Origin of the sequence: Methylorubrum extorquens (assembly GCF_024169925.1) — a bacterium.
Taxonomy (GTDB): domain Bacteria; phylum Pseudomonadota; class Alphaproteobacteria; order Rhizobiales; family Beijerinckiaceae; genus Methylobacterium; species Methylobacterium extorquens_A.
In genome coordinates this window covers 1,683,186-1,739,748 of record NZ_JALJXF010000001.1, presented here as the reverse complement: position 1 = coordinate 1,739,748, position 56,563 = coordinate 1,683,186, and the positions used below count along the sequence as shown (strand labels likewise).

The 56,563-nt window shown below is 68.6% G+C and carries 53 protein-coding genes and 1 tRNA gene (2 of these 54 only partly in view); 21 read left to right on the top strand and 33 right to left on the bottom strand.

The genetic code is table 11. From position 1 onward, the window contains the following. Together J2W78_RS08275 and J2W78_RS08270 are read right to left on the bottom strand one after the other, a co-directional pair. Positions 1–203, bottom strand: the 5' portion of a protein-coding gene (locus tag J2W78_RS08275; protein WP_253369631.1) for a polyhydroxyalkanoate depolymerase. 1,171 nt of this gene lie to the left of the window's left edge; the window shows 203 of its 1,374 coding nt (coding positions 1–203); it begins with the start codon at positions 201–203; the stop codon falls past the left edge of the window. Between the two features lie 407 nt (positions 204–610). Further along, complete coding sequence (locus J2W78_RS08270; protein ID WP_253369629.1) at positions 611–2,044, bottom strand: NAD-dependent succinate-semialdehyde dehydrogenase; 1,434 nt, start codon at positions 2,042–2,044, stop codon at positions 611–613. Positions 2,045–2,383: 339 nt separating this feature from the next. On the opposite strand from J2W78_RS08270, the gene J2W78_RS08265 reads away from it, so the two are divergent. Next, positions 2,384–3,574, top strand: coding sequence for an amidase (locus tag J2W78_RS08265; protein WP_253369627.1), 1,191 nt, complete (start codon positions 2,384–2,386; stop codon positions 3,572–3,574). 214 nt (positions 3,575–3,788) lie between these two features. Here J2W78_RS08265 and J2W78_RS08260 read toward each other — a convergent pair whose 3' ends face one another. After that, positions 3,789–4,829: a Hint domain-containing protein gene (locus tag J2W78_RS08260; RefSeq protein ID WP_253369625.1), complete on the bottom strand. Its 1,041-nt coding sequence runs from the start codon at positions 4,827–4,829 to the stop codon at positions 3,789–3,791. Positions 4,830–5,562: 733 nt separating this feature from the next. On the opposite strand from J2W78_RS08260, the gene J2W78_RS24840 reads away from it, so the two are divergent. Beyond that, the gene (locus J2W78_RS24840) at positions 5,563–6,150 is read left to right on the top strand and encodes a recombinase family protein (RefSeq protein ID WP_367399421.1); all 588 of its coding nucleotides are present in this window, start codon (positions 5,563–5,565) and stop codon (positions 6,148–6,150) included. 349 nt (positions 6,151–6,499) lie between these two features. On the opposite strand, the gene J2W78_RS08250 is transcribed toward J2W78_RS24840, so the two are convergent. From J2W78_RS08250 to J2W78_RS08240, 3 genes are all read right to left on the bottom strand, one after another. Further along, on the bottom strand, positions 6,500–6,982 hold the full coding sequence (locus J2W78_RS08250; protein WP_253373997.1) for a DUF4113 domain-containing protein: 483 nt from the start codon (positions 6,980–6,982) through the stop codon (positions 6,500–6,502). An 805-nt stretch (positions 6,983–7,787) separates the two neighbouring features. Continuing rightward, a tRNA-Leu gene (locus J2W78_RS08245) sits at positions 7,788–7,872 on the bottom strand. A gap of 123 nt (positions 7,873–7,995) precedes the next feature. Next, the gene (locus J2W78_RS08240) at positions 7,996–8,301 is read right to left on the bottom strand and encodes a FliM/FliN family flagellar motor switch protein (protein WP_253369623.1); all 306 of its coding nucleotides are present in this window, start codon (positions 8,299–8,301) and stop codon (positions 7,996–7,998) included. Positions 8,302–8,358: 57 nt separating this feature from the next. Here J2W78_RS08240 and lipB point away from each other — a divergent pair, with 57 nt between their 5' ends. Continuing rightward, positions 8,359–9,090, top strand: coding sequence for a lipoyl(octanoyl) transferase LipB (lipB, locus tag J2W78_RS08235; protein WP_253369621.1), 732 nt, complete (start codon positions 8,359–8,361; stop codon positions 9,088–9,090). Positions 9,091–9,212: 122 nt separating this feature from the next. Here lipB and J2W78_RS08230 read toward each other — a convergent pair whose 3' ends face one another. Beyond that, the gene (locus J2W78_RS08230) at positions 9,213–10,373 is read right to left on the bottom strand and encodes a glycosyltransferase (protein ID WP_253369619.1); all 1,161 of its coding nucleotides are present in this window, start codon (positions 10,371–10,373) and stop codon (positions 9,213–9,215) included. A gap of 247 nt (positions 10,374–10,620) precedes the next feature. Between J2W78_RS08230 and J2W78_RS08225 the strand changes: the two genes are divergently transcribed. Next, positions 10,621–11,067 (top strand): DMT family transporter, encoded by a 447-nt coding sequence (locus tag J2W78_RS08225; RefSeq protein WP_253369617.1) that lies wholly within the window; start codon positions 10,621–10,623, stop codon positions 11,065–11,067. 22 nt (positions 11,068–11,089) lie between these two features. Here the strand turns inward: J2W78_RS08225 and J2W78_RS08220 are convergent, their stop codons facing one another. After that, a complete protein-coding gene (locus J2W78_RS08220) occupies positions 11,090–13,048 on the bottom strand; it encodes an AI-2E family transporter (RefSeq protein ID WP_253369615.1) in 1,959 nt (652 codons plus the stop codon). Positions 13,049–13,119: 71 nt separating this feature from the next. Then, a complete protein-coding gene (locus tag J2W78_RS08215) occupies positions 13,120–13,494 on the bottom strand; it encodes a response regulator (RefSeq protein ID WP_060771448.1) in 375 nt (124 codons plus the stop codon). 174 nt (positions 13,495–13,668) lie between these two features. Here J2W78_RS08215 and J2W78_RS08210 point away from each other — a divergent pair, with 174 nt between their 5' ends. Together J2W78_RS08210 and J2W78_RS08205 are read left to right on the top strand one after the other, a co-directional pair. After that, on the top strand, positions 13,669–15,030 hold the full coding sequence (locus tag J2W78_RS08210) for a pentapeptide repeat-containing protein (RefSeq protein WP_253373996.1): 1,362 nt from the start codon (positions 13,669–13,671) through the stop codon (positions 15,028–15,030). Positions 15,031–15,170: 140 nt separating this feature from the next. After that, positions 15,171–17,507 carry a response regulator gene (locus tag J2W78_RS08205; RefSeq protein ID WP_301288743.1) on the top strand — a complete coding sequence of 779 codons (2,337 nt, stop codon included), beginning with the start codon at positions 15,171–15,173 and terminating at the stop codon, positions 17,505–17,507. Positions 17,508–17,538: 31 nt separating this feature from the next. Here the strand turns inward: J2W78_RS08205 and J2W78_RS08200 are convergent, their stop codons facing one another. Then, a complete protein-coding gene (locus J2W78_RS08200; RefSeq protein ID WP_253369611.1) occupies positions 17,539–18,960 on the bottom strand; it encodes a PLP-dependent aminotransferase family protein in 1,422 nt (473 codons plus the stop codon). Positions 18,961–19,082: 122 nt separating this feature from the next. Between J2W78_RS08200 and J2W78_RS08195 the strand changes: the two genes are divergently transcribed. Beyond that, positions 19,083–19,955 carry a DMT family transporter gene (locus tag J2W78_RS08195; protein ID WP_253369609.1) on the top strand — a complete coding sequence of 291 codons (873 nt, stop codon included), beginning with the start codon at positions 19,083–19,085 and terminating at the stop codon, positions 19,953–19,955. Positions 19,956–19,963: 8 nt separating this feature from the next. Here J2W78_RS08195 and J2W78_RS08190 read toward each other — a convergent pair whose 3' ends face one another. Further along, positions 19,964–20,698 carry a response regulator gene (locus J2W78_RS08190; RefSeq protein ID WP_253369607.1) on the bottom strand — a complete coding sequence of 245 codons (735 nt, stop codon included), beginning with the start codon at positions 20,696–20,698 and terminating at the stop codon, positions 19,964–19,966. A gap of 114 nt (positions 20,699–20,812) precedes the next feature. Further along, complete coding sequence (locus J2W78_RS08185) at positions 20,813–21,343, bottom strand: GNAT family N-acetyltransferase (RefSeq protein ID WP_253369605.1); 531 nt, start codon at positions 21,341–21,343, stop codon at positions 20,813–20,815. Between the two features lie 171 nt (positions 21,344–21,514). Between J2W78_RS08185 and J2W78_RS08180 the strand changes: the two genes are divergently transcribed. After that, positions 21,515–21,961 carry a DUF983 domain-containing protein gene (locus tag J2W78_RS08180; RefSeq protein WP_253369603.1) on the top strand — a complete coding sequence of 149 codons (447 nt, stop codon included), beginning with the start codon at positions 21,515–21,517 and terminating at the stop codon, positions 21,959–21,961. A 170-nt stretch (positions 21,962–22,131) separates the two neighbouring features. Here the strand turns inward: J2W78_RS08180 and J2W78_RS08175 are convergent, their stop codons facing one another. After that, positions 22,132–23,871: an L-lactate permease gene (locus J2W78_RS08175; protein ID WP_253369602.1), complete on the bottom strand. Its 1,740-nt coding sequence runs from the start codon at positions 23,869–23,871 to the stop codon at positions 22,132–22,134. A 351-nt stretch (positions 23,872–24,222) separates the two neighbouring features. Here J2W78_RS08175 and J2W78_RS08170 point away from each other — a divergent pair, with 351 nt between their 5' ends. Beyond that, the gene (locus J2W78_RS08170) at positions 24,223–25,146 is read left to right on the top strand and encodes a manganese catalase family protein (RefSeq protein ID WP_253369600.1); all 924 of its coding nucleotides are present in this window, start codon (positions 24,223–24,225) and stop codon (positions 25,144–25,146) included. 63 nt (positions 25,147–25,209) lie between these two features. Here J2W78_RS08170 and J2W78_RS08165 read toward each other — a convergent pair whose 3' ends face one another. The 5 genes from J2W78_RS08165 to yajC all read right to left on the bottom strand — a co-directional run bounded on the left by J2W78_RS08165 (position 25,210) and on the right by yajC (position 29,796). Further along, a complete protein-coding gene (locus J2W78_RS08165; RefSeq protein ID WP_253369598.1) occupies positions 25,210–26,106 on the bottom strand; it encodes a phytoene/squalene synthase family protein in 897 nt (298 codons plus the stop codon). Positions 26,107–26,233: 127 nt separating this feature from the next. Next, positions 26,234–26,629, bottom strand: a complete 396-nt coding sequence (locus tag J2W78_RS08160) for an Mth938-like domain-containing protein (protein WP_253369596.1) — start codon at positions 26,627–26,629, stop codon at positions 26,234–26,236. 121 nt (positions 26,630–26,750) lie between these two features. Then, positions 26,751–27,695 (bottom strand): protein translocase subunit SecF, encoded by a 945-nt coding sequence (secF, locus tag J2W78_RS08155; RefSeq protein WP_253369594.1) that lies wholly within the window; start codon positions 27,693–27,695, stop codon positions 26,751–26,753. Between the two features lie 99 nt (positions 27,696–27,794). Next, positions 27,795–29,396, bottom strand: coding sequence for a protein translocase subunit SecD (gene secD / locus J2W78_RS08150; RefSeq protein WP_253369592.1), 1,602 nt, complete (start codon positions 29,394–29,396; stop codon positions 27,795–27,797). A 67-nt stretch (positions 29,397–29,463) separates the two neighbouring features. Beyond that, positions 29,464–29,796, bottom strand: coding sequence for a preprotein translocase subunit YajC (gene yajC, locus J2W78_RS08145; RefSeq protein WP_253369590.1), 333 nt, complete (start codon positions 29,794–29,796; stop codon positions 29,464–29,466). A gap of 304 nt (positions 29,797–30,100) precedes the next feature. On the opposite strand from yajC, the gene J2W78_RS08140 reads away from it, so the two are divergent. After that, entirely contained in the window at positions 30,101–30,991 is an 891-nt protein-coding gene (locus tag J2W78_RS08140; RefSeq protein ID WP_253369589.1) for an ATP-binding protein, read from the top strand. A gap of 146 nt (positions 30,992–31,137) precedes the next feature. Here the strand turns inward: J2W78_RS08140 and J2W78_RS08135 are convergent, their stop codons facing one another. The 4 genes from J2W78_RS08135 to serS all read right to left on the bottom strand — a co-directional run bounded on the left by J2W78_RS08135 (position 31,138) and on the right by serS (position 35,549). Then, on the bottom strand, positions 31,138–32,481 hold the full coding sequence (locus tag J2W78_RS08135; RefSeq protein ID WP_253369587.1) for a murein hydrolase activator EnvC family protein: 1,344 nt from the start codon (positions 32,479–32,481) through the stop codon (positions 31,138–31,140). A 204-nt stretch (positions 32,482–32,685) separates the two neighbouring features. After that, positions 32,686–33,384: a protein-L-isoaspartate O-methyltransferase family protein gene (locus J2W78_RS08130; protein ID WP_253369585.1), complete on the bottom strand. Its 699-nt coding sequence runs from the start codon at positions 33,382–33,384 to the stop codon at positions 32,686–32,688. A 24-nt stretch (positions 33,385–33,408) separates the two neighbouring features. Next, the gene (surE, locus tag J2W78_RS08125) at positions 33,409–34,173 is read right to left on the bottom strand and encodes a 5'/3'-nucleotidase SurE (protein WP_135297463.1); all 765 of its coding nucleotides are present in this window, start codon (positions 34,171–34,173) and stop codon (positions 33,409–33,411) included. Further along, positions 34,173–35,549 (bottom strand): serine--tRNA ligase, encoded by a 1,377-nt coding sequence (gene serS / locus J2W78_RS08120; RefSeq protein WP_253369583.1) that lies wholly within the window; start codon positions 35,547–35,549, stop codon positions 34,173–34,175. The genes surE and serS overlap by 1 nt, the downstream gene beginning before the upstream one ends. A gap of 479 nt (positions 35,550–36,028) precedes the next feature. Here serS and pqqA (J2W78_RS08115) point away from each other — a divergent pair, with 479 nt between their 5' ends. Both pqqA (J2W78_RS08115) and pqqA (J2W78_RS08110) read left to right on the top strand, forming a co-directional pair. After that, positions 36,029–36,118, top strand: a complete 90-nt coding sequence (gene pqqA, locus J2W78_RS08115) for a pyrroloquinoline quinone precursor peptide PqqA (RefSeq protein ID WP_015857429.1) — start codon at positions 36,029–36,031, stop codon at positions 36,116–36,118. A gap of 62 nt (positions 36,119–36,180) precedes the next feature. Continuing rightward, positions 36,181–36,270 (top strand): pyrroloquinoline quinone precursor peptide PqqA, encoded by a 90-nt coding sequence (pqqA, locus tag J2W78_RS08110; RefSeq protein WP_015857429.1) that lies wholly within the window; start codon positions 36,181–36,183, stop codon positions 36,268–36,270. Positions 36,271–36,428: 158 nt separating this feature from the next. Here pqqA (J2W78_RS08110) and ldtR read toward each other — a convergent pair whose 3' ends face one another. From ldtR to J2W78_RS08095, 3 genes are all read right to left on the bottom strand, one after another. After that, entirely contained in the window at positions 36,429–36,947 is a 519-nt protein-coding gene (gene ldtR / locus J2W78_RS08105) for a transcriptional regulator LdtR (RefSeq protein WP_056199484.1), read from the bottom strand. A 161-nt stretch (positions 36,948–37,108) separates the two neighbouring features. Continuing rightward, a complete protein-coding gene (locus J2W78_RS08100) occupies positions 37,109–37,576 on the bottom strand; it encodes a DUF6163 family protein (protein ID WP_253369581.1) in 468 nt (155 codons plus the stop codon). After that, positions 37,573–38,733 (bottom strand): enoyl-CoA hydratase/isomerase family protein, encoded by a 1,161-nt coding sequence (locus tag J2W78_RS08095; protein ID WP_253369579.1) that lies wholly within the window; start codon positions 38,731–38,733, stop codon positions 37,573–37,575. Before J2W78_RS08095 ends, J2W78_RS08100 begins: the two co-directional genes overlap by 4 nt. 658 nt (positions 38,734–39,391) lie before the next feature. Here J2W78_RS08095 and hemB point away from each other — a divergent pair. From hemB to J2W78_RS08070, 5 genes are all read left to right on the top strand, one after another. Beyond that, the gene (gene hemB, locus J2W78_RS08090; protein WP_253369578.1) at positions 39,392–40,447 is read left to right on the top strand and encodes a porphobilinogen synthase; all 1,056 of its coding nucleotides are present in this window, start codon (positions 39,392–39,394) and stop codon (positions 40,445–40,447) included. Between the two features lie 25 nt (positions 40,448–40,472). Then, positions 40,473–40,874, top strand: a complete 402-nt coding sequence (locus J2W78_RS08085) for a hypothetical protein (protein ID WP_253369576.1) — start codon at positions 40,473–40,475, stop codon at positions 40,872–40,874. A gap of 133 nt (positions 40,875–41,007) precedes the next feature. Further along, entirely contained in the window at positions 41,008–41,502 is a 495-nt protein-coding gene (locus J2W78_RS08080) for an RDD family protein (RefSeq protein ID WP_253369574.1), read from the top strand. A 139-nt stretch (positions 41,503–41,641) separates the two neighbouring features. After that, positions 41,642–42,388 carry an arginyltransferase gene (locus J2W78_RS08075; protein WP_253369573.1) on the top strand — a complete coding sequence of 249 codons (747 nt, stop codon included), beginning with the start codon at positions 41,642–41,644 and terminating at the stop codon, positions 42,386–42,388. Positions 42,389–42,518: 130 nt separating this feature from the next. Continuing rightward, positions 42,519–43,880 (top strand): diguanylate cyclase domain-containing protein, encoded by a 1,362-nt coding sequence (locus J2W78_RS08070; RefSeq protein WP_253369571.1) that lies wholly within the window; start codon positions 42,519–42,521, stop codon positions 43,878–43,880. Positions 43,881–43,889: 9 nt separating this feature from the next. Here J2W78_RS08070 and J2W78_RS08065 read toward each other — a convergent pair whose 3' ends face one another. From J2W78_RS08065 to J2W78_RS08055, 3 genes are all read right to left on the bottom strand, one after another. Next, complete coding sequence (locus J2W78_RS08065) at positions 43,890–44,447, bottom strand: sugar O-acetyltransferase (RefSeq protein ID WP_253369569.1); 558 nt, start codon at positions 44,445–44,447, stop codon at positions 43,890–43,892. A gap of 26 nt (positions 44,448–44,473) precedes the next feature. Beyond that, positions 44,474–45,379, bottom strand: coding sequence for a KPN_02809 family neutral zinc metallopeptidase (ypfJ, locus tag J2W78_RS08060; RefSeq protein ID WP_253369567.1), 906 nt, complete (start codon positions 45,377–45,379; stop codon positions 44,474–44,476). A gap of 106 nt (positions 45,380–45,485) precedes the next feature. Next, positions 45,486–46,478, bottom strand: a complete 993-nt coding sequence (locus J2W78_RS08055) for a uracil-DNA glycosylase (protein ID WP_253369565.1) — start codon at positions 46,476–46,478, stop codon at positions 45,486–45,488. Between the two features lie 201 nt (positions 46,479–46,679). Between J2W78_RS08055 and J2W78_RS08050 the strand changes: the two genes are divergently transcribed. Next, the gene (locus J2W78_RS08050; protein WP_253369564.1) at positions 46,680–48,353 is read left to right on the top strand and encodes an electron transfer flavoprotein-ubiquinone oxidoreductase; all 1,674 of its coding nucleotides are present in this window, start codon (positions 46,680–46,682) and stop codon (positions 48,351–48,353) included. Positions 48,354–48,475: 122 nt separating this feature from the next. On the opposite strand, the gene J2W78_RS08045 is transcribed toward J2W78_RS08050, so the two are convergent. From J2W78_RS08045 to J2W78_RS08035, 3 genes are read right to left on the bottom strand one after another with little or no spacing between them, the layout of a single operon-like run. After that, positions 48,476–49,477, bottom strand: a complete 1,002-nt coding sequence (locus J2W78_RS08045; protein WP_253369562.1) for a P1 family peptidase — start codon at positions 49,475–49,477, stop codon at positions 48,476–48,478. Next, on the bottom strand, positions 49,474–50,358 hold the full coding sequence (gene rarD, locus J2W78_RS08040; protein ID WP_253369560.1) for an EamA family transporter RarD: 885 nt from the start codon (positions 50,356–50,358) through the stop codon (positions 49,474–49,476). Before rarD ends, J2W78_RS08045 begins: the two co-directional genes overlap by 4 nt. 57 nt (positions 50,359–50,415) lie before the next feature. Next, positions 50,416–50,697: a hypothetical protein gene (locus tag J2W78_RS08035; protein WP_253369558.1), complete on the bottom strand. Its 282-nt coding sequence runs from the start codon at positions 50,695–50,697 to the stop codon at positions 50,416–50,418. A gap of 143 nt (positions 50,698–50,840) precedes the next feature. Between J2W78_RS08035 and J2W78_RS08030 the strand changes: the two genes are divergently transcribed. Further along, complete coding sequence (locus J2W78_RS08030) at positions 50,841–51,005, top strand: ribosome modulation factor (RefSeq protein WP_012255363.1); 165 nt, start codon at positions 50,841–50,843, stop codon at positions 51,003–51,005. 86 nt (positions 51,006–51,091) lie between these two features. Further along, entirely contained in the window at positions 51,092–52,279 is a 1,188-nt protein-coding gene (metC, locus tag J2W78_RS08025; RefSeq protein ID WP_253369556.1) for a cystathionine beta-lyase, read from the top strand. A 60-nt stretch (positions 52,280–52,339) separates the two neighbouring features. Here metC and J2W78_RS08020 read toward each other — a convergent pair whose 3' ends face one another. Then, positions 52,340–52,768, bottom strand: a complete 429-nt coding sequence (locus J2W78_RS08020) for a hypothetical protein (protein ID WP_253369555.1) — start codon at positions 52,766–52,768, stop codon at positions 52,340–52,342. A gap of 133 nt (positions 52,769–52,901) precedes the next feature. Continuing rightward, complete coding sequence (locus tag J2W78_RS08015; protein WP_253369554.1) at positions 52,902–53,498, bottom strand: pyridoxamine 5'-phosphate oxidase family protein; 597 nt, start codon at positions 53,496–53,498, stop codon at positions 52,902–52,904. Between the two features lie 426 nt (positions 53,499–53,924). On the opposite strand from J2W78_RS08015, the gene J2W78_RS08010 reads away from it, so the two are divergent. Further along, positions 53,925–56,563, top strand: partial view of a PAS domain S-box protein gene (locus tag J2W78_RS08010; protein WP_253369552.1) — the 5' portion only. 622 nt of this gene lie beyond the right edge of the window; 2,639 of the gene's 3,261 nt are visible here — the first part of the coding sequence; it begins with the start codon at positions 53,925–53,927; its stop codon lies off the right edge, out of view.

Sequence of the window (56,563 nt, the reverse complement as noted above, 5' to 3'; positions counted from 1 at the left end):
TCCGGCACGCCGAGCCCGAAAGCCGGCTTGGCGTAGACGCGGGTGACACGCTCGAACATCTCGCAGCCCGCGGCCATGGTCCGGCTCTGCGGGGCGTAGGCGAAGGGATTGAACGGGTTCTCGCAGGCAAGCTTGGTGGCTTCCACCGCCAAGCGCATCGGTGCGAGCATGAGATGGCCGGCCTCGTAAAGAGGATACAGCATGCGAGCGCTTCCCTGGGAGCAGCTCGCTTGAATCAAGCTGTCCTTTTCTTGAGTTCGTGAGGTCTGAAACTCCCGAACCCTAGAAAAAGTTTCGTTTGCTCAAGTGGGGCTGTGGATCAGGACAGTTTCACCCCTCTCATGCCAAATCCGGTTGATCCCTTCGGGACGGCGGATTTGAGCTTCGCTCAGTCGCCGCGCGGGCTTGCTGATCCGGTCCCCGCTTGGATCAAGCGGAAACCGTATCATAAGTCGCGCTCTATCGGCTTGGCGGACGCCACGCGTCTCACACAACGACCGCTGCGCCGCCGCTCCTGTAGGGGCGACGACGAGTGACCGGACGTCGTGTGAGGCGGGCTTAACGTGTGACGCGGCGGCCGGGGCGGCGGGCCACGGCGCACCCGGCCCGGTCAGGCGTTGGCCTGCGTCAGGAACTTCGTCGTGAGATAGGCCTCGATCGCCTCCGAGCCGCCCTCGCTGCCGTAGCCGGAATCCTTCACGCCGCCGAAGGGCGTCTCGGGCAGCGCGATGCCGTGATGGTTGATCGAGATCATACCGGCCTCGACCCCTGCCCCGACCCGGTTCGCCCGGGTGCCGGAGCGGGTATAGGCGTAGGCCGCCAGCCCGTAGGGCAGACGGTTGGCCTCGTTCAGCGCCTCGTCGTCATCGGAAAAGCGCCGGATCGCCGCGATCGGCCCGAACGGCTCCTCGTTCATGAGCCGGGCCTCCAGCGGAACGTCGGCGAAAACGGTGGGCTCGAAGAAGTGACCGCGATTGCCGATGCGGCTGCCGCCGGTGAGGAGGCGCGCGCCCTTCGCCTCGGCATCGGCCACGAACGCCTCCATTGCCTCGACCCGGCGGCCGTGGACGAGCGGGCCCATCTGCGTCTCGGGATCGAGGCCGTCGCCGACCTTGAGCGCTTTCGAAGCAGCCACGAAGCCGTCGACGAAGCGGTTGTACACGCCCTCCTGCACGAGGAAGCGGGTCGGGGCGACGCAGACCTGGCCGGCGTTGCGGTACTTGTTGGCGGACAGCACCCGCACGGCGGTCTCGATGTCGGCATCATCGAACACGATCGCCGGGGCATGGCCGCCGAGTTCCATCGTCGCCCGCTTCATGTGCTGGCCCGCGAGCGCCGCAAGCTGCTTTCCGACCGCGGTCGAGCCGGTGAAGGTGATCTTGCGGATCACCGGATGTGGGATGAGATAGCCGGAAATCTCGGCCGGATCGCCGTAGACCAGGGCGAGCGCGTCGCCCGGCACGCCCGCATCGAGAAAGGCGCGCACCAGTTCGGCGCAGGAGGCCGGGGTATCCTCCGGCCCCTTGAGGATCACGGGGCAGCCGGTGCAGAGCGCCGCCGAGAGCTTGCGCACCGCCTGATTGATCGGGAAGTTCCAGGGCGTGAAGGCCGCCACCGGCCCGACCGGCTCGCGGGTGACGATCTGCAGCACGCCCTCGGCGCGGGGGGGGATGACCCGGCCGTAGGCGCGCCGGCCCTCTTCGGCGAACCACTCGATGATGTCGGCGGCCACCCCGGTCTCGACCCGCGACTCGGCGAGCGGCTTGCCCTGCTCGATGGTCATGGTGCGGGCAATGTCTTCCGCGCGCTCGCGCAGCAGCGTGGCGGCCCGGCGCAGCACCTTGGACCGGTCGAAGGCGGAGACCCGCCGCCAGGCGGCAAAGCCCCGCTCGGCCGCCTCCAGCGCCTCATCGAGGTCCGCTCGCGTCGCGACCGCGACCCGGCCGATCGCCTCGCCCGTGGCCGGGTTGAGAACGGCCAGGGTCTCGCCGCCGCCACCGGGACGCCAGCGGCCGGCGATGTGAAGCGGAACGTCGAGGTCCATGGCCATCTCCGTACGAGGGATGGCCTTCATATAGGTCCTGCACGCGTGCGGCACCCCGGCTCCGGCCGAACACCGTCGGTCGGCCTCGCCCGTGGAATGCCCCTGCTACTGGATATTCGGCGAGAGGCGGAGATTCGGTGAAAGGGAAGAGCGAGAGGAACCCAGCCGGCGCGATCGCGTCCTCGTTCGGTGCCTGACGAGACTTCCGGTCGCGGGCCGCTTCCTCTCCGGGCACGACAGCGCGGCGGGCGTGTTGTGAGAGACATCGAGGCTCGCCCCTCCTTCGCAACCTCCGCAGCGGTTCGGCTCTTCCGAACACGCTGCCGGCCCGGATCAACGATGACATCCACACCCATCAACGCCTTCGTGACGGATTGCGAGATTGCGTCCCGCCACGCCTCCGACGGCCCCTTGAGCGGAATGACCTTCGGGGTGAAGGACCTGCTCGACGTCGCGGGCGTGCCGACCGGGGCGGGCAACCCGGACTGGCGCCGGACGCACGCGGTGCCGGAGCGAACTGCGCCGAGCGTCGCCCGATTGCTCGATGCGGGTGCAAGGCTCGTGGGAAAGACGATCACCGACGAACTCGCCTGGGATCTCGACGGCGAGAACGCGCATCACGGCACGCCCGTCAACGTCGCCGCCCCGGGGCGGATACCGGGCGGCTCGTCGTCGGGATCGGCCGCCGCGACCGCCGCCGGGTTGTGCGATTTCGCCATCGGCACCGATACGGGCGGGTCGGTACGCCTGCCGGCCAGCTTCTGCGGCCTCTACGGGATACGCCCTACCCATGGCCGCATTCCGTCGGAGGGCGTGGTTCCGCTGGCCCCGAGCTTCGACACCATCGGCTGGTTCGCACGCGATCCGCAGGTTCTTCGGGCGGTCTCCGAAGTCATGCTCGGCGCTACGGGCGAGGTGGTGCCGACCGAGCGGCTGGTGATCGCGGACGACCTGTTCGCCCTGGCCTCGCCCGCGATCCGTGCGGCCCTGAGCCCTGCCGTCGAGCGGCTCGCCGCCCTCGTGCGACGGGTCGAGCACGTCACGGTCGCCGACGGGGACGCCCCCGTGTGGCGCGACGCTTTTCGAACGATCCAAGCGCGGGAGGCATGGACCACGCACCGCGACTGGATTCAGCGGACCGACCCATCCTTCGGAACGGATATCCGGGAGCATATCGAGGAAGGGGAGCATCTCGATGCGGACGTCGTGGCGCGAGCGCAGGCGGTCCGCGACGAGGTTCGGGCGCGCATGAGCCGGCTCGTCGTGCCCGGAACCCTTCTCGTCCTGCCGACCGCTCCGGATATCGCTCCGCGCCTCGACTCATCGGAAGCCGAGCGCGCCGACATCCGCGACCGCGCCCATCGGATGCTCTGCCTCGCCGGGCATGCCGGCCTGCCCCAGCTCTCGATGCCGCTTGCGACCTCGAACGACTGCCCGATCGGCCTCTCGGCGATCGCGGCGCACGGGCAGGATGAGGCGCTGGTCAGTTTGGCCACGCGTCTTGCCGAGCGTCTTGCCGAAGCGAGGTGACGCGGGCGGCAGGCAGCTGGGGATGGCCGCTCGCCCGGAACATCATCCCGATCGGGATCCGGGCACGAAACGCCGGAGCGTTCCGAATTCGCTGGGCCCGCACCCTACCGGTGTCCTTACGGTTTGGGGCTCCCGCGCGGATGTCGGCGCATCGCACGAAAGCGCCCCTGCCGAACCCGGCAGGGGCGCTCGCAACGTCAACGCCGTCGAAGGATTACGCGGCGAGCCACGCCGGCATGTCGGTCCAGGCGCTGTGCCCATCAAGCTCCGCGGCAAAGACGCCGTCGAGCCGTGCACGCTCGCGCTCGACGAGGGCGCCGTCCACCGCCACCGGGCGGCAGCGGCCGTGCTCGCCGGCCGGCACGAAGTTCGGATCCGTCAGCATGCCGTCCTCGCCGGCGAACCACACTCGGCTGCCCATGTCGTAGTAGCTCTCGGCGGCCAGACCTTCGGCGAGCAGGATGTCGTGCGCATCCAGCTCGACATGCCAGTAGGTCACCTGCGTCGCCGGCTCGCGGACGATGGAGGTGCCGTTGATCAGGCACATCACGGGCACCAGCACGCCGCCCTCGCCGTTGACATCGGCGCCCACGAGCACCGGATGGCCGTGCGAGAGGCGCAGATCGCGCGCCGGGAGGCCGGGGCCGAAGGCGCCTGCGCGGATCCGGATGGGCTGCTCGTTGTGGGGCAGCGCCTCGCTCTTGGCATCAAGGGCGCGGTTGCCGATCCAGGTGATCGGACGCAGCGTACCGGAGGCCGTCACGGCGAGATCGCCGACGGTCAGATCCTCGACCGCAACCTCGCCGCGGGCGGTGCGGATGAGCGTGCCGGTGGTGAAGCAGGGCGCGGCCTGGACGTTGTAATCGCCGAGCGTGTTGTTGCTGTCGGCGAGGAAGCGTGTCCGGGTGGAGCCCGCAGGCGGGTTCGAGCCGACTACCTGCGTGTTCGAGAGAAGGTAGCGGTAGTTGCCGGCCGCCGTCTCACCGGGCGGGATGGCCCTGCTCACGAACAGGATCTGGCCAGAATTGTCGAACTGCGTCGAGGTCAACTGAATGGACGTTCCGGCAAAACCAGCTGGAGCATCGGCTCCATAGGTCAGCGTTACTGGATCGCCTACAACGTTGATGGTGCCGCTTACGCTCACGGAATAGGTCGAAGCGGTATCGACCTGAAAATTTCCAGATGCACCACCGTCGTCGGTTCCGAGGAAGCCGGCAGAATACGTCGTATTGTTGAAAGTGATCGGCAAAGCCATAGTTCATCCCTCCCGTTTTGAGCGGGCGCTTTTGTCTTCAGTTATGCGCCGGGCGATCATTCGGCGACGGAATGCAGAGAGATGGGCTCCATTTCAGGAGCGCCTGCGGCCTCAACGCTGCCTTGCTCTAACTCTGCTTTCGGTCACGGTCCGAACATGCGGGGAACCTGCGACGCCGACAATCCATCGGGACGGGTTATTTGCTGGTCGGATTATTTTTCTCTCATGATCGTGTGCGGCTGTGCCAGATCTGCAACATTTTTCAGCCGAAACTGCTTACGCCTCAGTAATTTAGGCATATTAAATCGGGATCTTTCGGCAATAAAATTGCGCTTAGATCTTGCGTCTCGCGGGGTCAATGCGCTGATTGGTTGGCAGGACGGAAGAGAGCCGCCCTCGACGCCGAAACACGGTTCGCAGTCCCGGTTTCGGGACGATCTCGAGCGGGGGTGGTGGACGGCGCCGCCCTGCCGGGCTCCCTCCTCCCCGGCCCGAGGCGAGGGCGCCACCGGATGTCCCCGGATGGGACAGTGAAGCCGGCGGCTGCCTTGCATGACGAGGACAGCCACCACTGGCTGTTGCGGTCGGAGCCGCACAGCCGGTGGTACGATGCCATCGCATGGGGGGCGATGCCGGCTTGACGACCACATGACGACTTGCGCTGCCACGCGCGGAGCCATCCTGAGAGACGGAACGCCATGGCAACCCGCTTGACCAGCAAGACAGTCGCTCAATCGGCTCGGTCCAATATACCGGTCAGGTTAGCGTCGTCACCCGCATAGACCGCCTTGCACGCTCCATCGCTGCCCTGTCTGGTATCGTAAAGCGGATGGAGGCTGCGGGAGTGGTTCTTGTCGCCATTGAACAACCCATCGAGACGTCAACGCCTGCCGGTCGCTGCTTCCTACAGATGCTTGGGGTCTTCGCTGCGTTCGAGACGGCCATAGGGCGCGAGCGTCAGATGCAGGGTATCGCGAAGGCCAAAGCCGAAGGGGCGTTCAGGGGCCGCAAGCCTTCCATCGACGCAACTCGTGTGAGGGAGCTGGCAGCATTCGGCATGGGCGAAACCGCCATCGCCAAGGAACTCAGGGTTAGCCAGGCTTCGGTCTACCGGCTGATCGGGAGGAATCGTACAACAGTTGTTGCTATTGCCCGACCGACAAGCTGTCGTCTGACGCAACGTAATAGAGACAAAGACGGGGCGTTTTTTGCCCTCCCCACATGTTCCCGCGGATCGGAAAGCGTTCGTCCCACCGCGCCATCTGAAGGAATTCAATCCCACAGATCTTGTCTTGAAATAAAAAGCAAATTTGTCCCATAGTTAGAATTATAGATCAATATAACCGGCGCTGAATAACACAATTCCGACAAGTTTCCCGCAGATAGGTTGCGCACAATATGGACGGGAACGACACAACGTCATGAATATCCAACGGGCGCGACTCATCGGTGGTGTCGCTTCGATCATGCTTTCGTTAACACTGTGTGGACTGGCGTCTTACATCGAAGGTCGCATAATACTTTTCTAATCAAATTTTGATTCTTCATACCTCGTCTGTAGGTAGGCGCCTATAAGAAAACCCCCTTGAAGTGCTGATAAGTATGACAAGAACAACAGCACATCAACCAACGAAAATGACCAACGTATAATCGACGCCGTAATCCATATGCTAGCGATGGCGATGGATGCAAGGATTAGAGTGTTCGTCTGATACGTCCGCCCGATGAGGGCCCCCGTAGCTAGTGATATCGCTGCAACTAGCATCGTTCACTCGCACAAAACTCAAACTAAGCATCATCAATGATGGCGCGATCGGCGAATCCCCATGGCGCACTACCAGTGACATTGCGTGGCTCATTGATTGTATCGAATGATCATAAAGCGTGATTGATGTATGTAGGTCCCGCGTTGCAAAAGCATTTTCCACGCGTGGTTGTCGGATCGTGGGAAGTTCATTGATTCGCGTCGTGTAGCGGGGCGAACGTATATCGAACTTAGTGAACCATGGTCGGGCCTTAACCCAACCGGACGATGCCAGAACCACGCTCCCCCGTCCGTGGCGGCGGTTGCAGTGGTCCAGGGCGTTTGTCAGCGGCCGACTGCGCTCCCGATCCCTACCGATCAAGGCGCGCTGAGATGCTTCGAGGGGCATCAGGTCCGTGGTGATGATGCCGGTCCTCTCAATCAGCCCGGTCCAAAGCCAGCCGGTCAGGTCAGCGGCCAGCCGCGGGCACCAACGACGAGCAGCGGCGAAGGTCGGGTTTCGTACGTCAGGCTCGACTGCTGAGGCCGGTGAGAGGATCGCAGCCACCTCCCCGTCCCGGAACGTGCGCTCCCGCTTGGCGACCCTCTTGGGCTCCTCCGGGCTCTCGCCCGTGACCGGTTTCGATAGCAACAGCTTTCCACCGTGAAGCCCGCAGGCCCAGGCGAACACAGACCTGACGGCCACGAGGTCGTTCCGGTTGATGGCACTGGGATGAACGCCCTCCACGTCGCGTGACGGCGCAGAACCTCGGCATAGACGCCTGACGGCCCCGGCTCATCAGCCATGGCGTGGACCCACTCCCGGTAGGCTAAGCCGCCAAGGGCTGTGATCTGTCGTTGGTTGAGCCGTGTCGGCCCTTTCCGCTGGGCCTCCCAGAACCGCTTCAAAGCTCCATCAGCGACCGAGCGGCGGCTTCGAGCTTCGGCTATGTCCGTGGTCAGGAGGGAAGCTTGGATGGCGTCACCGACCTTTACGGTGAGAAGGCATCGCCCACCGGAAGAGCCGCGCTCTGACCCTTCACGCTGTGGAGAAGGTCATGCGGCGTGCGCTGGCGCAGGTAGTAGGTCCCGGTCTTCGGGTGCTTCCACGATCAGGCTGTCATGAGGGTCATACGTGAAGCCGCTGTGTGAAAGCGCGGCCTTTATCAACCCATTGTAAAGACCAACCTTTTGACTTCCAACAGGAAGTAGGTTGGTGCGGCCAAGAGGACTCGAACCTCCACCCCTCGCGGGACTAGCACCTCAAGCTAGCGCGTCTACCAATTCCGCCATGGCCGCCCTTGCCGCCGTGCCGCTTGTGGCGGCCGGTGTCTTGTGTGGGCGGCGCAGCGGATAACAGATGCCCGGGGCCTGCACAAGCGCCGGATGCGCTTCTTCGCGTTTTGCCGCCTCGAAATCCGCTCAGGGCATCGTGCCCGCATCGTCGAGGATCGGCACGGCGCCCTCGCCGATGGTCACGCCGGGGGTGCGCACGACCTCGGCCTTGCGGATCAGCTCGGTCACCTCAACGGAGATGCGGTTGCCGGTCACCACGATCTGCCCGCGGGCGATGGGGTGGTCGTTGGCGAGGATCTCGACCATGTCGGTCTCGGTGGCCTCCAACTCGATCACCGCACCACGGCCCATGCGCAGCAGCATGTGCAGCGGCATGTGGCTGCGCCCCAGCACGACCTTGAGATCGACCTGCAATTCGTCCAGGACCGCCACGCGCGGATGCTCCGTTTCTTAAAGCCCGGAAAACCTTCCGCACGCGATGGTGAAGTCTTGGTAAACAATTCCTTCACGGCACCCGCTTCCCGGCTTTCGATCGCACCCGCGACATTCCTGCCGCGCGCGGACGCACCGCCGGTGGCTTGGCGCGTGACCGACAGCCTCGTCGGCTACGAGGCGGCGGAGGCCGAGATGGAGGCCCGCGCCGCCGCGATCGCCCGGGGCGAGGCGGACGAGTTGGTGTGGCTCTTGGAGCATCCGCCGCTCTACACGGCGGGCACTTCGGCCAAGACCGTTGACCTCGTCGAGCCGGAGCGCTTCCCCGTCCACCGCACGGGCCGGGGCGGGCAGTACACCTATCACGGGCCCGGCCAGCGCATCGCCTACGTGATGCTCGACCTCAACCGGCGCCGGCCCGACCTGCGGGCCTATGTGGCGAGCCTGGAGGCATGGCTGATCGCGACGCTCGACGCCTACAACATCCGGGCCGAGCGCCGCGAGGACCGGGTCGGGGTCTGGGTGCGGCGGCCGGACAAGGGGCCGACCGTCGAGGACAAGATCGCGGCGATCGGCATCCGGGTGCGACGCTGGGTGAGCCTGCACGGCATCAGCCTCAACGTCGAGCCGGACCTCGCCCACTTCTCCGGCATCGTGCCCTGCGGCGTGCGCGAGCACGGCGTGACGAGCTTGGCCGACCTAGGCCGCATCGTCAGTCTGCCCGAGGTGGACATGGCGCTGCGCGCCGCCTTTGAGCCGATCTTCGGCCCGACACGCGACGAGGCTTGAAATCCCGCTTTCGAAAGGGATCATACCTTTCGCGGGTCCAGTGCGGAGCCCCGGTGAAGGGAGGTCGGGGCGCCGCCCCGATACCCCGCCGAAGGGGTGAACCCCTTTGGGATCCCAGAATTTCAGGCGTCGGCGGTGGCTGTCGGGACGACCGGGCGTGCGGACGGTGCCGACCGGCGCAGCCGCAGTCCCGCGCGCAGCAGCGGCAGGACGAGGCGGGCGAACCGGATCTGGCCGGGGAGCTGCCGCGGCATCAGCGGGCGGTAGGCGAGGCGCGGGCTGGCGCGATCGACCGCCGCGACGATCTCGCCGACCCGCGGCAGGGCGGCGATGCGGCGAGCCTCGCCTTCAGGGATGCCGAGCCGCCGCGCCCAGGCGAGATCGCGGGTGAGGCGGCCCTCGTCGTGAAGGCGGCGCAGCCGTGCCCGCCAGACGTAGCGGTGAAGCGCGCGGGGCACCGCCTCCATGCGCGCGTCGCACAGGGCGTCGGGCTCCTCGCAGCGGGAGCGGATCGTGTCGGCGACCCCGCCGGCCGCGCGGCCGGTGAGGCGGGCCGAGATCAGAACCAGCACCGCCCGGTCATGGCGTACGCGAAAGCCCCGCTGGAGTAGGGCGCCGACGAAGGCGCCGTCCTCGCCGAGCGGGATTTCCGGCATGCCGCCGACATCACGGTAGGCAGGAAGCCGCACGGCGAGCGAGGCGCCGATGGTGGTGCGGTGGCAGGGCCAGGGATCGTGCGGATCGGGATCGATGCGCGCCTCCATCTCGGTGATGAGCGCGTCGTAGGTGTCCTCCAGCCGGCCGCGGGCGGGCAGCGAGGGCGGCAGCAGGGCCGCCTCCTCCGGGATCAGCTCGACCCGGCCGGCGACCGCGTCGGCGCCCGCCTCCAGGGCGGCGAGGTTGGCCGCGACCCAGTCCGGCGGCACGATGCTGTCGGCATCCGTCGTCAGGAGCGTGGCCGTCGTGGAGGCCGTCCCCTCCGCTTCGAGCCACGCGACCGCCGCGTCCATCGCCGCGCGGCGCGCCCAGCCCGCATGCGCCCCGGCATGAACACGCTCGATCACCCGGACGGGGATCGACAGCGCCGGCACGAGACCGGCGACGATCGCCGCCGTGTCGTCGGTGCAGTTGTTGAGGAACAGCACGAGGCCGAGCCGCCCTGGCGCCAAGCCGGTCTGCCGGTCGATCGCCGTCAGGCAGCGGGCGATCCGCTCGGCCTCGTTGCGCACGGGGATGGCGATGACGGTGTCGAGGCGCGACGGCGTGGGGGAAACGGGCGGCACGGACGGGCTCCGGGAAAGCCGATGGGAGGTGCCGGAAGGCGGGCTCCGGGCGGCGTTGCGCCTGCATAAGCTGCGCTTGATGAACCGCGGCTGATGGTCTCGCACCACGGAACGGGGCGGGTCGGCCCCGGTTTCCCGGGCATCCTGCCTCGGCAAAAGGAGCCTTCGACGGAGGCTTCGAGGAGTCATCCACGGATCGCGCGGGAGCCGGCCCCCTCATCGCGGCTCGCCGCAGGAACCCGAACCGATGATCGCCCTCTACGGCATCGCCCTGCTTGCCGGCATCGCCACGGCCGTGCAGCCCGGCCAGAGCACGCAACTCGCGAAATCCTTCGGTGCGCAGCCCTTCGCGGCGGGGCTCGTGTCGATGCTGGTCGGCACCGTCACCATGCTCGGCATCGGCCTCGCGACAGGGCGGCTGCACCTGCCGAGCCTTCAGCAGGCTGGTCAGACACCGGTCTGGGCGTGGTTCGGCGGCGCGCTCGGCGCCGGCGTCATCCTGGCCCAGCTCTTCGTCGCGCAGCGGATCGGCGCGGCGTCCTTCCTCGGCCTTCTCGTCACCGCGGGCGTCGTCACCTCGATCACGCTCGACCATTTCGGGCTCGAAGGCTTCGCCGTCCACCCCGCGAGCATCACGCGCCTTCTCGGCGGGGCGCTGATGATCGCGGGCGTCGCCCTCGTGGCCCTGTCCTGACGGAGAGCCGCCCCGGCCTACCCTACTCCGCCGCGTGACGGAGCCGGGGCGAGGCCGGAGCAGCGTTCCCGGTCCGCGCCCGTGCCAGCGCCGCGTCGAGGGCGTCGCTCAGCGAGGTCACGAGCAGGTCGGCGGAGATCGCCCGGCGCAGGCGGCCGAGGGAGGCCGGATCGCGCTCGCGCCAGAAGCCGACGAGGATCGTCGCCCCCGGTGCGGCCTTGCGGGCGCGGCGGATGGTCAGGCGGATCTGCGACAGGCTGATCGGGTCGAGATAGGAGAAGCAGATCATCGCCGGGCGCTCGCCCTCGGGCAGGCCGTTGCGCAGCACGTCCCCCGTCGCTAACCGCGCCCCGAGCCCGTGGCGGGAAAGCGTCTGAGCGAGCATCAGCGTCGCGGCCTCGTCGAAGGCGCCTCCGCTCGGCACGCACAGGACCGGCACCTCTCCGCGCCAGGTCGGCGCCAGGTCGTCGGGGCCGAGCACGATGCCGGCCGCGCGCCGGTCCGGCCCCACCGCGGCGAAGGCAGCTTCGGCCTCGGCGCCGACGGGCTTGCGCGAGCGCCGCGGCATGCCGCGCTTGCGCGCCAGCCCCAGCGCCTCGACCACCGTGCGGAAGCCGGCACCGACCTCGCCCTGCCGCTCCCGGTCGAGCATGCCGCGTGCCGCATCCTCCTGGGCCATGCGCAGGCCCGGAAGCACGACCTCGTCGTAGTAGGTGACGAGCGCCCGCTCCTTCAGGAACAGCCGCCCCTGGTCGATGGCCTCGGCCGGATCGCCCGCCAGCATGCGCTGGTAGAAGATCTCCTGGGGGCCGAGCGCCGGGCGGTCGCCGAGGATCACGTCGAGGAACCACAATCGCTCGACATGGCGGCCGAGCACCACGAGGCAGACGGTCAGCGGGGTGGCGAGCAGAAGGCCGATCGGTCCCCACAGGAAAGTCCAGATCGTTGCAGCCAAGATCACCGCAATCGGCGAGATGCCGGTCGAGTGCCCGTAGAGCAGCGGCTCGACGACGTGGCCGGCGATCGGTTCGACAATCAGGAACAGGATCGCGACCTGGATCGCCATCGACCAGCCGGGATCGACGGCCACGGCGATGGCGAGCGGCAGCACTGCCGAGATCACCGCGCCGACATAGGGCACGAAGCGCGAGATGCCGGCGATGACCCCGAACAGGATCGGGCTCGGCACGCCGATGAACCACAGGCCGACGCCGATCACGAGGCCGAAGGCGACGTTGAGGATGAGCTGCGCCACGAAGAACCGGCTGAGCCGGCTCGTGGCGTCGTCGATCGCCGCGGTGGTGCGGCGCAGGTCGCTCGATCCGGCGAGCCGGATCGCGCGGTTCCGCAGATCCTCGCGCTGGAGCAGGATGAAGATCGTGAACAGCAGGATGAGGCCGAGCGTCGCCAGCGGATGCAGCACCCCGCCCGCCACGCTGCCGAGCGTCGTCAGCAGGCCGGTGCGGGGGGCATGGATCTCGACCTGCATCGGCCGCCCCGCCGTGCCGAGCGCCGCACTCGTCTCGGATTCGGTCTTCGCGGCGGGCGGCTGCAATTCCTTGCCGATCTCCTCGGCCATGTCGAAGAAGCCGGAGAAGGTGTCCGACAGGCTTCCGCGCTCGGCGGTGGCGGCGCGCAGGGCCGTGATCTTGTCGCGCAGGGTCAGCGAGTAGCGCGGCAGATCGGTCGCGAGCTGCGCCGCCTCGCGGGCGATCAGGCTGCCGATCGCCCCGAGCAGGCCGAACGCGAGCACCACCACCAGCAGCACCGCCGCCACCCGCGGCACCCGGACACGCCGAAGGACTCTCACGGCGGGTACGAGGACGAAGCTCAGCAGGATGGCGAGCGCCACCGGCACGAGGATGTCGCGGCCGAAATACAGGGCGCTGGCGAGCGTCACAACCAGCAGCAGCGAGGCGAGCGTCGTCACCACCGGCAGCGCCTGCCGCAGGAGCCGCGTGGTGACCGGATCGGTGGTCATGGCGTCCTCATGGGCAACCGGGCCCGTTCGGGTGATGGATCGTCAGGAGCGGTGGAGGCGGGCCGGAGGCCTCAATCCCCCGCCCCGATCGCCGCGCCGATCTGGGTGAGCAGCTTGGGGAAGTCGATCGGCTTCGGGTGGTAGTCGTCACAGCCGGCCTGGATCGCCTTGTCGCGGTCGCCCGACATGGCGTGGGCGGTGAGCGCAATGATCGGGATGGCGCGGGTATCGGTCGCGGCCTTCAGGGCGCGGGCGGTCGACCACCCGTCGAGGATCGGCAGGTTCATGTCGAGCAGGATCACATCGGGCTGGGCGGCGCGGGCCTGCTGCACGCCCGCCTCGCCGTCATGGGCGAGCACGACTTCGTAGCCGCGGCGCTTGAGCCGGCGGGACAGGAAGTCCCAGATCTCCTCGTGATCTTCCACCAGCAGGATTTTTCCCGACACGCCCGAAACCCCTTACTCGCGCCGATACGCGCTCCGCGACCTAACGCGCGGAAAGCCGTTGCGGTGTCATGGGCCCGCGCGCAATCCGTATCCCTTGTCATCTTCGTCGCCTTGTCTCGCTCGGCCCCGCACGGCTAAGGGGTGCGCCAGGGCGGATCATGCGGGGCGGACGCGGTGCGGGATGGCGGGGCGGAGAGCGGCGACCCGCGCGTCACGGCGCTGCTCGTGCATCTTGCGGAGCGTGAGGCGCCGTTCTCGATCAGGGACCGCGACGACCTCGCCGGGCTCGCGCTCGGACGCGCGACCCTGAGTTCACGGATCGACCCGCAGGCTCCGCCGCGCTGGTGGGTGAAGGGCGCGGGCGGGCTCGATCTGGCGGAGGCCGACCTCGCCGATGCCCGGCTGGAAGAGACGGACCTGTCGGGGGCCAACCTGCGGCGGGCCTCGCTCGCCGGAACCCTCGCGCGCTCGGCCGGCTTCGCGAGCGCCTGCCTGGAGGAGGCGGATTTTGCGGGCGCCGACCTCAGCGGCGCGCGCTTTGCCGGAGTCGCCGGCGGGCAGGCTTCCTTCCGCGAGGCAATGCTGGAGGATGCCGATTTCTCGGGCGCGACCATGCGCTTTGCCCGGCTCGACAAGGCGTTGCTCGACGGCGCCCGCTTCGAGGGCGCCGACCTCTGGGGCACCGACTTCACCGGGGCGGATGCCGACGATTCCGTGTTCCGAAGGGCCCGACTCGACGAGGCCAACCTCTCTGACTGCAACCTCACCGGGGCGGATTTCGAGGGTGCCAGCTTGAAGAAGGCGCGGCTCGTCGGCTCGCGGCTGCGCGGCGCCAACTTCTCCGGCGCCCGGCTCGACGGGGCGGACCTGTCGGGGGCCGACTTCTCCCGCACCAGCCTCGTGCGGCTCGACCTCACGACATGCAAGCTGCGCCATGCGCGCTTTGCCGGAGCGTGGCTGGAGGGCGTGCGGTTCTCCGTCGAGCAGATCGGCGGCATGGTCGGCGAGGAGGCGGCCGGCGAGTACGAGGCCGCGCAGGCGAGCTATCTCGCGCTCGAGCGCAACCTTCAGAGCATCGGCAGCCCCGAGGGCGCGAGCTGGGCCTACAAGCGCGGGCGCCGCATGGGCCGGCGCCACGCCGGCGTGCGCACCCGCGAGGCCTTTTTCGCCCGCGATGTTCGAGGGACGCTGAGCGACGGCTACCGCTGGATCGCCGACCGCTTCGTCGAGTGGCTGTGCGATTACGGCGAGAGCCTGTCGCGGATCGCCCGCGCCTTCCTCGTCGGAATCTTTCTGTTCGCCGGGGCCTACGGGGCGACGGGCGGGCTCTTCCACGAGGGCGAGAACACGCCGACCTACAATCCGCTCGATCTCGTGAGCTACAGCGCGCTCAACATGATGACCGCCAACCCGCCAGAGATCGGGGTAAAGCCGCTGGGGCGCGTCACCAACCTGCTGGTCGGATTGCAGGGGGCGGCGGGCATCGTGCTGATGGGTCTGTTCGGCTTCGTTCTCGGCAACCGGCTGCGCCGCTGACTTGTGATTTCGCATCCGAGCGAAAGCCGGCCACACCGGTCGGGGCGATGCCAAGACGACGACGTCAAGACGACGATGACAGGACGGGAGACATCACCGTGACCGTACAGGACGGGAAGGTGCCGGAAACCGGGCCGACCATGGCCGACTTCCGCAATCTCGCCGACGCGCTGCCGCAACTCGCCTGGATCGCCGAGGCCGACGGCAACCTCGTTTGGTACAACCGCCGCTGGTACGACTACACCGGCACGACGCCGGCCGAGATGGCCGACCACGGCTGGCGCAAGCTGCACCACCCGGATCATCTCGAACGCGCGGCCGCGCGCTTCGTCGCCTGCATCGCGGCGGGCGAATCGTGGCAGGACACCTTCCCCCTGCGCGGCCGGGACGGCCGCTACCGCTGGTTCCTGTCGATGGCCGAGCCAGTCCGCAATCGGGACGGCAGCATCGTGCGCTGGTACGGCACCAACACCGACGTCACCGAGACGCGGCTCGCGCAGGACGCGCTCGGCCATTCCGAGCAGCGCTTCCGCGCGCTGGTGGATGCGTCGGCCGCCGTGATCTGGAACACGACCGCGCAAGGCGAACTGATGCCGCCCCAGCCGAGCTGGGCCGCCTACACGGGCCAGGGCGACGAGGCCTATCAGGGCTGGGGCTGGATCGACGTGATCCATCCCGACGACCGGGCGCGCGTCGCCGAGGTCTGGGCCGAATGCGTCGAGCGGGTGAAGGTGTTCGAGGTCGAGTACCGCCTGCGCCGCCACGACGAGGTCTGGCGCGACATGGAGGTGCGCGGCGTGCCGGTGCTCGCCGAGGACGGCTCCATCCGCGAATGGGTCGGGCTCAACATCGACATCACCGCCCGCAAGGAGGCCGAGGCTGCGATCGAGCAGGCCCGTGCCGCGGCGGAGGCCGCCAACCTCGCCAAGAGCCAGTTCCTGGCCAACATGAGCCACGAGCTGCGCACGCCGCTCTCGGCGGTGATCGGCTATTCCGAGATGCTCGGCGAGGAGCTGGAGGATCTGGGCCAGGCCGAGTTGCTGCCGGACCTGCGCAAGATCGAGTCCTCGGCCCGCCACCTGCTCGGCCTCATCAACGATGTCCTCGACATCTCCAAGATCGAGGCCGGTCGCCTGACCCTGGCGGCTGAGACCTTCGATGTCGTGTCCCTGATCGAGGACGTCACGGCCGCCACGCAGAGCCTGATCACGAAGAAGCGCAACCACTTCCGCCTCGATTTCGAGGGGGATCTGGGCGCGATGCATCAGGACCAGTTGAAGCTGCGCCAGTCGCTGATCAACCTGATCGGCAACGCCGCCAAGTTCTCGGAGGACGGCGAGATCATCCTCGGTGTGCGGCGCCAGCGGAAGGACGGCGCCGACTGGCTGAGCTTTTCCGTCTCGGATACCGGCATCGGCCTGACCGACGAGCAGATCGGCCGGCTGTTCGAGCGCTTCTCTCAAGCCGACGAATCGACCACGCGCCAGTTCGGCGGGACCGGCCTCGGGCTCGCCATCACCCGCGCCTTCGTCGAGCGCATGGGTGGCACGATCGGCGTCGAGAGCACCTTCGGCGAGGGCGCGACCTTCACGATCCGCCTTCCGGCCGAACTCGCCGCCTACGAGGAAGAGGTCGAGGCGGAAAGCGTCGCCGCTCGCGTGCAGGAGATCACCGACGGCGAGGCGCATCTGCACGACGTGGTGCTGCTCGTCGACGACGATCCGGCCGCCCGCGACCTGCTCCAGCGCTTCCTCGAACGCGAGGGGTTCCGCGTGCGCACCGCCAATGACGGGCGGGCCGGGCTGACCTTGGCCCGGGCGCTGAAGCCGCGGGCGATCCTGCTCGATATCGAGATGCCGCGCATGGACGGCTGGGCGGTGCTGCACGCGATCCGCACCGATCCCGACATCGCCGACACGCCGGTCATCATCACCAGCGTCGTCAACGAGTTCAGCCTCGCCCACGTGCTCGGCGCCACCGACTACATGGTCAAGCCGATCGATTGGGGGGCGCTCAAGGATACGATGGAGCGCTACCGCCCCGTGGACCGCGAGGGCAGCGTGCTCGTGGTCGATGACGACGCCGACGCCCGCGACCGGGTGCGCCGCACGCTGCAGCGCGACGGCTGGCAGGTGCGCGAGGCCGAGAACGGCGCCCTCGCCCTGGAGAGCCTGGATCAGGTCCGCCCGAGCCTGATCCTGCTCGACCTGATGATGCCGGTGATGGACGGCTTCGCCTTCCTGCGGGCGCTCCGCGGCCGCCCGGACGGCGACAGCATCCCCGTGGTGGTGCTCACCGCCAAGGAGATCACCGCCTCGGAGAAGGAGAGCTTGGGCGCCCAGGCCGACCGGCTCATCATCAAGGGCTCGATGTCTCTCTCCGATATCGGACGGCAATTGCGCGATCTCTACAGCCGACAGGACGGCATGCCGCTGCCGGGCCAGATCCAAAGCTTGATCGACAAGCTGTCGCCGTAGGTCCCCGTCGGCTGTATCCCTCCGACGCCCCTCAGGGCTTGGGTGGGAGATCGGCTCCTGCCCCCGTCTGCGCCATCGCCCGCGCTAACCCCTCGTAGACCCGCGGATCGGTCATCTGCGCCACGTTGAAGCGCATGAAGCCGCCCGCCGTCTGCGAGACGCTGAAGACGTTGCCGGGGGCCAGCACCAGACCTTGCCCCAGGCCGGCGCGAGCGAGAGCCGCCGCATCGTGCCCGTCGGGTAGGCGGCACCAGAGGGTGAAGCCGCCGCGCGGCACGATCCAGGGTGTGATGCCGAGCGAGCCGAGCCGGGCGATGGCCTCCCGGCGCGCCCGCGACAGGCGGCGGCGCAAGGCTTCCAGATGCTTGCGGTAGCTGCCTTCGGCGAGCGTGCCGGCGATGATCTCGGCGGCGACCGGGCTCGGGCCGCCGAAGCTCGTCGCCACCTGAAGATCGACCAGGGCCTCGATCCAATCGGGGCGTGCGGCGATGAAGCCGCAGCGGATCGAGGCCGAGAGCGTCTTCGAGAAGCTGCCGATGCGGATGACGCGGGTGAGGCCGTCGAGAGCGGCGAGCCGGGGCGAGGGCTCGGGCTCCAGATCGGCGAAGATGTCGTCCTCGACGATGGTCAGGTCGTGCGCTGCCGCGAGCGTCAGGAGCTGGTGGGCGGTCTGCGGCGAGAGCGTCGCGCCGGTCGGGTTGTGGAGCGCCGAATTGGTGACGTAGAGGCGCGGGCGATGCTCGGCGAGCGAAGCGGCGAAGGCCGTGAGGTCGGACCCCGTCGGCGTGTACGGCACCCCGACGATCCGGACCGCGTGGACGCGCAGCAGGGCCTGGAAGTTGAAGTAGCACGGATCGTCCACGATCACCGTATCGCCGGGGCGTAGGAGAAAGCGGCCGATCAGGTCGATGGCCTGCGTGCCCGAGGCGGTGAGCAGCACCTGGTCCGCCCCGGCTTCGATCCCCTCCCCCGCCAGCCGGCGCACGAGGTGTCGGCGCAGGGCGAGTGCGCCGCGGGTGGCGCCGTAATCGGTCAGCACCGCATCCCCGGCCTGCGCGAGGCCGCGCACCGCCCGGCGGATCGCCGCGTTCGGCATCCACGCGGCCGGAAGCCAACCACAGCCCGGTTTGAGCATCTCCGGCCCGGCATCGAGTGATTGGCGCGAGACCCAGAGCGGATCGATCGCCCGGTCGCGCCGCGGCTCCGCCTCGGTGAGCGCCAGCGGCGAGACCGGCCCGGAGACGAAAAAGCCCGAGCCCGGACGCGCCCGGATCAGCCCCTCCGCCGCCAGCCGGTCGTAGGCCTCGACCACGGTCGAGGGCGAGACCTGCATCGCGGCCGCAAAGCGCCGGATCGAGGGCAGCCGCTCCCCCGGCGCCAGCACCCGCGCGGCGAGCCGCTGGCGGATCGCCGCCATCACCGCCCCGGTGCGGCCGCCTGCATCCTCCGTCATGTCACGCATCATCGGCCGTGTGGGCAAGGAGAGCCATACAGTTTGGTCAAAACCGTACGGGACCGTGCCTGTCATCACCAGAGCCGGCCGCCCTATCCTCGCGTAGGATTCGAGGACGGACGATGCGGCAAACGCGCGAAAAACCTTGGGAGGGGTGGGGCCACGGCCTCCTCGGCGTGCTCATCTTCAGCGGCTCGCTGCCGGCGACACGGGCGGCGGTCGGCGGCTTCACTCCGCTCTTTCTGACCGCCTCGCGCGCGGTGATCGCCGCCGGGCTCGGCGCCGCGCTGCTGGCTCTGCTGCGGCAGAAGCGGCCGGCGCGGGGCGATCTCGGGCCGCTCGCCGTGGTGGCCCTCGGCGTGGTGGTCGGCTTTCCCCTGCTCACCGCGCTGGCGCTCCGTCACATCACCTCGGCCCGCTCCATCGTCTTCATCGGACTGCTGCCGCTCGCGACCGCCCTGTTCGGTCTTCTGCGCGCCGGTGACAGACCGAAGCCCGCCTTCTGGCTCTTCTCGATCGTGGGCAGCGTGCTGGTGGCGGGCTTCGCTCTGGTGCGCAGCGACGGCGCCGACCTGACGGGCGACGGGCTGATGCTGGGAGCGATCCTGCTGTGTGGCCTCGGCTACGCAGAGGGCGCCCGCCTGTCGCGCCGGCTCGGCGGCTGGCAGGTCATCTCCTGGGCGCTCGTGCTGGCCGCGCCCGCCATGGCCGTTCTGGCGCTCGCCACCCTGCCGGATTCATGGACCGGAATCGGCCTGCCGGCCTGGGCCGGGCTCGGTTACGTCTCGGTGTTCAGCATGCTGGTCGGCTTCGTGTTCTGGTATCGCGGGCTAGCGCTCGGCGGCATCGCCGGGGTCGGGCAATTGCAGTTGCTTCAGCCCTTCTTCGGCCTCGCGCTCGCCGGCCTGCTGCTGGGCGAGCCGGTCGAGGGGGCGATGATCGCGGTCGCCGCCGGGGTGGTGCTGTGCGTCGTCGCCGCGAAACGGTTCGCGTAACGCGCGGCTCAGAACCCCCCGCCTGCCTGATCGAAATCGACATAAGCCGTCTCGATCACGATCTGCGTGCGGCTGATGACTTCGAGCTTGCGCAGGATCTCGGAGACGTGAGCCTTCACCGTCGAGTCGCCGACCTGCAGCTCGTAGGCGATCTGCTTGTTGAGCTTGCCCTGGCGGATCATGCCGAGCACCCGCATCTGCTGCGGGGTCAGGCGGGCGACCCGCTCGGCGATCGGCGCCTTGTCGCCGCCCCGCGCCGGGGCTGGCGCTGCTGCCAGATCGGGTGGCATGAACAGGGCGCCGCCGAGCACCTCGGAGATCGCCCGGGTCAGGGTCGCCTTGTCGACGGCCTTCGGCACGAAGCCGGCCGCGCCGTGACGCAGGGCCTCCTGCATGATGCGCGGATCGGTGACGCCGGAGACGATCAGGATCGGCACGCGGGGAAAGCGCGTGCGGATCGCGGCAAGCCCCTCGAACCCGGTCACGCCCTGCATCGAGAGATCGAGCAGCGTCAGGTCGATGGCGGGGTTCCGGCTTAAGGTCTCGCAGGCCGTGCCGATGCCATCCGCCTCGTGCAAGACGGCCTCGGGAAAGGCGAGCGCGATGGCGCTCGCCAGCGCCTCGCGGAACAGCGGGTGATCGTCGACGATCAGGAGGCGCAGGGCCTGTCCGCCTTCCAGGGGAGCCACTGCGTCGGAGTGGCCGCCGATATCCGATTGTGCGCTGGCCGTCATCGCGATCATGTCTTCCGGCGCGCCGGCACCGGCCGGCGAGGGCCCATGCGCCGATCTTAAGCCGATTCGAGATCGACCGCTTCCCGGTCTTTGGTCCATCCCCGGTCGGGACAGCTTGGCGCGTCACGCGCCTTCGAGGACGAGCTGGCGGCGGCCGGGGCGGTGCCCCTCCGAGCCGGTCTCGCGAAAGCCGATCTTGTGCAACAGGCCCCAGGAGGCGACGTTGCCGGGGCGGCATTCGGCCACGATCGCCCGGCGGGGAAAGCGGCGGCGCAGCAGGCCGACGATGGCGGAGACCGCCTCCGTCCCGAAGCCGCGTCCGCGGGCGGCCCCGCCGATCCAGTAGCCGATCTCGACCGCGCCCTCCCCCCGCAGATGCGTGCCGACGACGCCGACGAGCGGGGCCGCGGGCTCACGGCTCCAGGCGCCGAGAAAGCGGTCGCGCCCGTGCCGGCCGGAGGCGATCAGCGCCTCGGCATCAGCCAGGGTGAAGGGGTTGGCGAGGAAGTCGACCGCGCCGGTGATCGCCGGATCGTCGGTGAGCGCGTGCACGGCCCGCGCGTCACCCGCGCCAAGTGGCGCAATCGCCAGCCGCCCGGTTTCGAGACCGGGAAGGTCGCTCAAGCTGTCGCGGCGGAGGCGGCGGAAAAACATTTCGCAGGATGCTTTCGCGCGTGAGACCATAAACGCCCTGTCGTCGCCGTTTAATCCGGGGCTGTCGAGAAAAACTCGGCTCGAAAAAATCCACCCGGTCCCGCATGGGTGGCCTGCGGGGCGCTGGCGAACCATCGCTGCGGGCGTCGGTTGCCTCGCCAGGAGACCGTGATGACCGACACCCGTGACCCGATTCGGACCGAGACCCGGTACGAGCCCCAGGCGCCGCTCTCCGTGGCGGCGCGCAGCGCCTGCCCGCGCTGCGGCCGGGGACACCTGTTCAAGGGGTTTCTGAGCATCGCCCCGCGCTGCGACGCCTGTGGGCTCGACTTCTCCTTCGCCGATCCCGCCGACGGCCCCGCCTTCTTCGTGATGATGACCACGGCGATCCCCGCCGTCGCCTTCGGCCTGTGGCTGGAACTGACTTACGACCCGCCGGTCTGGCTCCACTTCGCCCTGACCCTGCCCGTCGTGCTGATCGCCTGCACCCTCCCCTTGCGCTTCTTCAAGGGCTGGCTGGTGGCGAGCCAATACGTTCACCGCGCCGAGGAGGGCCGGCTCGCGAGGACGGTACCGCCGGTCGAGGTCGCTAAGCCGGATGCGCCCGGCCCACGCTAACTTAGAGCATCGTCCTGGATATCGGATCCAGAACGATGCTCTAGGTTTTTGTTTTTGCATCGTCTTTTCCGAAAGCCGGTGGCCACCTTTCGGGACGATGCTCTAGCCCAAGAAAAAGCCCGCCCCGAGCGCTCGGGGCGGGCTTTTTCGCGTACTGTCGATCCGTCCGGTCAGTGCGCGGCGGGTGCCGTGGCGGCCGGGTGGATCACCATCTCGGTGAATGGGTAGACGTAGGCCTGGAGCATCACGAGGCCGCCGACGAGGCAGGCCAGCACGATCGAGTGCCAGAACACGAAGCGCAGGATCTTGCTCTCCTGGCCGAAATAGCCCGTCGCCGTCGAGGCCACGACGATCGACTGGGCGTCGATCATCTTGCCCATCACGCCGCCGGACGAGTTCGCCGAGGCCATGAGGATGCCCGACAGTCCGAGCTGCTCGGAGGTGATCCGCTGCAGGCCGCCGAACAGCACGTTCGAGGCCGTGTCCGAACCCGTGAGTGCGACGCCGAGCCAGCCCAGCAGCGTGCCGAAGAACGGGTAGAGGATGCCCGTGCCGGCAAACGCGAGGCCGAGCGTGGCATCGACGCCGGCGTAGCGGGTGAGCACGCCAAGCGCCAGCATCGCGGCGATGGTGATGAGCGAGTAGCGCAGCACCCAGATCGTCTCGAAATACGCCGTGACGAGGCGGACCGGCGAGAACCGCATGATGATGCCGGAGATGATCGCGGCGAACAGCACGCCCGTGCCGGTGTAGGACATGTAGGTGAAGTTGAAGATCGCGGCTTCGGCCTTCGGCGCAGCCTCCACAGGCGGCACCTTCATGATCATGTTGTGCAGGCCCGGCACCTCGTATTTCCACGAGAAGATCGGGTTGACGATGCCCTTGAACCAGCCGGTGCCCCAGATCGCCACGATGATCGAGAGGATGATCCACGGCACCCAGGCCATGAAGATCTCACTCGACGAGGCGGTGCGGCCGCCGACATGCGCCTTGGGCAGATCGCCGGGGACGCCCGCGCCGAGGGAGGCCGGACGCGGCTGACCGTAGCCGACCGACGGGTCGTGGCCGCGCAAAGCGGGCGAGGCCCAGATCTGGGCCGGCCGCCACACCTTCAGGAAGGCGACGAGGGCGGCCATCGAGACGAGCGAGGCGCCGATATCGACGATCCAGGGGTTGATGTAGTTCGAGATCAGGAACTGCGCCGCGGCAAACGAAATGCCGCAGACCGCGATCGGCGGCCAGATCGCGATCATGCCGCGGAAGCCCGCGAACACCCAGATCAGCCAGAACGGCACGATCACCGAGAAGAACGGCAGCTGACGGCCGATCATCGCGCCGAGGATGTAGGGGTCGTAGCCCGTCACCGAGGCCAGGCCCTGCACCGGAGCACCGAGCGCGCCGTAGGCGACGGGCGCGGTGTTGGCGATCAGCGAGAGGCCGGAGGCGGCCAGCGGCGAGAAGCCGAGCCCGATCAGGATGGCGCCGGTGACGGCCACCGGGGTGCCGAAGCCGCCCGCGCCCTCGAAGAAGGCGCCGAAGGCGAAGGCCACCAGCAGGAGCTGGATGCGCCGGTCCTCGGTGATGCCGGCCACCGATTGCTGGAGGATGGCGAACCAGCCCTTCTCCACCGTCAGCCGGTAGAGGAAGATGACGTTGAGGATGATCCAGCCGATCGGGAACATGCCCGTGACCACGCCGAGGAGGGTCGCCCGGACGGCGAGGTCGGTCGGCATGCCGAAGGCGACCACCGCCACGAGGAAGGCGACGATCAGGGCGAGGATGGCGGCGATGTGGACCTTGATCTTGCCGCTCGCGATCATGCCGAGCAGAGCGATGACCGGCAGCGACGCCATGAAGGTCGAGAGCCATTGGCTCCCGAACGGATCGTAGACCTGATTCCAGGGTGTCACGGGCCTTGCCCTCCTCCCAAGCCCCGATCTTCCGCCGGGACCTTCTGGCACAGGGTGCTAACAGAGCCGTCTAGCCTGCTCAACGCAAGGCATCATGTATTCAATCCACCCCGCAATCGAACTTTGTCGGGTGACGCTTTTTCGCATCGTAATGCGGCGTCGATGACCGGGCCGACGGCAGGGGCCGCCTTCGAAGAGTTCGGGAACAGACCCATCCGAACCGCGGTTCCGGCAACACGTCCCAGTGCCCTGCCGAACTCCCGATCACCGGGCCGCCCTCGGCTGCGGGTGGTTCGGGCATCCGTGTGGGGCACGTTCCGGCGACGACCGGCATCACCGAGAGGCCCTCACATGTTCATGCGCGTCGACAAGCTCCAGGCTGAGCTTCCCGCACCGAAACGGAAGGATCCGAACGCCGCCGCCGCGCTGCAGGAGTTGCTGGGCGGCAAATACGGCGAGATGTCCACGCTCGGGAACTACATGTTCCAGAGCTTCAATTTCCGTAGCAAGGACAAGCTCAAGCCGTTCTACAGCCTCGTCTCCAGCATCACGGCGGAAGAACTCGGTCACGTCGAACTCGTGAGCAACGGCGTGGCCATGCTCAACAACGGGCCCGACAACGACGGTGACGAGACGGACGGGGGCGACATTTCAGGCGCGCCGTTCGAGGACATGAAGGACATTCGCCTCGCGGCGGCCTTCCTGTCGAACGGCGGCGGTGCGGCGCCGATCAACAGCAACGGCGCCTCGTGGAACAACGATTTCATCACCTCGACGGGCAATGTCGTCGTCGATCTGCTGCACAACTTCCACCTCGAATGCGGCGCTCGGCTGCATAAGCTGCGGGTCTACGAGACCCTGTCCGACCCGACCGGACGCGAAGTGTGCGGCTACCTGCTGGTGCGCGGTTCGGTCCACGCCCACGCCTACGCACTGGCGCTCAAGCAGATCACCGGCGTCGATCTCGACAAGTTCCTGCCGACCCCGAACATCAACCTCGACAAGATTCCCGAGTGCCAGAAATACCTGCAGGAGGGCTCGCACCGCCGGCTCTACACCTGGAGCCCGAACGATTACCGTGACATCGCCGGGATCTGGAACAGCAGCGAGCACGCCCTGCCGGGCGATCCGCCGGGCGAACTCGAGATCGTGGAGGGCATGCCCGATGGCGGCAAGATCCACCAGCTCACCGGCATCCCCTCGGCCTTCGCGCCCGACTATGCGCCGGAGGAGATGTTCGAGATCGCGCAGAAGCTGACGAAGAAGGCGCGCTGACGCCACGCCCCCCCAAACTCCTCCCCCTCGGGGGAGGAGCCTCCGTGTGCGTCTGAGATATTCTTATCGCCCCGTGCGTGCCGCCCGCCACAGCCGCCACAGGCGGCGCCAGCGGGGGATCTCGATCACGCTGTTGAGCGGATCGTAGCCGGCCCGCTCCATCGCCGCGAGATAAGGCTCGACCAAAGCCGTCGGCAGGAAGGCGGCGCGCGCCGCGGGAGCGATGGTGCCGCGGGCCGCCTCGTAGGCGGCGAGGTGGCGCCGTGCCAGCGCCCGCAATTCGGCGCAGGTGCGGACCAGTCCCGGTCCGCCGCGGCCCGAGACGATGTCCTCGCGCGTGACTCCGTTCTGGCGCAGCAGGTCGCCGGGCAGGTAGACCTGCCCCTGACGCGCGTGCCACGGCAGAGCCCGCAGCAGGCCGGTGATCCCGTAGGCGACGCCCGCATGGCCGGCGGCGGCCGCGCCGCCGGGCTCGGCCCCGTCGGCGAGCACCAGTCCGGAGAGCCGGATCAGCGCCGAGGCGGTCTCGCCGCAATAGCCCTCCAGATCGTTCACCCGCGGCATCGGGTCGTCGTAGAGGTCGAAGACGCGGGCATCGATCAGATCGACGAAGGGCTGGCGCCCGAGGCGGCGCGTGACGATCGCATCGTCCAGGGCTGCGGCGACGGGATTGGCCCGGACGTCGCCCCGTGCCTCGCCCTGAAGCGCGTCGCGCCACCATTGCAGGCGGATCTCCCCCGCCATCGGGTTCGAGGCCGCCTCGCGGATGCGGGCGATGGTCAGGCTGAAGGCGGCGAGCGCGAAGAGGTGCGGCCGGAAGGCCGCGGGCGCGAACAGAGCCGCGAAGTAGCGGTCCGGGTCGCTCGCGCGCACCAGTTCCTCGCAGTGCCGGAAGGCGAAGGCCAGCCCGCCGTTGCCGGCCTCCGGGCTCGTCTCGGTTCGGGTCTCGGGGCGCGTCATGGAGCGGGGCTCACGCGGCGTTCGGAACTGAGAGTGCATTCCGACGAAGTGGTTACTAGTTCGTCGGGATGCGCGTCATGACAAAGACTAGAGACGCCGGCCCGATGCAATCAGGTCGGATACGGCTCTAGACGGCGATCAGCGCGGCCGCGACCTTGCGGTTCTCGGCCATCAGGATGTTGTAGGTCCGCGCCGCCGCCCCCGTCTGCATCGTGTCGAGGCCGATGCCTGCGGCCTTGAGGCGCTGGCGCAAAGACTCGGGCAGGAACACGATCTCGGCGCCGGTGCCGATCAGAAGCAGTTCGATCCCTTCGGCCTCGGCGAGAACCGGGCCGAGGCTCGTCCCGTCGATGCCGCCGGGCTCGTTCACCTCCCAGGCGCGCACGCCGGAGGGCAGCATCAGGATCGAGCCCCGGTGGGACATCTGCCCGAAGCGGAAGCCGCCATTGCCGTAGGCGTCGATGCCGTGGCGGCCGGGCAGGAAGCCGTCATGGATCTGACCCGGTACCCGTCCCTCGCTCACGCCATGCCTCCGCTCGCCCGCATTCCGTCCCGGATGTCGGGGGCGCGGTCATTCCTCTCAGCCGCCGGGGCGAAGAAAGACGTCCCGGATCGCTGTCGCGCGCTCCGCCGCATGCTGCGCCCTACTCGGCCGCCTGCGGCAGGCCGGACTCGCGCTGCGACGCTTTCGCGCCGGACAGGCGCAGGCCGATATAGATCAGCGACGGGGTCGAGACGAAGATCGCGGAGTAGGTACAGATCACCACGCCGCAGAGCATCACCACGGCAAAGCCCTTGATCGCCTCGCCGCCGAACAGCACCAGCGCCACGAGCGACAGGGTGGTGGAGAGCGAGGTCATCACCGTGCGCGACATGGTGGAGTTGATCGAGAGGTTGAGCAGCTCGACGACGGGAATCGTCTTGTAGCGGCGCATCAGCTCGCGGGTCCGGTCGAACACCACCACGGTCTCGTTGAGCGAGTAGCCGACGATGGTCAGGATCGCCGCGATCGAGGTCATGTTGAACTCGATGCGGGTGATGATGAACACGCCCACCGTCAGCACGATGTCGTGCAGGGTGCCGACGATGGCGCCGAGCGCCAACTCCCGCTCGAAGCGGAACCACAGGTAGAGCAGCACGGCGAGCACTGAGAGCACGACGCCGATCGTGCCGGACTGCACCAACTCGCCCGAGACGCGCGGCCCTACGGTCTCGGTGCGGCGGAAATCATAGCCCGCGTCGAAGGCGGCATGGGCCTTCTGCATCACCGCGGTCTGGCCCTGCTCGCCGGCCTGGAGCGGGAAGCGCACGAGCACCTGACCCTCACCGCCGAGTTCCTGCACCTCGGTCTCGCCGAAGCCGAAGCCGTTGGCGGTGTGGCGGATCTCGGCGACGTCCGCGGTCTGGCCGGCCTTGGCCTGAAGCTCGACCAGGGTGCCGCCCTTGAAGTCGATGCCGTAGTTGAGCCCGACGGTGATGAACAGCACCAGCGTCACGACCGACATCACCGCCGAGAGCGGGAAGGTGACGTGCCGGAACCGCATGAAGTCGAAATGCGATTCGTCGGGCCAGAGGCGAAGCAGGCGCATGGTCGGTCTCGAAGCGAAGGGGGCGCTCCGAGCGCATCCCCTGAGATTTCAGCTCTTGCGCGGCGGGCGGGCCGCGCCGGGAATGAGGCGGCGGCGCCCCTAGAACGGCAGGGCTTTTGGCCGGAACCAGTTGTACCACACCGCGATCATCATGCGCGTCAGGGTCACGGCGGTGATGACGGTGGTGAGGATGCCGAGGATGAACACCACGGCGAAGCCCTTCACCGGGCCCGAGCCCATGAAGAACAGGAGCAGGGCGGCGATCGCCATGGTCGAGTTCGAGTCGATGATGGTGGCGAAGGCCCGGTCGAAGCCGGCCTGGAGCGCCGAGACCAGAGAGCGGCCTGAGCGGGATTCCTCGCGCATGCGCTCGTAGATCAGCACGTTCGAATCGACCGCCGTGCCGATGGTGAGCACGATGCCGGCGATGCCCGGCAGCGTCATCGTCGCCTCCAGCACCGACATCAGGCCGAGGATCAGTCCCACGTGGACGATGAGCGCGATGTTGGCGATGAAGCCGAAGGTGCCGTAGGTTGCGAACATGAAGGCGATGACGAGGCCGCCCGCGACCAGGGTCGCGAGCTTGCCGGCCTCGATCGAATCGCGGCCGAGGCCGGGGCCGACGACGCGGCGCTCGACCACGGTGAGCTTGGCCGGCAGGGCGCCGGCCCGCAGCAGCACCGAGAGGTCGTTGGCGTCCTTGACGGTGAAGTTGCCGGTGATCTGGCCGGTGCCGCCGGTGATCGCCGAGCGGATCACCGGGGCCGACTGGATCACGTTGTCGAGCACGATCGCCATGCGCCGGCCGACATTCTCGCTCGTCGCCTGACCGAAGCGCTGGGCCCCGCGCAGGTTGAACTTGAAGCTCACCATCGGCTCGTGGGTCTGTGGGTCGAAGGCGGGCTGGGCGTCGGTGAGATCGCTGCCGTCGGCCATGACCCGGCGCTCGACCGGTACCTTGGCGCCGCCCTCGTCCTTGGAGGCGAGCATGTCGACGTCGCCGGAGGGCGAATCGGCCAGCATGCGGAATTCGAGCTTGGCGGTCTTGCCGAGCTGGTCCTCCAGCTCCTGCGGGTTCTGCAGGCCCGGAACCTGGACGAGGATGCGGCTGGCGCCCTGCTGCTGGATCGACGGCTCCTTGGTGCCGCCGAAATCGATGCGCTTGCGCACGACCTCGATCGCCTGGCTGACCGCACGGCGGGTGCGGTCGTTGATGCCGGCCTCGGTGAGGACGAGCTGGATCGCGCCGTTCTCGGCCTCGTTGACCGTCAGCGTCTGGCCGCCGGCGGCGAGCGGGTTGTTGATGGGCGCTGCGAGTTCGCGCAGCTTCGGCATCACCTTCGCGCGGGCCGCCGCATCGGGAATGCGCAGCTCGACACCGCGATTGATGACGCGGATGCCGCCGTCGGGCGAGACCGCGGCCTCGCGCAGGATGCGGCGCACGTCGTCGCGCAGGCCGGTGACCATCGAGCGGACGAGGTCGGGCTGGTCGATCTCCAGCAGGATCTGCGAGCCGCCCTGGAGGTCGAGGCCGAGCACGATCGCCCGCTGCGGGATGATCCAGCTCGGGAACCACGACGGCAGCGAGGCCATGAAGGCCTTGCGGCTGTCGGCCGGGATGAAGCTCGGCACCGCGAGGCTGAGGCCGATCAGGATGACGGCGAGCGTCGCGACGATCTTGGTTCTCGAGAAGCGCAGCATCCGCCCGGTTCCGACTGGTTTTATCGAAAGGTGCCGGGCCTGTGCGCCGACACCCTCATGTGACCTCTCAGGAGGCCTTGACCGGGGCGCCCTTGACGCGAACCTCGGAGATCATCGTGCGCACCACCTTCACGCGGACGTTCGGGGCGATCTCGACCTCGATCTCGGTGGCGTCGTCCGCGACCTTCGTGACACGGCCGACGAGGCCTCCCGTGGTCACGATGGTGTCCTCGCGGCGCACGTTCTTCACCATGTTCTGGTGATCCTTGAGCCGGCGCTGCTGCGGGCGCAGAATCAGGAAATACATGATCACGAAGATCAGGACGAAGGGCACGAACTGCAACGCGACATCCGCGCCGCTTCCGGCACCGACTCCTTGCGCGAAGGCGGGGGTGATCAACGCGAGAAACTCCTGATCGAGGGCAGACGGCCCGTGAGGCCCGGCGGGACCGGTGCCTTGCGACGACGGGCTTGTCAAAATCGGCTTGCCGAAAGCGACTTGCCAAAAAGAGACTTGCCAGGACCGGCAGGGCAGAACCGACCTGCCGGAAAGCGCGCGGACTATAGCGACGGGCGATTCGAAAGCAACGGCGGGCGATGCATCCGGGCCGGTGCCGTTGCGGTTCCCCTTTCTTTCGGCCTTCGCCTACAAGGCGCCACCTCAGCGAGGGCGGCTGCCCTCCGCCGCAACCGGACCCGAGATCATGGCCTCAGAGCCGACGCCTGCCGACCCGATCCCGCATCTCCTGCCGCTTCTGGAGCGGATCGCCGCAGCCCTGGAGCGCGCCGCCCCGCCTGTCGTCCCGAAGGTGGATACGAGTGCCGCCGACGCCTTCCTGTGGGGCCCCGAGCGGCGGCTGATCCCGGTGCCGCGGGTCAATCGGGTCGAGATCGGTCTCCTCACCGGCATCGACCGGGCCCGCGACACCCTGGTGGAGAACACCGAGCGCTTCGCCCGCGGATTGCCGGCCAACAACGCCCTGCTCTGGGGCGCGCGCGGCATGGGCAAGTCCTCGCTGGTCAAGGCGGCCCATGCCGAGATCAACGCCCGCCGGCCCGACGGCAGCCTGCCGATGAAGCTCGTGGAGATCCACCGCGAGGACATCGAGGCGTTGCCCGAGTTGATGAGCCTGCTCCGGAACGACCCTCACCCTTGGCTGGTGTTCTGCGACGACCTCTCGTTCGATGCCGACGACACCTCCTACAAGTCGCTCAAGACGGCGCTCGACGGCGGCATCGAGGGGCGGCCGGGCAACGTGCTGTTCTACGCCACCTCGAACCGCCGCCACCTGCTGGCCCGCGAGATGGTCGAGAACGAGCGCTCCACCGCGATCAATCCCGGCGAGGCGGTGGAGGAGAAGGTCTCCCTCTCCGACCGCTTCGGCCTCTGGCTCGGCTTCCACAAATGCAGCCAGGACGAGTATCTGGCGATGATTTCCGCCTACGTGGATCGCTACGGCCTGAACGTGGAGCCGGAGCGGTTGCGGGCCGGGGCGCTCGAATGGGCCACCACCCGCGGCTCACGCTCGGGGCGCACCGCGTTCCAGTTCATTCAGGATCTGGCCGGACGGTTGGGACAACGGCTGGAGGGATAGTTTTTTCGTCCCCGCAACCGGATTGCCGAGTATCCCCTCGCCCCGCAGGCGGGGAGAGGGGTGTGCCGACCGCGCCGACGAGACCCAAAACGAAAACGGCGGCTCCTCGCGGAGCCGCCGTTTTCGTCTCATGTCGGGAGAAAGGATCAGCCGCCGAGATGGGGCATCGGATCGACTGGGGTTGCACCCTTGCGCAGCTCGAAGTGGAGCTGGGGCGAGGTGACGTTGCCGGTGGCGCCGGACTTGGCGATGGTCTGGCCGCGCTTCACCTTCTCGCCGGGGCGCACGTCCAACTCGCCGTTATGGGCGTAGGCCGAGACGTAGCCGTTGCCGTGCCGCACCAGCACCAGCTTGCCGTAGCCCTTCACGTCGGAGCCGGCATAGGCCACGGTGCCGTCCTCGGCGGCCTTGACCGGCGTACCCTCGGGCACGGCGATGTTGATGCCCTCGTTGCCGGACGAACCGTAGGCGTTGATGATGCGGCCCTTGGCGGGCCAGCGGAACGACTCGGCCGGGGCTGCCGGGGCGGCGGCCGGGATTGGGGCCGCCGCATCGGCGCTGGCGACCTTCACGGGGGCAGCCGGCGCCGTGTCCTTCGCGGAAGCCTTGGCGGCCTCCTTGCTCTCCTTGGCGGCAGCTTTCGCCGCCGTCTCCGCGGCGCGGGCCTCGGCGAGCTTCTTGGCGGCGTCCGCCTTGGCCTGCTTGGCCTCGGCTTCGGCCTTGCGGGCGGCGTCCGCCTTCGCAGCCTCCTTGGCCGCATCCTTCGGATCGACCTTCGTCTCGGCCTTGGCGACCTTCTCAGGCCCCTTCTGGCCCGGACGCGGATGCTTGGCGGCCTCCGCCGCCTTCTTCGCCTCGGCCGCTTTGGCGTCGGAGAGCTTCCTCGACTGCGCGGCCTTCTCCGCGGCCTTGGCTTCGGCCGCCTTGGCCTCGGCGACCTTGGCGGCGGCGGCCTGCCGCTCGGCGTCGCGGCGGGCCTCGGTGGCCTTCGCGGCTGCGGCCTCGGCGGCACGTTTCTCGGCAGCCTTGTCGACGGGCTTGCCGAACTGGAGCTTGGGCTGCGGCGCCGGGGCGGAGGCGCGCGGCGTCATCGCACGGCCCGCATCGGGGTTCAGGCCGGCCACGTTGCTCGCCATACCGCCGGAGATCGGCTCGGCCGTCGCGACGCGGGTCACGGTCCGCGGTGCGGCCGGGGCGGCGCTGATCGCGCCGGGGCGCGGCGACAGGGCCGGGCCTGGGGCGGGCAGCGCCTGCGACTGGATGCGCGGCGTGCGGATCGCAGGCGCCGGCGCCATCTCGCCGTCCACGCCGTCTTCCGGCAGGCTGCCGGTGGCCGAGGGCTCACCCGTCAGCGAGGCGAACGGGTTGGTGAAGGGATCGCCGAGACGCGAGGCGTCCGACGAACAGGCAGCGGTGCCACCGCCGATCATACCGATGAGGGCGAAGCGCGAAAGCGTCCTCAAGCCCAGTCTTTTCCCCCGAACCCGCATCGACGCACCCGCTTGAACACTGACGCAACGTGATGAGCTATTCAAACGGGATTCAGGTTAAGCAACCGTTCCCGAGATCGTCGCGGGGATCGGTTTCGCGCGGGTTCCGTAAAGGTTGAGGAAGTCTGGCAACGGGGCCGATTGCGCGTCCGAGCGGGCGAGACCTCCCCGCGACGCGCACGCGCCGAACCGTTGGTCGGGCCGCTAGGAGCCCAGCGCACGCCCCGGCGTCAGGGGGCCGAGGCGCAGGGCCGCCCCTTCCGTCCGGGCGTAGGCGGCCGCGCTGTCGCGGGTCAGCGTCACGAGCCGGCTCCCCCGCCCGGTCCAATGGCCCGCCACCAGCCGGCCGCCGGATTTGAGCGCGGCGGGCAGGTGCGGCGGCAGCGCGGCGAGGCTGCCGTTGACGAGGATGCGGTCGTAGCTTCCGCCCCGCACGACTTCGGGTGCGAGCCCGTCATGGGTCTCGACGGTCACGTTGGCGAGGTCGGGCCCGAGATGCGCCCGCGCCGCGCGGGCGAGCCCCTCGTAGCGCTCTAGGCTGCGCACATGGGCGGCCCCGAGCCGCACCAGCAGGGCGGTGACGTAGCCTGTGCCCGTACCGACCTCCAGCACGCGCTGGCCGGGGGCGAGGTCAAGGGCGCCGAGCATCTGCGCGACGACACTCGGTGCGGTCATGGTCTGGCCGCAGGCGAGCGGCAGGGCGATGTCGCGCCGCGCATGGGGGCGCAGGGCCGGCGGCGCGAAGCGCTCGCGCGGCACCTGCTCCATCGCCCGCAGCACGGCGGTGTCGCGCACGCCCCGCTCGCGCAGGGCCAGCACGAAGGCGGCGTTGCCGGTCGCCTCCGCCAGCCCTGCGGACAGCCTGTCGGCCCGTTCGTCGGGCTCTCGGGCCTCAGGCGGCATGAGGGCCCGGACGGCCGCCCCCGCTCACGCCCGGAACGCCGCGGCGAAACGGGTGAGTTCCGGTTCGTCGGTGAGGTCGAGCCGCAGCGGCGTCACCGAGATGCGGTTCTCGGCGATCGCCTTGAGATCGGTGCCGTTGCCGGGCTCGAACCGCGCCTTGGCGAAGGCGAGCCAGAAATAGGGATTGCCGCGCCCGTCATGGCGGGCGTCGATCTGCAGGAGCGCCTGGTTGCGCTGGCCCTGCGCCGAGACCGCCACGCCCTGCACGTCCTCCGGCTCGCAATCGGGGAAGTTGACGTTGACAAGGATGCCGGGCTCGATCCCGATCTCCAGGATCTTCTCGATCACCCGCGGCCCGTGCGCGGCGGCGCAGGCCCATTTCAGGTTGGCCCGCCCGCCCGCGCCGTAGGCTTGGCTCAGCGCGATCGAGCGGATGCCGAGGATCGTGCCCTCCATCGCCCCGGCGATGGTGCCGGAATAGGTCACGTCCTCGGCCACGTTCTGGCCGCGGTTGACGCCGGAGAGCACGAGATCGGGCTTATGGTCCTTGAGGATGTGGGCCACCCCCATGATGATGCAGTCCGAGGGCGTGCCCTTCACCGCGAAGCGCTTCTCCGCGATCTGGCGCAGGCGTAGCGGATCATTGAGCGAGAGCGAGTGCGAGACGCCCGATTGATCGGTCTCGGGCGCCACCACCCAGACGTCGTCGCTGAGCGCGCGGGCGATGCCTTCCAGCGTCTCCAGGCCCGGCGCGTGGATGCCGTCGTCGTTCGTGACCAGGATGCGCATCAGTGGTTCGGTCCCTCGATCCGGTTCAGGCCGCCCATGTAGGGCTGGAGCGCCGACGGGATCGTGACGCTGCCGTCGGCGTTCTGGTAGTTCTCCATCACGGCGATCAGGGCGCGGCCGACCGCGACGCCCGAGCCGTTCAGGGTGTGGACGAAGCCGACCCCCCTGCCCTCTTTCGCCCGGTAGCGCGCATTCATCCGCCGCGCCTGGAACTCGCCGCAGACCGAGCAGGACGAGATCTCGCGATACGTCTGCTGGCCCGGCACCCAGACCTCGATGTCGTAGGTCTTCTGGCTGGCAAAGCCCATGTCGCCGGTGCAGAGCGTCATGACGCGATAGGTCAGGTCGAGTTTCTTGAGGACCGCCTCGGCGCAGGCGAGCATCCGCTCGTGCTCCTCGGCCGACTTTTCGGGCGCGGTGATCGAGACCAGCTCGACCTTGTTGAACTGGTGCTGGCGCAGCATGCCGCGGGTGTCGCGCCCCGCCGCCCCGGCCTCCGCGCGGAAGCACGGGGTGAGCGCGGTGAAGCGCAGGGGGAGTTCGTCCTCGGCCAGGATGCTTTCGCGCACGAGGTTGGTGAGCGGGACTTCGGCGGTGGGGATCAGCCAGTATTTTTCGAACGCTTCCTGACCACCTGTCCGCTCGTTCCTCACTATGTCTACGTCATCGCTAAATGCGCCAACTGCCTCATTCAACGTAGTTTTGGCATAAGAGAGATATTGATCTTCTTCAAATTTCGGAAGCTGGGCGGTGCCGAACATCGAGCGCGACCGAACTAGAATCGGCGGCGCAACTTCTAAATAACCGTGCTCGCCCGTGTGCAGGTCGAGCATGAACTGGCCGAGCGCCCGCTCCAGCCGGGCGAGCTGGCCCTTCAGCACGACGAAGCGCGAGCCGGAGAGTTTCGCGGCCGCCTCGAAATCCATCAGCCCGGTGGCCTCGCCGAGCTCGAAGTGCTGGCGGCCTTGCTCCAGGCGCTCACGGGAGGACTCGAAGCGGCGGTACTCGACATTGCCGTGCTCGTCGGCGCCGGGGGGCACGTCCTCCTTCGGACGGTTCGGGATCGCGGCAAGGCGCGCGTCGAGGGCTTTTCCTGCCTCGCCCTGCGCGGCTTCGAGGCCCGGTGCCTCTTCCTTCAGGCGGGCGACCTCGGCCATCAACTCGGTCGCGCGGGCCTCGTCCTTGGCCTTCTTGGCGGCGCCAATCTCCTTGGACAGCGCGTTCCGCCGCTCCTGGGCCGCCTGCGCCGCCGAGACCGCGCCCTTGCGGGCGTCGTCGAGGGCGATCAGCTCGGCGCTCAGGGGGGCGAGGCCGCGGCGCTCCAGATCGCGGTCGAAGGCCTCCGGGTTCTCGCGGATGGCGCGGATGTCGTGCATTTCGGGGCTCTCGAAGTCGTGTGCGCGCGAGAGCCTCGCTTTGCCGCATCGCCCCCGGCATCACAAGAGCGGGCGCATCGGCACGGGCTCACGCTAAGGCTGCCCTCGCACGTACCGGCACAGGTCCGGAGCCGCTGCCATCCGATAAAAATGGTCGGGATAAATCGGCAAAAAATCGTGCGAACCGTCCTGGCCATTGCGCTTGTGAATCGCGGTCACCGGCACCATATCCCTGATAGGCCAGCACTTTTTCGCGCATCCTGCAAAAAGATGCTGCTCTCAACCGTCGGCCTGGGCGTTTCTGAGAGCAATCTATGAGAAATATAAGTGTAGGGCCCGCTTGAATTGCGCCCAACGGATTGTCTATATCAAGGGCGTCGAACACGAGGGACCGGGCACACGAACGGTCCACCTCAGTTCGAGGTCGGGCCGGTTGAAAGACCGACCTTCGTATTCAAAACCTCATCAGGAGACACGCCATGAAGTGGTCTGCCCCCGTTGTTGCCGAGATCTGCGTCGGCATGGAAGTCACGTCCTACGAGTCCGCCGAGATCGACACCTTCAACTAAGAAGGCGTCGCCAGCTTAGGCTGGTTCGGTTCTCATCATTTTCGTCTACCAGGAGAAACATCATGAAGTGGTCCGCTCCCGTCGTTGCCGAGATCTGCGTCGGCATGGAAGTCACCTCCTACGAGTCCGCTGAGATCGACACCTTCAACTAAGAAGGCGTTGCTGGACTCGATCCGGTGAGACCAGGGGCGCTGCCTGAGAGGGCGGCGCCCTTTTCGTTTGCGGTGCGACGCGACGAAAAAGCAGGAAGGCCGGAGGGTTCGCGACAGAACCCTCCGGCCTTCCTGCTTTCGATGTCCCGGTGCCTTGCTCAGAGACGGTAGCGGATCTGGTCGGTCCAGAAGCGCTCCAAGCGGGACAGCGCGAGGTTGAGGCGGCCGAAATCGTCCTCGGAGATGCCGCCGATCGGCTGGATCGTGCGGGCGTGCTTGTCGTAGAGGCCCTGGATCAGGTCGTGGATCTCGCGGCCCTTCGGGGTCAGGCTGATACGCACCGAGCGCCGGTCGGTCTTGGAGCGGGCGTGGTGCAGGAAGCCGGCCTCGACCAGCTTCTTGACGTTGTAGGACACGTTCGAGCCGAGATAGTAGCCCTTCGAGCGCAGCTCGCTCGCGGTCAGCTCCTTGTCGCCGATGTTGTAGAGCAGCAGCGCCTGGACGCTGTTGACGTCCTCGCGGCCGCGCCGGTCGAACTCGTCCTTGATGACGTCGAGGAGGCGGCGGTGCAGCCGCTCCACGAGGTGCAGCGCCTCGAGATAGGAGCCGGCGGCGCCCTGAAGCTCCGGGGCGGCGTCGGTGGTCTTGAGGGCGGTGTTGGCGGCCTTCGTGCTCATCGTGGTGCCTTCCTGTCGGTTCGTGCCGGCTCTTGCTGGCCGGCCTCGCTTATGAGGTGAACCTAGCCCCCACCGATGAAAGCCGATTTAAGCGACAGGATGAACTCGCGATTTACTTCTGTCGGTAAATGCAAAATGAAACGATGATGTTGACCTCTTGTTCAGCCTACATCGCGCGCCGCCAGCCAGGATAACACGAAGTAAACAGCGACAATGCTTGCCTGCACTGCGATCACCGGCACCGACATCGGCAGGAGCTGCGGCGTCAGCAGCGCCAGCGTCAGCGCCGAGGTCGCGGCGAGCAGCCAGACCACGCCGCCCCAGGCGCTCGTCAGCCACAGGCCGACCGCGGCCACGAAGTCGATTACCGCAAAGTAGACGATCGCCGATTGCCGTCCCATCGGCAGGTCGGCGAACGGCGTCCGGCCGGGAATCAGATCGAGGATCTCGCCCCAGGTCGCGAGTCCTTTGACGAGCCAGACCAGCGCGGTGATACGCATGAACCAGACAAGCACCACGTCCCAGCGGGTCTGCGCCCGCGGCGCGGTGCCCTCGATCCGGTCGCCGGCCCCGGCGCTCGGGCGTCCGCGCCCATCGAGCGTCGAGCCGACCTTGGCGAGCGCCCTCACGACCGTGCCTCCACGGCAGGCGCCGCTTCGTGCGGGCCCTGGCTGCCGTCGAAGAGCGGCTCGGGGCCGTCGAGCGGGCCGAAGGCGGCCTCGATCGCCCCGGCATCGACCGCGTCCAGGGTCGCGGGTTGCCAGGCCGGCCGGTTGTCCTTGTCGACGATCACCGCTCGCACGCCCTCGTAGAAATCATGCCCGCGCATCACCCGCTCGCACAGCCGGTACTCCGCCAGAATCGCCTCGGCAAAGCTCAAGCCGGCTCCGCGGCGCATCTGCGCCAGGGCGATGGTCAGGCTGGTGGGTGAGCGGGTGCGGATCGTCGTCGCGGTCGCTTTCGCGAAGGCGGAGCCGTCCCGCGCCGACGCGTCGAGCCGGGCGAGCACCTCCGTGACGGTGTCGGCGGAGAAGCAGGCGTCGATCAGCGCCCGCTCGGCGACGAGGGGACCGGTCTCCGTCTCCGGCGCATCGAGGCCGTCGAAGGCGCGGGCGATCGCCCCTCCCCCCGCCAGCCGCTCGATGATGGTCTCGAAGTCTTCAGCCTGCGCCGTGTGGGTCGCGAGGCCGACGGCGAGCGCGTCGCCCGCGCCGATCCGCGCGCCCGTCAGCGCGAGGTAGCGCCCGGTGCAGCCGGGCAGGCGCGGCAGGGCGTAGGTCGCGCCGACATCCGGGAAGAAGCCGATGCCGGTCTCGGGCATGGCGAAGCTGTAATTCCCGGCCGCGACCCGCACGTCGCCGTGCAGCGAGATGCCGACGCCGCCGCCCATCACGATCCCTTCGATCAGCGCGATGTAGGGCTTCGGGTAGGACTTCACCGTGGCGTCGAGCCAGTATTCCCCGCGCCAGAACGCCATCACGTCGGCATGGCGCCCGGCCTTGCCGAGGGCGTGGATCTGGCGGATGTCGCCGCCCGCGCAGAAGGCGCGCCCGCCGGAGCCCCGCACCACGACCCGGCTGACCCGCGCATCCCCCGCCCAGGCCCGGAGCTGGCGGTGCATCGCCTCCACCATCGGCAGCGTGAGGGCATTGAGCGCCTTCGGCCGTGTCAGGGTGATCAGCCCGGCCTCGCCGCGGGTCTCGAACACGATCTCGGGCTCGGCCGACAGCTCGCGCACGTCCCGTTGCAAGGCTTGTTGTTGCGAGGCCTTTTGCCCACCCGACATTCCGCGCTCCACCGCCGCGCTCCCCTCCGCCGCATCGTCACCCGAGCGGATGCCCGCCGTTTCGAAGCCGGGCCCTGTGCCCGGAGGCTTTGCGCCGGGGGCCTTGCGCGGCCCTCTTAGACGAACTCCCGGGTGGGGCGTCAACGCGGAGCGTGCGGCGGCGCCGGACCGCATCGACCGCCTCGCGAGGCGGCTTGGAAAGCTGGCCCTCCGACGGAATCCGCATGCAGGGAACCTCTTTCGGCACCCTTCAGAAGCGCTCCGTCGATGTCCGGCGCGTGGGCCTCGGGACGGAGCCGGTCGCATTCGGCGGCCTGCGGCAACGGCACCTTTCGAGCCCGAATTCGAATGTGCTAGGGCACCGCCCGAAGAGGCGCAGACCGGCCTGTCCGAGAAGACGATGCAACAGCAAGAGGCTTGAGTATCGTCGATGGTCGCGCGGTCCGTGGCGCTTTCCTCACCCCTCCTTCTCGGGGCAACCTCCGAACGCCGGATGGTTGTCGGGGGTTGCGCACTCGGAACGCTCCGCCCGAGCCCTCGCCGCCGGGCTTGCGGTCGCGCATGGGTTTGACGTCTTTGTCGTGATGCGCTCCTCCGCACCGAACCGGTCTCCCCTTCGGTTCGAGAGCGTCCTGGAGCAACCGGAGTCCTGAGGCTCATGTCTGACGCCACCCCGCGCCCGCTCGCCATCGAGACCGCGCGCGAAGCCGCCCCCGGCGCGGGGCCGCTGAGTCTGACCCAGCGCCCGCGCCGGAACCGCAAGGCGGATTGGTCGCGCCGCCTCGTGCGCGAGCATACCCTCACCGTTGATGACCTGATCTGGCCGCTCTTCGTGATCGAGGGCGAAGGCCGCCGCGAGCCGATCGCCTCCATGCCCGGCGTCGAGCGCCTGAGCGTCGACGAGATCGTGCGCGAGGCCGAGCGCGCCGCGCGGCTCGGCATCCCGGCGATCTCGTTCTTCCCCTACACCGAGCCGTCCCTGCGCGACCCGACCGGCTCCGAGGCGTTGAACCGCGAAAACCTCGTCTGCCGGGCGGTGCGGGCGGTGAAGCGCGCGGTCCCCGAGATCGGCGTGATGACCGACGTCGCGCTCGACCCCTATACCAGCCACGGCCATGACGGCCTGATCGAGGCCGGCGCGATCCTCAACGACGAGACCGTGGCGGTGCTGGTCGAGCAGAGCCTGATCCAGGCCGAGGCCGGCACCGACATCATCGCCCCCTCCGACATGATGGACGGGCGCGTCGGCGCGATCCGTACCGGCCTCGACCGGGCCGGCTTTCGCGACGTGCAGATCATGGCCTACGCCGCGAAATACGCCAGCGCGTTCTACGGACCGTTCCGCGACGCCATCGGTACGAGCGCGGCGCTGGTCGGCGACAAGCGCACCTATCAGATGGATCCCGGCAACGCGGCCGAGGCCCTGCGCGAGGTGGCCCTGGATCTAGCCGAGGGCGCCGACTCGGTGATGGTCAAGCCGGGCCTGCCCTATCTCGACATCATCACTCGGGTGAAAAGCGAATTCGGCGTGCCGACCTTCGCCTACCAGGTGTCGGGCGAGTACGCGATGATCGAGGCCGCCGCCCGCAACGGCTGGCTCGACGGCGACCGCGCCATGACCGAGAGCCTGCTCGCCTTCAAGCGCGCGGGCGCCGACGGGGTGCTGACCTACTACGCCCCCCGCGTCGCCGAGCGGCTGCGCGCGGGCTCCTGACGGCCCGACCCCAGGCGCGACGGCCTTGATCCGCATCGAGCGGGCGGCGCTGGCGGGCGCGGTCATCCTCTGGCTCGCGGCCGGATTCGGCTGCGACACGGCGCTCGACGCGCGCCGGGCGACGCTCTGCCGCCGGGCGGTGCCGGCGCTCGCCCCGCCCGGCGCCGCGATCGACCTCTTACGGGTGGGATCGGGCGCGAGAAGCGGCAGCGTGCGGGTCGATTACCGCCTCACGGGCTCGGCCGGTGGGCTCGCGAAGGCCGAGGCGACCCGGCCCCGCTTCCTCGTTTGCCATTTCGGCGCCAGCGACGACCTCAACGCGGTGACGACCGAGCAGGGACCGATGACCGGAGCCTCGCTCTACCTGCTCAGGCATTACTACCTGACGACGCCCGAGGCCGAGGCCGCCGATCCCGGAATACGGTGATGGCGATGGGTGGCGGTATCACCTGCCCGCGGGCGGATCGCGCCTGCCCTAACCTTGCCCGCCCTCTCTTGGCAGCACTGCATCGTCTCCCCACTTGATCGGGGTGCACGCAACGGTCGAGGAAGCGGCGGCCATGACGGATTTTCAGCCCGGTTATCACCCCGGTTACACCAACCCGGCGGGCATGCCGGGTCCCGGCGGGTTTCCCGTGCCGTATGTGCGGGCGAGTCTCGGCGGGCGCACGGTCGCCTACCTGCTCGATCTCGCCTTCATCTTCGTGTTCACGGCCGTGCTCGCCACGGCGATCGCGATCCTCGGCGTGCTCACCTTCGGCTTTGCGTGGATGCTGTTCCCGATCCTCGGCGTCAGCGGCATCCTCTACAGCGCAATCACGGTGGGCGGCCCCAAGCAGAGCACGCTCGGGATGCGCATGCTCGGCCTGCGCGTGGTGGCGCCCGAGAGCGGCCGCCCGGTGGATTTCCTGACGGCGGGCATCCATGCGCTGCTGTTCTACGTGGCGATCTCGACCTTCCTGCTCTGGTGCATCGACGTGGTGTTCGGTCTCGTCCGCTCCGACCGGCGCCTCGGCCACGACCTGCTGCTGGGTCTCGCCGTCGTGCGCGACTGATCCCTCCTTCGGGTGAGGGGATGGCGGCGGAAAGCCGCCGTCATGCCCGATCAATCCGGTTGAGCCCCGCGGCGATCCCGTTACATTGGCTGCGGTGCCAGCGTTCGATGCCGTGGCCCCGAGGGCGAGCCTTCCCAGCGTGACGAGCCATCCGCGCGACACACCGCAATTCTACCTCACGGCGCCCTCCCCTTGCCCGTACCTACCGGGCCAGGAGGAGCGCAAGGTGTTCACCCACCTCGTCGGGCGGCGTGCCCGGGACCTCAACGAGATCCTGACCCAGGGCGGCTTCCGCCGCTCGCAGACCATCGCCTACCGCCCGGCCTGCGAGACCTGCCGCGCCTGCGTCTCGGTGCGGGTCGTGGTCGAGGATTTCGCCATCACCGGGAGCCAGCGGCGCATCCTCCAGCGCAATGCCGAACTTATCGGCACGCCGGAGCCGAACCGTCCGGCCTCCGAGCAATACGCCCTGTTCCGCCGCTATCTCGACGCCCGCCACGGCGATGGCGGCATGGTCGACATGACGGTGCTCGACTACGCGATGATGATCGAGGACAGCCACGTCGACACCCATCTCGTCGTCTACCGCGAGCGCGGGCCCGACAGCGCGATCCACGGCCGCGGCGTCGGCGCCCCCGTCGCGGTCTGCCTCACCGACGTCCTCGCCGACGGCCTGTCGATGGTCTACTCGTTCTACGATCCTGCCGAGGCCAGCCGCTCGCTCGGCACCTACATGATCCTCGACCACATCCGCCGCGCCCGCGCCCTGGGCCTGCCGTATCTGTATCTCGGCTACTGGGTCGATGGCTCCCGCAAGATGGACTACAAGGCCAAGTTCCGGCCGCAGGAACGGCTGATGCCGCAGGGCTGGATGCGGGTGGAGTAGCCCCCCGTTTCCGTGCGGACGCTCGCGGGGAGGCCTGCTCGTCCCCCTTCGATCGGGATGCACCGAAGGCCGTTAACCATCGCTCGGTTACACCGCGACGATGGACGATGCGGGGCCGGCAGCCGCGAGCATGACGACACGTAGCGCGGGCGACGACGCCGTCGACGACGGCGGAGGAGGCGTCAGGCCGGACCTGCGCTTCCCGGAACTCTGCCGGATCGCGCGCCTCCTGCTGGACGTTCCCGCCGCATCCATCCGCCTCTCCGGCGACGCCGGCACTTGGACCGACATCGATCCCGCCGCCGATCCCGAGTTCCGGCAAGCGGTGGCGACGGCCCCGGGGTGGCCCGCACTGGGAACCCCCTTCGTGTGGTGCGGCGACACCCGTGAAGACGCGGCCTTCGCGGCGTGGTCCTCGGCGCATGGCCCCGGCATCCGCTTCCTCGCAAGCATCCCGTTCGGCCCCGGCCGCATGGGCTGCCTGACCGTCCTCGGCCCGAGCCCCCGTGAGGAGACGGCCGAAGGCGTGGAGCGTCTCACGGCTCTGGCCGCCCTCGCCGACCAGGCACTGCGCCTCTCGCAGGCCGCACGCATGGCCGTGGAACGGGAGGCCGACTTCCGCCTGCTCGCGGAGATGTCCACCGACACCATCATTCGCGGAAATCTCCAGGGTGTCCGCCTCTACGTCTCACCGTCGATCCGAAACCTGCTCGGCTACGAACCGGAGGAACTCGTCGGGCAGAAGGCGATCGCCATCGCCCATCCCGACGATGCCCCCGCCTTCCGACGCTTCATGGAGGGCGTGCGCGAGGCCCGTGTCGACGTCGCCGTCATCGAACTCCGGCTCCAGCACAAGAACGGGGCCTGGGTCTGGATGGAGGCATCCCTGCGCCTGACCCACGATCCCGTCACGGGGGCGGCCAACGGCTACGTCGTCTCGGTCCGCGATGTCGGCAAGCGCAAGGCGCTGGAGGAGCGCCTGGAGCACCTCGCGTCGTTCGACACGCTGACGGGGCTGCCCAACCGCATGCAATTCGGCGAGAGCCTCATGGTCGCGACGGAGCGTGCCCGTCGCAGCCGTGAGAGCGTCGCGCTCTTCTACATGGACCTCGACCGCTTCAAGGCGATCAACGACACGCTGGGGCACGAGGCCGGCGATGTCGTCCTGCAGACCTGTGCGGCCCGACTCCGCACCGCCCTGCGCGGCGCGGACGTCGTCGCCCGCCTGGGAGGCGACGAATTCACCGCCCTTCTCACTCTCGATCGATCGGAGCTGAGCCGCGTCGCCGAACGCCTCGTCGCGTCCATCGGCGAGCCGATCCCCTACAAGGATACGACGCTCTCCGTCGGGCTGAGCATCGGCATCGCATGCACGCCCCAAGACGGCGACCGGCCGGACGCACTCCTGTCCTCGGCCGACCAAGCCCTCTATCGCGCGAAGGCCGCCGGACGGAACACCTTCCGGTTCTTCACCGATGCCGGGGCCGATTGAAGGCCGGGGTCACATCCGCTTCACGATCTTGGCCGGGTTGCCCACCACCACCGCGCCCGCCGGCACGTCGCGGGTCACCACCGCGCCCGCGCCGATCACAGCCCCGTCGCCGACGGTGATGCCGGGGAGCAGGATCGCGCCGCCGCCGATCCAAACGTCGTCGCCGATGGTGATGGGCCGGGCCGATTCCCAGAACGCGGCGCGACTGGCGCGGTCGAGGGGGTGCTCGGCGGTGTAGAGCTGCACCATCGGGGCGATCTGCGCGCGGTGGCCGATGGTGATGGGGGCGCAGTCGAGGAAGACGCAGTTGAAGTTGCAGAAGAAATCGTCGCCCACCGTGATGTTGCCGCCGTAGTCGCAGGCGAATCCGGGGCAGATCGTCGGGTTGCTGCCTGCCGATCCGAGCAGCTCGCGGATCGCCGCCTCGCGGCCGGCCGCATCCTCGGGCTCCATGGCGTTGAGCCGCAGGAGCCGCCGCTTGGCGGCGTTGCGGAGCGCGATCAGTTCCGGATCGTCGCCGCGATAGGGCTTTCCGGCGAGCATCAGCTCGCGTGCGGTCTCGGCCATATCAGCCTTCCCAGGTTCCAGAAAAATCAGCCGCGGCTGGCGCGGAAGGTGTCGCAGGACTTGGTCTGGCCGCTCTTGTAACCGGTCATGAACCAGCGCTTGCGCTGCTCGGACGAGCCGTGGGTGAAGGAATCCGGCACGGCATAGCCCTGCGATTTCTCCTGGAGCTTGTCGTCGCCGATGGCGCTGGCGGCCTTCAGTGCCTCGTCGATGTCGCTCTGGTCCATCGCGTTCCAGCGGTCGTTCGAGTTCTTGGCCCAGACGCCGGCGAGGCAATCGGCCATCAGTTCGACGCGCACGGAGAGCTGGTTCGCCTCCGTCTTGCTGCTCGCGTTCTGCTGGCGGCTCTGCACCTTGCCGAGGATGCCGAGCACGTCCTGCACGTGGTGGCCGACCTCGTGGGCGATGACGTAGGCATAGGCGAAATCGCCCTTCACGCCGAACTTGGTCTGCATCTCCTTGAAGAAGCCGAGGTCGATATAGACCTTCTTGTCGAGCGGGCAGTAGAACGGCCCCATCGCCGCCTGCGCCATGCCGCAGCCCGAACGGGTGCCGCCCTGGTAGAGCACCATCGTCGTCGGCTTGTATTGCCGCCCCGTCTGGTTCGGCAGGATCTCGTTCCACACATCCTCGGTGTTGCCGAGAATCTTCGTGGCGAACTGGCCGGCGCGGTCGGTCGGCGCCTCGCCGCGCCGGGCCTGCGTCTCGGGATCGACCCGCTGCTCGCGCTGCTGCCCGCCGCCGGACATCTGCTGCGCGCCGCCGAGCAGGATCGCCGGGTTGATGCCGGTGACCCAGGAGATCAGCAGCACGATGACGATCGTGCCGATGCCGAGGCCGCCCATGCCGCCGCCGGGGAAGCCGCCCCCGCCGCCGCCCTCGCCGCGCCGGTCTTCGACGTTCTCAGAGGCGCGAAAATCGTCCCAGCGCATGAAGTCTCCCGCTGCCCCGCGTCTCGCCCGGCCTCATCGGGATTCCGGACCTGGTTTCTAGAATGGCGAGGCGGAGGATACGGTTCCGCTTGGCGCCGGCCCCGGCCTACTTGCCCGCGGCGCTCCCGTCGAGGGCGCTCTTCAGCATCCGGAAGTCGCGCCAGGCCAGGCGCTTCTGCACCGGCTGGCGCAGCAGGTAGGCCGGATGGAGGGTGGCGAGCGCCCGGATCTCGCGGCCGTCGCCGAGGCGGTAGGGATAGAAGCGGCCTCTGGCCTTGAGGATGCCGTCCTTCGTGCCGGTCAGGGTCTGCGTCGCGGGGGCGCCGAGACAGACGAGGATGTCGGGATCCGCGAGTTCGATCTGGCGCTCGACGAAGGGGCGGCAGATCGAAATCTCCTGCGGGGTCGGGTTGCGATTGCCCGGCGGGCGCCAGGGCACGACGTTGGAGATGTAGGCGCTCGTCCGGTCGAGACCGATCGCGGCCATCATCCGGTCGAGGAGCTGGCCGGAGCGGCCCATGAACGGCTTGCCGATCCGGTCCTCGTCGGCGCCCGGCGCCTCGCCGACGAACATCACCCGCGCCTGCGGATTCCCGTCGGCGAAGACGAGGTTCTTGGCGGTGAAGCGCAGGCCGCAGCCCTCGAAGCCGCGCAGCAGCGCCTCCAATTCGTCGAGGGTCTTCATCTGCGCTGCCCGTGCCCGCGCATCGTCCGCTGCCTCGCCGGGCTTGGCGCCGGCCGCGTTGCCGTAGGTGCGGGGAGGCTCGCGCGCGGGCGCGTCGCGGCTCGGCAGCTCGCGCCGGAACTCCAGGGGCGGCCCTTCCGCGGGGGGAGCGTCACGCTGCGGCGGCTCGCGGCGCGGCGGGAGGGGCTCACGGCGTTGTTCCAGGGGCTCGCGGCGCGGTTCGAGGGCCTCGCGGCGGGGGGCCGGCTCGGCCCGCAAGGCGGCGGGCGCCTGCGCGGACTCGGCCTCGGCGAAGCGGTCGTGGGGCTGCTCGTCGAGGGCCGCGTCGACGCCTGCCGCGACATGGAAGTCGAGGTAGGAGATCAGGTCGCCTCTGGCGTCGGTATCCGCGTGGTTTGCCGTCATCGTTTCCATGTGGCGTGGGAGCGACCTGTGGACAACGCCCGGATGCGTCCTGCGGATCGTCGCATGGCGCTCCCTGCGTATCCCCCTGCGCTTGCCTGCCGCTACCCGAACGGCCTTGCCTTCCTACCTTGGAATCGCTTGAGAGACATCTTGACAATGAATCGAGCCGGAGCGGCGCCGGATGCCCGAACGGCCGCAGGAGGAATGAGGATGGCGCTGCCCGAACGCGAAGGCATGGATTTCGACGTGGTGATCGTCGGCGCGGGACCCGCCGGCCTCGCCGCCGCGATCCGCCTCAAGCAGCTCTCCGCGCAGAAGGGTGAGGAGCTTTCGGTCGTCGTCGTCGAGAAGGGCGGCGAGGTTGGCGCGCATATCCTCTCCGGTGCCGTGGTCGATCCGCTCGGCCTCGACACTCTCCTCCCCGAATGGCGTAACGACCCGGACCGGCCGCTCAAGACGGCGGTGGAGCGCGACGAGTTCCTGTTCCTCACCAAGAACAGCGGCGTCACCATGCCGAACCTGTTCTTCCCCAAGCTCCTGTCGAACCACGGCAATTTCGTCGGCTCGCTTTCGAACACCGTGAAGTGGCTGGGTGCCAAGGCGGAAGGCTTCGGCGTCGAGATCTATCCCGGCTTCCCAGCAGCGGAAGTGCTTTATGACGAGCGCGGCACGGTGACCGGCATCGCCACGGGGGATCTCGGCATCTCCCGCACCGGCGAGGCGCGCGACGACTTCACCCGCGGCATGGAGTTGCGGGCCAAGTACACGGTGTTCGGCGAGGGCGCGCGCGGCTCGCTCACCAAGACGCTGATCGATCGGTTCGGGCTCAACCGCAACAGCGACCACCAGAAATACGGCCTGGGCGTCAAGGAGCTGTGGCAACTCGCCCCGAACAAGTTCGAGCCGGGGCTGGTGCAGCACACGATGGGCTGGCCGCTGCCGAACAAGGCCGGCGGCGGCTCGTGGCTCTACCATTTCGACGACCATCTGCTCTCGGTCGGCTTCGTCACGCACCTGAACTACGAGAACCCGACCCTGTCGCCGTTCGAGGAGTTCCAGCGCTTCAAGACCCATCCGATGATCGCCGAGACCTTCGAGGGGGCCAAGCGGATCGGCTACGGCGCCCGCGCGATCATGGAGGGCGGCTGGCAATCGGTGCCGAAGCTCGTCTTCCCCGGCGGCTGCCTCGTCGGCGATTCGGCGGGCTTCGTGAACGTGCCGCGCATCAAGGGCTCGCACAACGCGATCCTGTCCGGCATCCAGGCGGCGGACGCGATCTTCGACGCGCTCGTCGCCGGCCGCCAGGGCGACGAGCTGACCGCCTACGAGGAGGGTTGGCGCGACAGCCCGATCGGGCGCGACCTCAAACCGGTGCGCAACGTCAAGCCGCTCTGGTCGAAATACGGCACGCTCGTCGGCGTGGGCCTCGGCGGCCTCGACATGTGGATGAACACGATCGCCGACGCCTCGCTGTTCGGGACATTGGGCCACGGCAAGCCGGACCACGCCTGCCTCAAGCCCCTCTCGGAGGTGACGCCGATCGTCTACCCCAAGCCCGACGGCCGGCTCACCTTTGACCGGCTCTCCTCGGTGTATCTCTCGAACACCAATCACGAAGAGGATCAGCCGCCCCACCTCAAGGTGAAGGATATGGGGCTGCAGAAGACCTCCGAGCACGACGTCTACGGCGGTCCGTCGAGCCGCTACTGCCCGGCGGGCGTCTACGAGTGGGTGGAGGACAAATCCGCCAGCGACGGTGTGCGCTTCCAGATCAACGCGCAGAACTGCGTCCACTGCAAGACGTGCGATATCAAGGACCCGAACCAGAACATCAACTGGGTCACCCCGGAGGGGCCGGGCGGGCCGAACTATACGAACCTGTAGTTCGCGTTCCGAAAGGACAGGTCCCTGTCATAGGGTCCAGGGCAGAGCCCTGGTTGCAGGGAAGGCGGGGCATTGCCCCGCCGCCCCCCCCAAGGGATGATCCCTTTGGGAACCCCTTCGGTTCAAGGTTTCGCGCAAAGATCCCGCCACGCCGGCAGGTCCAGGCACGGAAGCCGGGTCGCGGCGTGGACGCCGATGGCGACCGCCCGCGCCAGCGTCTCGGCCGCCGCCGCGCCGAGGCGGGCGAGATCGGCCACCTCGTCGGCGAGCGGCACCGCCCCGGTGGCGACCGCGAACACCACGTCGCCGTCGAGCGGCGTGTGGGCCGGATGGATCGCCCGGGCGAGCCCGTCCTGCGCGGCGATGGCGAGGCGCTTGCCCTGCGCCTTGGTGAGCCGCGCGTCGGTGGCGACGACCGCCAGCGTGGTGTTGGCACCGGGCAAAGGCGCGCGTGGCCACGAGAGGGCGTCGTCGGGCATCGGCTGCGGCAGGCCGAGGCCGCCGAACTCGCCGTCGCGCTCGAACGGGGCGGCCCAGAAATGCGGCCCCTGTCCCATCGTCACTCGGCCGAAGGCGTTGACGGCGACCAGCGCACCAACCTGCGCGGAGAGGCCCGGCACCGCGCTCGAGGCCGAGCCGAGGCCGCCCTTGAGATTGGCGGTGCGCGCGCCGAACCCCGCCCCGACCGAGCCGAGGGCGAAGGCGCCGCCGCGTGCGGCCTCCGCCGCGGCGTAGCCGAGATCGCGGTAGGGCGGGAAGCGGCCCCATGCCTTGTCGCCGCCGTTGAGCAGGTCGAACAGGATGGCGCCCGGCACGATCGGCACCCGCACATCGCCGACCGCGAATCCCCGGCCCGCCTCCCTGAGATGGGCAACGACGCCCGCCGCCGCGTCGAGCCCGAAGGCCGAGCCGCCCGACAGCACGAGGGCATCGACCGCCTGGACGGTGGCGGCGGGATCCAGCAGGTCGGTCTCGCGGGTGCCGGGCCCGCCGCCGCGCACATCCACCGCGCAGACGAAGGGTGTCTCGAAGAGGAGCGCGGTGACGCCACTCGCGATTCTCCCGTCGTCCGCGTGGCCGACGCGGATTCCCGGAATGTCGGTGATGCGGTTGAGCCGGGTCATCGCCCCTCCCCTGACCGTACGGTTGGCCGCGCGGCGCGCCGTCGGCGCTCGTGGCGGATCGCATCGTACGCGTAGAGCACCAGCGCGAGCCAGATCAGCCCGAACAGCACGAGGCGGTCCGGCGTCAGGGTCTCACCGTAGACCAGCGTGCTGAGCCCCATCAGACAGGAGGGCGCGATGTACTGCATCAGTCCGAGGGTCGCCAGCGTCAGCCGGGTTGCCGCGGCGGCGAACCAGATTAGCGGCAGCGCCGTGGTCACGCCGGTGAGCGCCAGCAGCCCCCAAGTGCGGGCGTCGTCGGGCACCGGCGGCGCGGCGAAGAACAGATAGGCCAAAGCCGCGGGCAGGAGCAGGAAGGTCTCGGCGCAGAAGCCGACGGTGCCGTCGACGGCGACGAGTTTGCGCACGAGCCCGTAGAGGGCGAAGGTGACCGCGAGCCCGAGCGACAGCAGCGGCAGGCGCCCGGCCATCGCCACCGCGATCACCACGCCGAGCACGACGATGGCCACCGCCACCACCTGGACCGGGCGCAGGCGCTCGCCGAGGACGAGGGCGCCGAGCGCCACCGAGACCAGTGGGTTGATGAAGTAGCCCAGGCTCGCATCGAGCATGTGCCCGCTCGACACCGCCACGAGGTAGAGCATCCAGTTGACCGCGATCAGCCCTGCCGAGACGACGAGCAGGCCGTGGCGCGGGCGCAGCGGGAACGGGTTGGCGAGCCGCTTTCGCAGCAGCGCGATCAGGCCGACCACGAGCAGCGCCGACCACGCGATGCGCTGCGCCAGGATCGTTCCGGGCGGGATGCCGTCGAGCAGCCGGAAATGCACCGGGACGACGAGGCCCCAGCTCAGATAGGCGGCGAGCGCGTAGATCAGGCCCAAGGTTGCACGGTCGGCGGCGTGGCGGGGCGCCGCTTGTAGCCCGGACCGGGCGCGCGGTCAGCGCTTGCGGGCGGGGGGCGTCTCGCCGCGCATCAGGGCGTTGAGGCGCTCGGTGTCGAAGCCGGTGAGCATGCGCTCCTTCTTCGACTCGGCGGCCGGCCCCTGCGTCACCGTGCCGGTCGTAGCGGGATCGGGCAGGGCCGGGGCGACCCGTGCGATCGTGGGGGCCGGCACGGCAGCGACCGCCTGATGCATGAGCCGGTCCGCACTCACGAGGACGACCGACAGCGTCCCGAGGCCGGTGACGGTGCCGAAGGCGATGACGCGCAGGATGCTCACGATGGGGAACTCGATACGCAAGGATACGCGGGACCGTGAACGGCGGCCCCGGAAACAGGATGCGCGCGGTGTCGTTAATGAACCGGACGGCCGGGCCCGCGGCGGACCGGCCCTATTCAGGACATCCGAGACAGGACTTGGCCATGAACGAGCAGGCGACGGCGAGCGACAGCCCCTTCATCCAGGGCCGCAACGCGCGGCTCTACGGCAAGAGCATCGATGAATGCCCCTATGCGGAGGGCTCCGAGGATCGCGCGGCCTGGATCCAGGCCTACGAGGAGGCGGCCACCGACGACCCGGCGGCGTGAGGCACCCGAGACCGTCTTGACGCGTCCGGTCTCGGGAGGCTGAAAGGGCTTCAACGCTCAAGAGCCCGCTCACTCTCCCGAGGCCGATGTCCAAATCTCCCCCCCGCGACCGCGGCCGCTTCGGCGCCGACACCCGCCTCGTGCTTGCCGGGCGCGACCCGTCGGCCCAGCACGGCTTCGTCAACACGCCGATCTACCGTGGCTCGACGGTCCTCTACCCGACCTACGACGACATCAAGCACCGGCGCGGGCGCTACAATTACGGCACGTCGGGCACGCCGACGATGGACGCCCTGTGCGAGGCCTGGAGCGAGATCGCGGGTGCGGCCGGCACGGTGCTGGCGCCGTCCGGCCTCTCGGCCCTGACGCTGGCGCTGATGGCCTGCGTCAGTGCGGGCGACCACCTCCTCGTCACCGATTCCGCCTACCGCCCGACCCGCATTTTCTGCGACGGCGTGCTCGCGCGCTACGGCGTCGAGGTCGAATATTACGATCCGCTGATCGGCGCCGGCATCGCCGGGCTGATGCGCGACAACACCCGGGCGGTGCTGGTGGAGGCGCCGGGCTCGCAGACCTTCGAGATGCAGGACGTGCCGGCCATCGCCGCGGCGATGCATGCCCGCGGCGGCGCGGTGGTGATGGACAACACCTGGGCGACGCCGTTGCTGTTCCCGCCCCACGAGCGCGGCGTCGATCTCGCGGTGGAGGCCGGCACCAAGTATCTCAGCGGCGGCTCCGACCTGCTGCTCGGCCTCGTCTCGGCCAACGCCCAGTACTATCCCGCACTCAAGCGCACCTACGAGCACTTCGCCAACTGCCCCGGCCCCGAGGACATCTTTCTGGGATTGCGGGGCCTGCGCACCATGGGTCTGCGCCTGCGCGAGCACGGCACGCGGGGGCTCGCCATGGCCGAGTGGTTCCAGGCCCGGCCGGAGGTGCTGCGCGTGCTGCATCCGGGCCTGCCGGACGATCCCGGCCACGCGATCTGGAAGCGCGACTTCTCCGGCGCCTCGGGCCTGTTCGGGGTGATCCTCAAGCCGGTTTCCGAGGAAGCTTTGGCCGCCTTCCTCGACGGGCTCGAACTGTTCGGGATGGGCTTTTCCTGGGGCGGCTTCGAGAGCCTCGTCATCCCCTTCGACCCGACCGTCTACCGCACCGCCACCCGCTGGCCGCCGGACGGCGCGGCGCTCCGCTTCCATATCGGGCTGGAGGATCCGGAGGATCTGAAGGCGGATCTGGAGGCCGGGTTCGCGCGGATGGCGGCGGTGGGCTGAGGTCGGAGCGTGGTCAGCGTAACTGTGTGTAGGACGGGAGGGAGGTTGGCTCCGGATCCCTTACGTACCATTTCTTGTCGCTCGTACCGACTGCATCCAATTGCTGCCGTAGCGAAAGTATATGACCCGATAATTTTTTGTGCTGTCTGGGATTGCTTGCGGATTATCAGTAAAATAAAACGTAATCCAAACCGTCGAAATGCCTTGCTTCTCAGCCTTTGATTTTAGCGAATAGTCTAGAATCCGGCGTGAATAATCCGTGAGTTTTTTAGCGTCATAATCCATTGGCACGAGAATTTTTGCATGTATGATAGAATATTCTAACTGCTCATTAATACAATTTTTCTCCACAACAATTCCAGATTCAGTGTTGATTTCATAGTATTGACTATTTATTGGCGACGTTATCAATTCTCTCCACGGCGTAATCGTGATCAGCATAGTTAGTATCATTGCTAGATACACAATTTTTGGATCGCTTGTGTTCACGTCAGTCTCTTGGTCGAGAATTAACTGAGCATCGCTGCATTACAACTGCATTTCGTAATCTAAATCTATCAATCATGCAACTAGAACGGGTGGAGCGCGGCCCCTCATCTAATCAAGGTGCCTGGATTGGCCCCTAAGGTGCCACCCACATGCCCCGCCAGTCTTCTCTCTCCCGAGAACAAACAGCGCGCCGGTGCCCTCGCCGGTCGAGGTAGAGCAGATCCATCCGCTCGACGGTCAGCACCACCGCACCAAAATTCTCGCGGCCGATGCGCGCCTCCGGGTCTTCGTCGGGCATGGCGTAGGCGTCGCCCGCGGTGAGCGCGGTGCCGGGGGCGGGTTCGACCCCGTAGCAGACCCGGCTCATCGTCAGCGCGGCGGCCCAGGCGGCGTCGGCCACCGTATCGTCGTGGTGCAGGTGCGCCCGCCCCTCGATGCGGAGCTGGAGCTTGGCTCGGGCGTCGTAGACGTGGAGGGCGGCGAGGCCGTTCGCCGCGATGTCCCGCGCCTTGTCCGAGCGCCGGTCGCAGTGGAAGCGTAAGGCGCCCGCCCCGGTGTCCACCGCGCGCAGGACCACGGTGCGCAGCCGCGGGCGGCCTGCCGCATCGACGGTGGCGAGAGACGGCGTGTGGAACGGGCTGTGCCGGTGTCCCACGCCTTCGGCGAGACGGCGCCAGCCCTCCGCGCGGAAGCCGTCGAGGTCGTCGTAGAAGGAAGGCAGCGCATCCACGAACAGGTTTCCTCAGGCGTCATGCCGGGGTGCAGGAAGCCCGACCGCTGGCTCTTGCCTACCCCGGATGCTGACGCGGCCGGTGTACCCGCGCAAGGCGTCTCGCGTCCTCGAAGCCGCCAATGCGGTCGATGGGGGATCAAACTTCACCGTCGACCACCTTGGCATCGCCACCGGTTCGCGCCATGGCATGGGTCCGGGAGGTTTCCGATGCCGCCTCCTGCACCCGGCGATGGCACGGCTGGCCGGCTTCCGCGTTGAACGCTGTCGAACATACGGTCCCGCTTCTCCCTTGCCCCATCCCCTCCCCTATCCCTTGCCTCATCACTTGCCCCTTCACGCCCGCCCGAGGCCGCTCCCCTCGTCCATCCTCGGATCCCTTCCGCGTTCCGGTGGTCGGCATCCGTCGTGCCGGAGGCGCACCGCGTGAGTGACGGGCCCTTCTTCCTCGCCGGCGGCGGCGAGGCCGGTGCGGTGATCCGTGGAATCGATTGGGCGGCATCGCCGCTCGGCCCCCCGGAGACGTGGCCGGCCGCGCTCAAGACCCTGGTCGGCGTGATGCTCGGCTCGCAGCAGCCGATGCTGATCGTCTGGGGCGAGGGGCACGTCACGCTCTACAACGACGGCTACGCGCCGATGTGCGGTGCCCGCCACCCGGAGGCGCTGGGCCGGCCCTTCGACGAGGTCTGGCACGACATCTGGGACCAGGTGGAGCCGATCCTGTTGCAAGCCTATGCGGGCGAGGCCACGCATATGGAGGACATCGCCTTCACGATGCACCGCAACGGCTATCCGGAGGAGACCCACTTCGCCTTCGGTTACACGCCGGTGCGGATCGAGGACGGCACGGTCGCGGGCATGTTCTGCGCATGCTCGGAGACCACCGCCTCGGTGCGGGCGGGCCGGCAGATGCAGGCCGAGCGCGAGCGCTTCGCGCGGCTGTTCGAGCAGTCGCCGAGCTTCGTCGCGGTGCTCGACGGGCCCAACCACGTCTTCGCCTTCGCCAACGCCGCCTATCGCGGGCTCGTGGCCCACCGCGACATCCTCGGCAGGCCGGTGCGCGAGGCCCTGCCGGAAATCGAGGGCCAGGGCTTCTTCGAGCTGCTCGACGAGGTGTTCGCCACCGGCCGCACCCACACGGCGCACGGCGCACCGGTCACGCTCCTGCGCGTGCCGGGCGGCGTGCCGGAGCGGCGCTTTCTCGATTTCGTCTACCAGCCGATGCGCGATGCTGCCGGTACCATCACCGGCGTGTTCGTCGACGGCTCGGACGTGACCGAGCGGATCACCGGCAACGCGGCTTTGGCCGAGAGCGAGGCGCGCTTCCGCACCATGGCGGACGACGCACCGGTGATGATGTGGGTGACCGGCCCGGACGGCGCCTGCCAGTACCTCAACCGGCGCTGGTACGACTTCACCGGCCAAAGCGAGGCAGGGGCCCTCGGCCTCGGCTGGCTCGAGGCGGTGCATCCGGACGACCGCGGCTGGTCGGGCCAGACCTTCCTGAGGGCGAATGCCCGGCGCGAGGGGTTCAGCCTCGAATACCGCCTGCGCCGCCTCGACGGCGTCTACCGCTGGGCGATCGACACGGCGAGCCCGCGCTTTGCCGCCGACGGAGGCTTCCTCGGCTATATCGGCTCGGTGGTCGATATCGAGGAGCGCCGCGCCGCCGAGCTGGCGCTCGCCGAGAGCGAGGAGCGGTTGCGGCTCGCCGTCGAGAGCGGCGAGATCGGCCTGTGGGACTTCGACCCGGGGGCCGGCACCCTGTTCTGGCCGCCGCGGATCAAGGCGATGTTCGGGTTGGCCTCGGAGGCGGACGTGACCTTCGACGACTTCGCGAACGGCCTCCACCCGGACGACCGGGCGCGGGTGACCGCCGCCTTCGCCGCCGCGCTCGATCCCACGACCCGCGCCCTCTACGACGAGGAGTTCCGCACGGTCAGTCGCAGCGACGGCACGGTCCGCTGGGTCGCGGCCAAGGGGCGCGGCGTGTTCGACGCGGAGGGCCGCTGCCTGCGCGGCGTCGGCAGCGCCATCGACATCACCGCGCGCAAGGTCACCGAGGAGCGTCTCGTCGAGACCACGCGCCGGCTCGACGCGGTGCTCGACAACGCGACGCAGGCCATCTTCATGATGGATGAGCGCCAGCACTGCGCCTACATGAACCGCGCCGCCGAGCGGCTGACGGGCTACACGCTGGAGGAGACGCGGGGACAAGCGCTCCACGACGTCGTCCACCATACCCGGCCGGACGGTCGCCCCTACCCACTGCACGAATGCCCGATCGATCAGGCGTTCCCCGAGAACAACCAGGAGCAGGGCCAGGAGATCTTCGTCCACCGCGACGGCTCGTTCTACCCCGTCGCCTTCACTGCGAGTCCGATCCGCGACGAGCGCGGCGCGCCGATCGGCACGGTGATCGAGGCGCGCAACATCGAGAGCGAGCTGCGGGCCAAGGCGCAGTTGGAGGCCTTCAACGCCAGCCTGGAACAGCAGGTCGCGGCCCGCACCGCCGAGCTGATGCGAGCCGAGGAGGCCCTGCGCCAGTCGCAGAAGATGGAGGCGGTGGGCCAGCTCACCGGCGGCCTCGCCCACGACTTCAACAACCTGCTCACCGGCATCACCGGCTCGCTCGAACTGCTCCAGACCCGCCTCGCGCAGGGGCGGATCACCGAGATCGACCGCTACGTCAACGCCGCGCAGGGCGCCGCCAAGCGCGCAGCGGCGCTGACGCACCGCCTGCTGGCTTTCTCACGGCGCCAGACCCTCGACCCCAAGCCCACCGACGTGAACCGGCTGGTGATGGGCATGGAGGAGTTGCTGCGTCGGACCATCGGCCCCTCCATCACCCTCGAAGTGGTGGCCGCGGGCGGGCTGTGGTCGGTGCTGGTCGATCCGAGCCAGCTCGAGAACGCGCTCCTGAACCTCTGCATCAACGCCCGCGATGCCATGCCGGATGGCGGGCGCATCACGGTCGAGACCGCCAACAAATGGCTCGACGACCGCGGCGCGCGCGAGCGCGACCTCGATCCCGGCCAGTACCTCTCGCTCTGCGTGACCGATAC

Excerpts from the sequence above, each read along its gene's own strand:
- secD (WP_253369592.1), bottom strand. The coding sequence starts at position 29,396 with ATGCTGCGCTTCTCGAGAACCAAGATCGTCGCGACGCTCGCCGTCATC.
- hemB (WP_253369578.1), top strand. The coding sequence starts at position 39,392 with ATGTCTGACGCCACCCCGCGCCCGCTCGCCATCGAGACCGCGCGCGAA.
- J2W78_RS08200 (WP_253369611.1), bottom strand. The coding sequence starts at position 18,960 with ATGACGGAGGATGCAGGCGGCCGCACCGGGGCGGTGATGGCGGCGATC.
- J2W78_RS08220 (WP_253369615.1), bottom strand. The coding sequence starts at position 13,048 with ATGACCACCGATCCGGTCACCACGCGGCTCCTGCGGCAGGCGCTGCCG.
- J2W78_RS08055 (WP_253369565.1), bottom strand. The coding sequence starts at position 46,478 with ATGGAAACGATGACGGCAAACCACGCGGATACCGACGCCAGAGGCGAC.
- serS (WP_253369583.1), bottom strand. The coding sequence starts at position 35,549 with ATGCACGACATCCGCGCCATCCGCGAGAACCCGGAGGCCTTCGACCGC.
- J2W78_RS08095 (WP_253369579.1), bottom strand. The coding sequence starts at position 38,733 with ATGTCGGGTGGGCAAAAGGCCTCGCAACAACAAGCCTTGCAACGGGAC.
- J2W78_RS08045 (WP_253369562.1), bottom strand. The coding sequence starts at position 49,477 with ATGACCCGGCTCAACCGCATCACCGACATTCCGGGAATCCGCGTCGGC.
- J2W78_RS08180 (WP_253369603.1), top strand. The coding sequence starts at position 21,515 with ATGACCGACACCCGTGACCCGATTCGGACCGAGACCCGGTACGAGCCC.
- J2W78_RS08130 (WP_253369585.1), bottom strand. The coding sequence starts at position 33,384 with ATGCCGCCTGAGGCCCGAGAGCCCGACGAACGGGCCGACAGGCTGTCC.
- J2W78_RS08165 (WP_253369598.1), bottom strand. The coding sequence starts at position 26,106 with ATGACGCGCCCCGAGACCCGAACCGAGACGAGCCCGGAGGCCGGCAAC.
- J2W78_RS08080 (WP_253369574.1), top strand. The coding sequence starts at position 41,008 with ATGACGGATTTTCAGCCCGGTTATCACCCCGGTTACACCAACCCGGCG.
- J2W78_RS08050 (WP_253369564.1), top strand. The coding sequence starts at position 46,680 with ATGGCGCTGCCCGAACGCGAAGGCATGGATTTCGACGTGGTGATCGTC.
- J2W78_RS08030 (WP_012255363.1), top strand. The coding sequence starts at position 50,841 with ATGAACGAGCAGGCGACGGCGAGCGACAGCCCCTTCATCCAGGGCCGC.
- secF (WP_253369594.1), bottom strand. The coding sequence starts at position 27,695 with ATGCGCCTGCTTCGCCTCTGGCCCGACGAATCGCATTTCGACTTCATG.
- metC (WP_253369556.1), top strand. The coding sequence starts at position 51,092 with ATGTCCAAATCTCCCCCCCGCGACCGCGGCCGCTTCGGCGCCGACACC.
- J2W78_RS08205 (WP_301288743.1), top strand. The coding sequence starts at position 15,171 with ATGGCCGACTTCCGCAATCTCGCCGACGCGCTGCCGCAACTCGCCTGG.
- J2W78_RS08225 (WP_253369617.1), top strand. The coding sequence starts at position 10,621 with ATGATCGCCCTCTACGGCATCGCCCTGCTTGCCGGCATCGCCACGGCC.
- J2W78_RS08170 (WP_253369600.1), top strand. The coding sequence starts at position 24,223 with ATGTTCATGCGCGTCGACAAGCTCCAGGCTGAGCTTCCCGCACCGAAA.
- surE (WP_135297463.1), bottom strand. The coding sequence starts at position 34,173 with ATGCGCATCCTGGTCACGAACGACGACGGCATCCACGCGCCGGGCCTG.
- ypfJ (WP_253369567.1), bottom strand. The coding sequence starts at position 45,379 with ATGCGCTGGGACGATTTTCGCGCCTCTGAGAACGTCGAAGACCGGCGC.
- J2W78_RS08135 (WP_253369587.1), bottom strand. The coding sequence starts at position 32,481 with ATGCGGGTTCGGGGGAAAAGACTGGGCTTGAGGACGCTTTCGCGCTTC.
- J2W78_RS08260 (WP_253369625.1), bottom strand. The coding sequence starts at position 4,829 with ATGGCTTTGCCGATCACTTTCAACAATACGACGTATTCTGCCGGCTTC.
- pqqA (WP_015857429.1), top strand. The coding sequence starts at position 36,181 with ATGAAGTGGTCCGCTCCCGTCGTTGCCGAGATCTGCGTCGGCATGGAA.
- pqqA (WP_015857429.1), top strand. The coding sequence starts at position 36,029 with ATGAAGTGGTCTGCCCCCGTTGTTGCCGAGATCTGCGTCGGCATGGAA.
- J2W78_RS08190 (WP_253369607.1), bottom strand. The coding sequence starts at position 20,698 with ATGATCGCGATGACGGCCAGCGCACAATCGGATATCGGCGGCCACTCC.
- J2W78_RS08195 (WP_253369609.1), top strand. The coding sequence starts at position 19,083 with ATGCGGCAAACGCGCGAAAAACCTTGGGAGGGGTGGGGCCACGGCCTC.
- J2W78_RS08070 (WP_253369571.1), top strand. The coding sequence starts at position 42,519 with ATGACGACACGTAGCGCGGGCGACGACGCCGTCGACGACGGCGGAGGA.
- J2W78_RS08140 (WP_253369589.1), top strand. The coding sequence starts at position 30,101 with ATGGCCTCAGAGCCGACGCCTGCCGACCCGATCCCGCATCTCCTGCCG.
- J2W78_RS08065 (WP_253369569.1), bottom strand. The coding sequence starts at position 44,447 with ATGGCCGAGACCGCACGCGAGCTGATGCTCGCCGGAAAGCCCTATCGC.
- ldtR (WP_056199484.1), bottom strand. The coding sequence starts at position 36,947 with ATGAGCACGAAGGCCGCCAACACCGCCCTCAAGACCACCGACGCCGCC.
- J2W78_RS08185 (WP_253369605.1), bottom strand. The coding sequence starts at position 21,343 with ATGTTTTTCCGCCGCCTCCGCCGCGACAGCTTGAGCGACCTTCCCGGT.
- J2W78_RS08250 (WP_253373997.1), bottom strand. The coding sequence starts at position 6,982 with ATGCCCCTCGAAGCATCTCAGCGCGCCTTGATCGGTAGGGATCGGGAG.
- J2W78_RS08265 (WP_253369627.1), top strand. The coding sequence starts at position 2,384 with ATGACATCCACACCCATCAACGCCTTCGTGACGGATTGCGAGATTGCG.
- J2W78_RS08270 (WP_253369629.1), bottom strand. The coding sequence starts at position 2,044 with ATGGACCTCGACGTTCCGCTTCACATCGCCGGCCGCTGGCGTCCCGGT.